We start from the raw sequence: 57,671 nt of genomic DNA, 5'->3' as shown, positions 1-57,671 counted from the left end.
TGCTGCAGGATTAACCTACTATTCGCCAGGTAAATTTATGGGATTGTAGCGTAAAAAAAGAGAATTTCGCAGTCTTGCGCGGCATTGATTAGTGCGTATGATAGCGTCACTGGAGTTGTGAGTTTCGATTTTTCGCCATTAACCCCAGGAATCCGCACATGCGTATCGAAGAAGATCTGAAGTTAGGTTTCAAAGACGTTCTTATCCGCCCTAAGCGTTCTACTCTCAAAAGCCGTTCCGATGTTGAGCTGGAACGTCAATTTACCTTTAAGCATTCAGGTCAGACCTGGTCCGGCGTACCTATTATTGCCGCGAACATGGACACTGTCGGGACGTTTGCCATGGCAACGGCACTGGCATCCTTCGACATCCTGACCGCTGTGCACAAACACTATTCTGTTGAAGACTGGGCCGCCTTCATCGCAGAGAGCTCTGCCGATGTGCTCAAACACGTAATGGTTTCAACCGGTACGTCTGATGCAGATTTCGAAAAAACTAAACAGATTCTGGCGCTCAACCCCGCGCTGAACTTTATCTGCATTGATGTGGCCAATGGCTACTCAGAGCATTTTGTTCAGTTCGTGTCGAAAGCGCGTGAAGCATGGCCGACAAAAACGATCTGTGCGGGCAATGTGGTCACCGGTGAAATGTGTGAAGAGCTGGTGCTCTCCGGTGCTGATATTGTCAAAGTCGGCATTGGCCCAGGTTCAGTATGTACCACACGTGTAAAAACCGGCGTTGGCTATCCACAGCTTTCTGCAGTTATTGAATGCGCCGATGCAGCCCACGGTCTGGGTGGCATGATTGTCAGCGACGGCGGTTGCACAATGCCGGGTGACGTGGCAAAAGCGTTCGGTGGCGGCGCAGACTTCGTGATGCTCGGCGGCATGCTGGCTGGTCATGAAGAAAGTGGCGGCAAAATTGTTGAAGAGAACGGTGAGAAATTCATGCTGTTCTACGGTATGAGCTCTGAATCTGCAATGACGCGTCACGTAGGTGGTGTTGCACAGTACCGCGCTGCAGAAGGTAAGACCGTCAAGCTGCCACTGCGCGGCCCGGTTGATAATACCGCTCGCGATATCCTCGGCGGCCTGCGTTCTGCTTGCACCTATGTAGGCGCATCCCGTCTGAAAGAGCTGACCAAACGTACAACGTTTATTCGTGTACAGGAACAAGAAAACCGTGTTTTCAATAGCCTGTAAGAACAGCTAGTTCTGTGAAATGCCGGATGGCGTTACGCCGCCATCCGGCATTTGAATTTATCCCACTCCGCTCATCGCATCTCCCAAATGGAAAATCGGTAAATACATCGCGACGACTAGGGTACCGATGATAAGCCCCGTAATGATCAGCAACGCAGGCTCAAGTAATGCAGCCAAATTCTCAGCCTGAGCCAGGGTTTTATCGCCATGGTGATGAGCAAGATTGCGCAGCATTGCATCCAGCGAGCCGGAAGCTTCACCAGTTCTGACCAGCTGTATACACAATGGGCTGAATTCATCACTATTTTTAAGCGCTAACCAGATCGGTTTTCCAGCGCTGATATCCTGCTGAACCAGTGCTAAACGTTGCGACCAGAAAGGGTTAGCCAGCGTTTCGGTAACGCTCTCAAGACCCTGCAAAAAGGGAATGCCCGCATTTTGCGTTAACGCCAGAACAGTGAATATCTGCGTGAGTTTTTGCCCTCTCACCATCGGCCCTATGACCGGGAGGCTGAGCAGCAATTTCTGGCGCAGAATGAGCCAGTACGGTTTCTGCTTTATCAAATGATGTGTGGCAACTGCTACCAGGCCAAGTGCTACCGTCAGCCATCCCCATTGGCTGCTACAGTGTGCGATGGTAATAATCCACTGAGTGAGCGCCGGTAGCGGGGTGTTGAACGTTTGGTAGATAGCGGCAAACTCAGGGAGTACAAACTGCAGCATCGCAAATACGACCATCACTGCCATTGTTATGATGATGATCGGATAGCGCAGGGCTTTTCTAACTTTATCAGCAAGTTGCTGTTGTTTCTTTTGCTGGTGGGCGAGCTCAAAACAGCAGTCGTCCAGCTTACCCGTAAGCTCTCCGGTGCGGATCATTGCCTGGTAAAGGGGCGGAAAAACGTGTTGCCATTGTGATAACGAGGTGGAGAGGGTAATGCCCTGTTCCATATCGTAAGCCAGCGTACGCAGTAGCGCCTGCCATTGACTGCTGGGATGCTGTTCAGCAAGCAGAGCTAGCCCTGTTGAGAGCGTTAACCCTGCCTTTAGTAATGTCGCCAACTGGTGTATGGTTTCGGCACTTCTTGTACGGCTCCAGTGCGAGGTTTTGACACGCATACGTTTAATGCGCAGCGGCGTAATCTGTTGTTTCTCAAGAGCCAGCATCAATGACGGTCGGGTATCGGCCCATAGTGTGCCTTCCAGCGATTTACCTTCGTTGTTAATACCTTGCCAGCGCCAAAGCTGTTTAGTGGACATGAGGCATGCCCAGTACACGAATCAGCTCTTCAAATGTCGTTAACCCTTGCTCGACGGCCTGACAGCCATTCTCGAATAGCGTTCTCATTCCTGATTGCTGAGCATCAGACTCCACTTCGTCTACGGATGTGCCACTGGCAATACTCTGACGTAATGCCGGAGTAACAGGGAGCACTTCAAACAATGCAGCACGACCATAAAATCCGTGATAACAATGTTTACAGCCAGGGGCCTGCCAATTCGGTAGTGGTGTAGGCCAGACAGCTTTCGGGAGCGTGATAGGCGTACTCTGACGTTGTCGGCAATGGGGGCACAACTTTCTGACCAACCGCTGTGCAATAACGAGCGTCAGCGCGGAGGCGATCATCCAGCGTGCGACACCCATTTGTTGCAGGCGCACCAGCGTTTCACTGGTGGAATTGGTATGCAGCGTAGAAAGAACCAGATGGCCGGTTTGCGCGGCTTTAAGGGCTATTTCGGCCGTTTCGCCATCGCGGATTTCACCCACCATGATAATGTCGGGATCCTGGCGCAGCAGAGCACGTAAGACTCCCTGAAAAGTCAGGCCGGCACGTGGGTGAATTTGCGTCTGGTTGAGACCTGCGATCGGGATCTCTACCGGATCTTCCACGCTACAAAGATTCACATCCGGGGTGTTTCGGGTTTGCAGCGCACTGTACAGCGTGACCGTTTTGCCGCTTCCGGTAGGCCCGGTAACCAGAATCAGCCCCTGAGGCTGCTGCAAGGCTTGCGAAAATGCGGCCAGCTGCGCGTCTTGCATTCCCAGCGCGGCGATCTCCAGTGACTGATCGACCTGATGAAGTAGCCGCAACACGACCTTTTCGCCGTAGCGACAGGGCAGGGTGGCGATGCGAAACGAGACCGGCTCTCCTGAAATCTCAACGGTAAATTGTCCGTCTTGTGGAAGCCGATGCTCGGCGATATCCAGGCTGCCTAATACTTTTAACCTTGCGGTGATGGCAATGCCCATCTCGGTCGTGACTTCCGGTAAAGCGTGAAGCACGCCATCTACGCGTAATCTGATTCGATAGTGATTTTCCTCGGGTTCAAAATGAATATCAGAAGCCCGTTGCGTCAGAGCGGAATGAAACGTCTGATTCAGCAAGTCTGCTGCGCTGGCGCTGCTTTTCGTGACCACTGCCGGGAGCATTGTCTGAGGTGTATGTGTGTGGCCTTCCATTTGCTGACGTGTCCAGCAGACAATGTCGATGCGCCGGGTGGTGGCAAAATGCAGCGCATCCAGCAGCTCGTGTGATGGGGCGTCTACGACGGCGATATGCACCACTTCATTGTCTGCATCCAGTAATATTGCCTGATAACGTTGGCATAGCGCCGTAAGTTGGGTGGTGTTCATCTCTATTCCTTAGTGGGTATCAAAGCGGAAAACGTCTTCACAGGCCTGCTGCAATGCGCTGTCGTTCTGGATGACGCAGTTTCGGTTCCAACCGGTAATGCCGTTGGCATTGTCCCAACCTGGCGTCATGGTGATACTTAGCCCGTTCAGGCTTTCCTGCCCACTAAGACTGACAACTCCCTTTTCAACGCTCATGGCTGAGACGTAACGGGTAGTTGTTGGAGAGGGAATACCATTCGTTCCGGCATCGCAGGTATCTGTTCCGCCATGCTCCAGTGCACAGAGCTCAACTGCCGTGCGATAGGGGACAAAGGTTTGCAGCATGTCTGTCAGCGCGGCTTTGCGCAGATAGTTTTGATATGCCGGAATGCCGATGGCGCTAAGGATGGCAATAATGCCAATTACCACCATGAGTTCGATAAGTGTAAAGCCTCGTTGCTTGTTCATCGTTCGCTCCTTGAGTTTGCTGGCGCTACTTTGGCAAACCGACGGGAGGACGACGAGAGACAAAAAACAAAACGGGAAAGTGGGTTCAGAGGATTTTTACGAAATTACAGAGTCAGACAATGTATTTGCGAAGAGACTCGAAGAAACTGCCGGATGGAGGTGTAAATGCCGTATCCGGCTTACAGAATAAACTTGTGTAGTAGGCCCGATAAGCGAAGCGTCATCGGGCAATACAATCAGCAATTAGCGAAATCGCATGGAGAGATCGAGTGCGCGAACATGTTTGGTCAGTGCGCCAACGGAGATAAAGTCGACACCGGTTTCGGCAAATTCGCGCAGCGTTTCATGGGTGACGTTGCCCGACACTTCCAGACGCGCCTGGCCGTTGGTGCGTTTTACCGCTTCGCGCATTTGGTCAGTTTCGAAGTTATCGAGCATGATGATGTCGGCCCCGGCTTTCAGCGCGTCGTCCAGCTCATCCAGGCTTTCTACTTCGACTTCAACCGGCACATCCGGGTGCAACCAGAAGGCTTTTTCGACGGCCTGACGTACCGAGCCGGAAGCAATAATGTGGTTTTCTTTTATCAGGAAGGCGTCGGAGAGCCCCAAACGATGATTCGCGCCGCCGCCGCACAATACGGCGTATTTTAGCGCGGTACGCAGTCCCGGCAGTGTTTTACGCGTATCCAGCAGTTGGGTCTTGGTTCCCACTAACAGGTCGACGTATTTACGCACTTCGCTCGCTACACCTGAAAGCGTCTGCACAAAATTCAGCGCAGTACGTTCACCGGTCAGTAAAACGCGGGAAGGGCCGTCCAGTTCAAACAGCGGCTGATTGGCCTTTATGCTGTCGCCATCTTCGACATGCCAGGTGATGTTGACATCATCGCCAGCCAGCTGAATAAAGACCTCTTCCACCCAACGTTTTCCACAAAAAACGCCATCTTCGCGGGTGATTACGGTGGCATGGGAGCGCATGTCTTCGGGTAAAAGCTGTGCGGTAATATCGTTATTGGCATCAACTTCTCCGCCTAAATCTTCACGCAGCGCCTGAGCTACAGCGGCAGGGATATCCAGATTTATGCGTTCCAACAGCGCGTCACGTCGGTAGTCAGGGTTATAGCGGCGAGGCGGCATGATAAAACTCCAAATAGCTAACGAATCATAAGGTGGAAACATGCTACCCTGAACCAGATATGAGCACCACCAATAAGGAGATTCTGCATGTTGTTAGACGAGGGCTGGCTGGCAGAGGCGCGACGCGTTCCCTCTCCGCATTACGATTGCCGCCCGGATGACGAAAACCCTTCTCTGCTGGTGGTGCATAATATCAGCCTGCCGCCCGGCGAGTTTGGCGGCCCGTGGATAGACGCGCTGTTTACGGGCACGATTAATCCCAACGCCCATCCTTATTTTGCCGGGATCGCCCATCTGCGTGTTTCGGCCCATTGTTTGATTCGCCGTGACGGTGAAATCGTGCAATATGTGCCTTTTGATAAACGCGCCTGGCATGCGGGTGTGTCGAGCTATCAAGGGCGAGAACGCTGTAATGATTTTTCAATTGGTATTGAGTTGGAAGGGACGGATACGCTGGCCTATACCGATGCGCAGTATCAGCAACTGGCTGCCGTGACGAATACTCTGATTACGCGTTATCCGGCCATTGCTAACAACATGACAGGACATTGCAATATTGCGCCCGAGCGTAAGACCGATCCCGGGCCGTCCTTTGACTGGGCAAGGTTCCGCGCCCTGGTCACCCCCTCGTCGCACAAGGAGATGACATGACGCTGTTTACAACATTATTGGTGTTGATTGTTGAACGCCTGTTTAAGCTGGGTGAGCACTGGCAGCTTGATCACCGGATTGAAGCTTTTTTCCGCCGGATTAAGCATTTCTCGATGATGCGTACGGTAGGCATGACTCTTATTGCGATGGGAGTGACATTTCTGCTACTGCGCGCACTTCATGGGCTGTTGTTTAATGTTCCGTTGCTGGTGGCGTGGATCTTAATTGGCTTGCTGTGCATCGGTGCTGGCAAGGCGCGCCTTCACTATCACGCTTACCTGAACGCGGCTGCTCGCGATGATGCTCACGCCCGTGATGCGATGGCCAGCGAGCTGACGCTTATCCATGGGGTTCCGCCGGACTGCGATGAGCGTGAATTCTTGCGCGAACTGCAGAACGCGCTGTTATGGAACAACTTCCGCTTTTATCTGGCACCGTTATTTTGGCTGATTGTCGGTGGTCCGTGGGGACCTGTGACGCTGGTTGGTTATGCTTTTTTACGTGCCTGGCAGTCCTGGCTGGCGCGCTATCAGACACCGCACCAGCGTCTGCAATCAGGTATTGATGCGATCCTGCATGTGCTGGATTGGATCCCGGTGCGTCTGGCGGGCGTGGTCTATGCGTTGCTGGGACACGGCGAGAAAGCGCTGCCGGCCTGGTTTGCCTCGCTTGCGGATCTGCACACATCGCAATATCAGGTGCTTACGCGTCTGGCGCAGTTCTCGCTGGCGCGTGAACCGCACACCGATAAAGTCGAAACGCCAAAAGCCGCCGTTTCGCTGGCGAAGAAAACCTCGTTTGTGGTGGTGGTGGTTATTGCGGTGCTCACCATTTATGGGGCATTAGTATAGCGTTGTGCCGGATGGCGCTAACGCTTATCCGGCCTACAATGAAAAAACGTGTAGGCCCGGTAAGCGTTAGCGCCACCGGGCAGTGCAACGGTTTAGTTCGTATCAGCAGGCGGCACGCCAAAATCTGGCATGCCGTTTTCGTCCCAACGCACGAGCTTCAGACGAGTGTGGCGGTTTGGGTCGTACAGCGGATCGCCCTCGATTTCGGTGTAGTTTCTCGCGTGATACACCAGCACATCTTCACCTTCCGGCGTTTGTGTAAAGCTGTTGTGTCCTGGCCCAAACTGGCGGTTTTCATAACTGGTGGTAAAGACCGGGCGCGGTGATTTGTGCCAGTTCTGTGGGTTGAGCGGATCGGCGTTGAGGTCAATCCACAATAATCCCATACAGTAGTTCTCATCGGTGGCGCTGGCGGAATAGCTGATAAACAGCTTATCGCCATGAACCATGACGGCAGGACCTTCGTTGACCCAAAAACCCCGGCATTCCCAGTCATACTCAGGGTGGCTTAGCATGATCGGCTCGCCTTTAATCGTCCATGGATTTTCCAGCTCTGCGAGATAGATATTGGAGTTTCCGGCGATATCGGGAGACTTCTGCGCCCAGAGGTACCACTGTTTTCCCTGATGGTTAAAGGTGGTGGCATCAAGCGCAAAGGTATCAAACTGCGTTTTAATCTGACCTTTCTCCGTCCACTGCCCGGTCAACGGATCGGCGTCGGCACATTCGAGCGCAAACATGCGATGCTGGAACATCCCCAGCTTGTCGAGCGACTGTGTGTGGGTGGCAGCAAAATAGATGTACCACTTGCCTGCCAGATGATGGATTTCGGGTGCCCAGATGAGTTGGCTCATGGGGCCGCTTTCTGGTTTGCGCCAGACGACAACCGGGGCGGCGGTGCGCAACCCCTCCAGCGAGTCGGCCCGGCGTATCTCCAGTCGGTCATATTCGGGTACTGAAGCAATGAAATAATAGTGGCTACCGTCACGTAAGATAAACGGATCGGCACGCTGTTCAATAAAGGGATTTGGCCACTGATTCATTAGGCTTTCCTTACGGTTTCAGTCGTTTTTATATCGTGGTATTCATTCAGTTCACGGTAGTTGGCGCGGCGCTTTTCTAAATCTGTCTGGATTTGCTGCATAAACTCGCGGTCAACTTTAAGCAGACGAACCACGCCTGCGGTAATCAGGTAGCCTACGCCCGGTATGATGGTAAACAGCAGCATAATACCGTTAATGGCAGAGTCGCTTTGCGCTTTCGCCCCAGCGTCGTAGCCGTACCAGGATAGCAGGAAGCCGACCATCGCTCCGGCAATCGCCAGGCCCAGTTTCAGGAAGAACAGGTTACTGGAGAAGCTGATTCCGGTGATGCGTTTACCGGTTTTCCACTCGCCATAGTCATCGACATCCGCCATCAGCGACCAGTGCAGCGGAGAAGGAATTTGGTGCAGGATGTTGAGCAGGAAGTAGAGCACCATAATCATCATGGTTGCTTTCGGATCGAAGAAGTAAAACGCGGCAGAGAAAATCGCCAGGATAATATTGGTCCAGAAGAAGACTTTCAGTTTGCACCAGCGATCGGTTAATACCTTCGCCAGCATACTGCCGATCATCATGCCGACCACACCAAGACTGATAAACAGCGTTGCGAACTGCGTGCTTTGCTGCATAACCCAGGTCACGTAGTACATGGTGGCAGCCATGCGAATAAAGCCCGGACAGACGTTGCACAGTGTTAACAGCAGAATTTTTACCCACTGATCGTTCTTCCACACGTCTTTCAGATCGGCTTTTAAATCATCATTGGTCTGGACAGCAGGGCGGACGCGTTCACGGACCGTAGCGAAGCAAAACAGGAACATACACATGCCGATGAAAGCCAGAACCGCCATCGCCATCTGATATCCTTTGGCTTTGTCTTCCCCGCCGAACCAGTCGGCCATTGGCAGCAAGGTGAGGGACAGCAGCAGGGTTGCAATGCCTACCAACACAAAGCGATATGACTGGCAGGCGACGCGTTCCTTCGGATCGTTGGTGATGACGCTGCCGAGCGAGCAGTAGGGAATGTTGATCGCTGTATAAGTAATAGATAGCAGGAAGTAGGTAACGAACGCATAGATAACTTTGCTGTTATAGGTCCACTCAGGGGTGGTAAACATTAGTACGCTGAATAATGCGTACGGGAAAGCCATCCATAAAAGCCATGGACGAAATCGACCATATTTACTACGGGTGCGGTCGGCCATCGCGCCCATTATAGGGTCGGTAACGGCATCGATAACGCGTACTGAGAGCAGTAATACGCCGACCAGTGCAGGTGCCAGACCAAAAATGTCTGTGTAAAAATAGTTAACAAACAACATGATGGCGCCAAAGATGATGTTGCATCCGGCGTCGCCCATTCCATAGCCGATCTTTTCTTTCACCGTGAGCTTACTGGTTTCCATCAACTGCTCTCCATTAATGAGATATGGAGAGAATTATTGTCCGGCACTGGTGTTTTTGCGTTGCAGGATAACGCCGCTGATATGGACTAAACAGTCGTGAGTGGGAAAGTGTGAGACAGGTAACAACCCCCACCTGACGCAGGTGGGGGGAGGGGGGATTAATGCGCTTTAACCGCGCCGGCCGTTTTCTGTTTACACAGGTAGCCGATGCCAAGAATGGCAATCCATACAGGGATTAAGTATACCGAGATCGCCATGCCCGGCGTCATCAGCATAATCACCAGTACTGCAGCCATGAAAATCAGGCACACCCAGTTACCCAGCGGATAGAGCAGCGCCGGGAAGCGGGTGGTAACACCCTGCTGCTGTTTGGCTTTGCGGAACTTCATGTGCGCCAGGCTAATCATTGCCCAGTTGATCACCAGTGCGGAAACCACCAGCGCCATCAGCAGGCCAAAGGCGGATTCCGGTGCCAGGTAGTTGATCAGCACACAAAGAGCCGTCACCAGTGCGGAAACCAGAATGGTGTTCACCGGTACACCGCGTTTATCTACGTTCATCAGCGCTTTCGGCGCATTGCCCTGCTGTGCCAGACCGAACAGCATACGGCTGTTGCAGTATACGCAGCTGTTATAGACAGAAAGGGCGGCAGTCAGCACTACGATGTTCAGGGCATTAGCAACAAAGGTGTCGCCCAGCTCGTGGAAAATAAGGACAAACGGGCTGGTATCGGCCGTGACACGCGTCCACGGCATCAGGGAAAGCAGAACCGCCAGCGAACCCACATAGAAAATCAGGATACGGTAGATAACCTGGTTGGTCGCTTTGGGAATGCTTTGCTCCGGGTTATCCGCTTCTGCTGCGGTGATCCCGACCAGCTCCAGCCCACCGAAAGAGAACATAATAATAGCCATCATCATCACCAGACCGGTGAAGCCATGCGGCAGGAAGCCTCCCTGGTCCCACAGGTTGCTGACGCTGGCCTGCGGGCCGCCGTTACCGCTAAACAGTAACCAGCCGCCGAACAGGATCATCGCTACGACGGCAATGACTTTAATAATGGCGAACCAGAACTCCATCTCACCAAACACTTTCACGTTGGTCAGGTTGATGGCGTTGATCAACACAAAGAAGGCAGCCGCAGACACCCATGTTGGGATCTCCGGGTACCAGAACTGGATGTATTTACCCACGGCAGTTAGCTCAGCCATGGCAACCAGCACGTACAGCACCCAATAGTTCCAGCCGGAAGAGAACCCCGCGAAACCGCCCCAGTATTTATAAGCAAAGTGACTAAATGAGCCTGCAACGGGCTCTTCAACCACCATTTCACCTAACTGACGCATAATCAAAAAGGCGATAAAGCCGGCAATAGCGTAACCCAGAATAATACCCGGTCCTGCAGACTGGATAACGGATGCGCTACCAAGGAATAACCCGGTACCAATCGCGCCACCCAGCGCGATTAGCTGTATATGGCGGTTCTTAAGGCCGCGCTTGAGCTGATCGCCATGCTGTTGACTTTCCATCATGAAACCTCGTGTGTGGTTTTACTCTTCATATTTCGAGTGCTTATTTTTTGAACTACGCAGCAATGCGTGTGTAAGTTTGCAATTCCGTTTGTTGTATTAATTTGTTTACAGATGCTTTTGATGAAATGTTGCCTTAATACTTTTGTCTTGATCAGAATAATGATATGCGAGCGCGAATGCACCTGCTTTATGCGGGGAAGATGACGAGTTGAATAAAAAGAAACCATTTGTAAATGCGAGTTTATCTACCACAAAATTTCCATTTTGAATTTCTATTCAATAATAGTGGTTGATATATCGATAAATAAGCAGGTGAATCGGTTCAGATGAGATAATTTTTCGTTTCAATTCCGTTAAAACTACCCCGGGGTGGGTAAATTTAACATTTGTGCATAGTTACATGTTTGAAACGTTATTTCTGTAATGTTGTTAAAATATGCCTCCTTTACTGATTTCAATCAAAACCTGTATGGACAGAAGGTGAATACTTTGTTACTTTAGCGTCAAGAACATGAAATTGGTAAGACCAATTGACTCCGGGCAAATGGCTTAAGACAGGAAATCATGGCCTACAGCAAAATCCGCCAACCAAAACTCTCCGATGTGATTGAGCAGCAGCTGGAGTTTTTAATTCTTGAGGGGACACTTCGCCCCGGAGAAAAACTCCCACCGGAACGCGAGCTGGCAAAACAGTTCGACGTCTCCCGCCCCTCCTTACGCGAGGCGATCCAACGCCTTGAAGCGAAGGGGTTACTGCTTCGTCGTCAGGGCGGTGGCACTTTTGTTCAGAGCAGCCTGTGGCAGAGCTTTAGCGACCCACTGGTAGAGCTGCTCTCCGACCATCCTGAATCCCAGTTTGACCTGCTTGAGACGCGCCATGCGCTGGAAGGTATTGCAGCTTATTACGCTGCACTGCGCAGCACGGATGAAGACAAAACGCGTATCCGTGAACTCCACCATGCGATCGAGCTTGCTCAACAGTCCGGCGATCTTGACGGCGAATCTGATGCAGTACTCCAGTATCAAATTGCTGTCACCGAAGCGGCACACAATGTGGTGCTGCTCCATTTGCTAAGGTGTATGGAGCCGATGCTGGCCCAGAACGTTCGGCAAAACTTCGAATTGCTGTATGCGCGTCGTGAAATGCTGCCACTGGTTAGCAGTCACCGTACCCGTATTTTTGAAGCAATTATTGCCGGGAAGCCGGAAGAGGCGCGTGAAGCGTCCCACCGTCACCTGGCGTTTATCGAAGAGATTCTGCTGGACAGAAGCCGTGAGGAAAGCCGTCGTGAACGCGCCTTACGCCGTCTGGAGCAACGAAAGAATTAGTGATTTTTCTGGCAGAACGTTAACCAGAAGATGTTGTAAATCAAGCGCCATATAAAGTGCGCGGCAACTAAACGCAGAACCTGTCTTATTACGCTCTCTGGCGAGAACGTAATGGGACAGGTTCCAGATAACTCAACGTATTAGATAGATAAGGAATACCCCCATGTCAGAACGTTTCCCAAATGACGTGGATCCGATCGAAACTCGCGACTGGCTACAGGCGATCGAATCGGTCATCCGTGAAGAAGGTGTTGAGCGTGCTCAGTATCTGATCGACCAACTGCTTTCAGAAGCTCGCAAAGGCGGCGTGAAAGTAGCGGCAGGTGCAGGGGCCAGCAATTATGTAAACACTATTGCCGTTGAAGATGAACCGGAATACCCGGGCAATCTGGAGCTGGAACGTCGTATTCGTTCTGCTATCCGCTGGAATGCCATCATGACCGTACTGCGCGCGTCTAAAAAGGACCTCGAGCTGGGTGGCCACATGGCATCCTTCCAGTCCTCCGCAACGGTATATGATGTTTGCTTCAACCACTTCTTCCGTGCACGCAACGAGCAAGATGGCGGCGATCTGGTGTACTTCCAGGGTCACATCTCTCCGGGCATCTACGCACGCGCATTCCTGGAAGGTCGTCTGACTGAAGAGCAGATGAACAACTTCCGTCAGGAAGTACATGGCAAAGGCCTGTCTTCCTACCCGCACCCGAAACTGATGCCAGAATTCTGGCAGTTCCCGACCGTATCTATGGGTCTGGGCCCAATCGGTGCTATCTACCAGGCTAAATTCCTGAAATATCTGGAACACCGTGGCCTGAAAGATACCTCTAAACAGACCGTTTACGCCTTCCTGGGCGACGGCGAGATGGATGAGCCAGAATCTAAAGGTGCGATCACCATCGCGACCCGTGAAAAACTGGACAACCTGGTCTTTGTTATCAACTGTAACCTGCAGCGTCTTGACGGCCCGGTAACCGGTAACGGCAAGATTGTTAACGAACTGGAAGGCATCTTCGCGGGCGCTGGCTGGAACGTTATCAAAGTCATGTGGGGCGGTCGTTGGGATGAGTTGCTGCGTAAAGACACCAGCGGTAAGCTGATCCAGCTGATGAACGAAACCGTTGACGGCGACTACCAGACCTTCAAATCCAAAGATGGCGCATACGTACGTGAGCACTTCTTCGGTAAATACCCGGAAACCGCAGCACTGGTTGCTGACTGGACTGACGAGCAGATTTGGGCTCTGAACCGTGGTGGTCACGATCCGAAGAAAGTCTATGCTGCACTGAAAAAAGCGCAGGAAACCAAAGGCAGAGCAACTGTAATCCTGGCCCATACCATTAAAGGTTACGGCATGGGTGACACTGCTGAAGGTAAAAACATCGCTCACCAGGTTAAGAAAATGAACATGGACGGGGTGCGTTATATCCGCGACCGTTTCAACGTTCCTGTGACCGATGAGCAGGTTGAAAACCTGTCTTACATCACCTTCCCGGAAGGTTCTGAAGAGCACACTTATCTGCACGCTCAGCGTCAGAAACTGCATGGCTACCTGCCAGCTCGTCAGCCGAACTTCACCGAGAAGCTGGAACTGCCAGCTCTGGAAGACTTCGGTGCGCTGCTGGAAGAGCAGAACAAAGAAATCTCCACCACTATCGCTTTCGTTCGTGCCCTGAACGTGATGCTGAAGAACAAGTCGATCAAAGATCGTCTGGTTCCGATCATCGCTGACGAAGCGCGTACTTTCGGTATGGAAGGTCTGTTCCGTCAGATTGGTATCTACAGCCCGAACGGTCAGCAGTACACCCCGCAGGACCGTGAGCAGGTTGCTTACTATAAAGAAGACGAGAAAGGTCAGATCCTGCAGGAAGGTATCAATGAACTGGGTGCAGGCGCATCCTGGCTGGCTGCTGCGACTTCTTACAGCACCAACGATCTGCCGATGATCCCGTTCTACATCTACTACTCCATGTTCGGGTTCCAGCGTATTGGTGACCTGTGCTGGCAGGCAGGCGACCAACAGGCTCGTGGCTTCCTGATTGGTGGTACTTCTGGTCGTACTACGCTGAACGGTGAAGGTCTGCAGCACGAAGATGGTCACAGCCATATTCAGTCTCTGACTATCCCGAACTGTATCTCTTACGATCCGTCTTACGCGTACGAAGTTGCGGTCATCATGCACGATGGTCTGGAGCGTATGTACGGTGAGAAACAAGAGAACGTTTACTACTACATCACCACGCTGAACGAAAACTACCACATGCCGGCAATGCCAGCAGGTGCCGAGGAAGGTATCCGTAAAGGTATCTACAAACTCGAAACCCTCGAAGGTAAGAAAGGTAAAGTTCAGCTGCTGGGCTCCGGTTCTATCCTGCGTCACGTGCGTGAAGCAGCACAGATCCTGGCGAACGACTACGGTGTAGGTTCTGACGTTTACAGCGTAACCTCCTTCACTGAACTGGCGCGTGATGGCCAGGATTGTGAGCGCTGGAACATGCTGCACCCGATGGAAACTCCGCGCGTTCCGTACATCGCTCAGGTGATGAACGACGCTCCGGCAGTAGCATCTACTGACTATATGAAACTGTTTGCGGAACAGGTTCGTACTTATGTACCGGCTGATGATTATCGCGTACTGGGTACTGACGGTTTCGGTCGCTCTGACAGCCGTGAAAACCTGCGTCACCACTTCGAAGTTGATGCTTCCTACGTGGTTGTAGCGGCCCTGGGCGAACTGGCTAAACGTGGCGAAATCGATAAGAAAGTGGTTGCAGATGCAATCATCAAATTCAACATCGATGCAGATAAAGTTAACCCGCGTCTGGCGTAAGAGGTAAAAGAATAATGGCTATCGAAATCAATGTACCGGACATCGGGGCTGATGAAGTTGAAATCACCGAGATCCTGGTCAAAGTAGGCGACAAAGTTGAAGCTGAACAGTCGCTGATCACCGTAGAAGGCGACAAAGCCTCTATGGAAGTTCCGTCCCCTCAGGCGGGTATCGTTAAAGAGATCAAAGTCTCTGTTGGCGACAAAACTGAGACCGGCAAACTGATCATGATTTTCGATTCCGCCGACGGTGCAGCAGCAGCTGCACCTGCTCAGGCAGAAGAGAAGAAAGAAGCAGCTCCGGCAGCAGCACCTGCTGCCTCTGCGGCGAAAGACGTACACGTACCTGACATCGGCGGTGACGAAGTAGAAGTTACCGAGATCATGGTTAAAGTGGGCGATACCGTTGCGGCTGAACAGTCTCTGATCACCGTTGAAGGTGACAAAGCTTCTATGGAAGTTCCGGCGCCGTTCGCAGGTACCGTTAAAGAGATCAAAATCAACACGGGTGACAAAGTGTCTACCGGTTCCCTGATTATGGTCTTCGAAGTGGCGGGCGCAGCGCCTGCTGCTGCACCGGCTCAGGCGGCTGCTCCAGCAGCAGCGGCGGCTCCGGCTGCTTCCGGCTCGAAAGAAGTTAACGTACCGGATATCGGTGGTGACGAAGTTGAAGTCACTGAAGTGATGGTTAAAGTGGGCGATAAAATTGCCGCTGAGCAGTCACTGATCACCGTTGAAGGCGATAAAGCGTCGATGGAAGTTCCGGCACCGTTCGCAGGTACCGTGAAAGAAATCAAAATCAGCACCGGCGACAAAGTTAAAACCGGTTCTCTGATTATGGTCTTCGAAGTCGAAGGCGCAGCACCTGCAGCCGCTCCTGCACAAGCAGCTGCTCCGGCTCCGGCCGCTGCACCAGCGCCTGCGCAAGCCGCAGCTCCGGCCGCAAAAGCGGAAGGCAAATCTGAGTTTGCTGAAAACGACGCTTATGTTCATGCAACGCCGCTGATTCGTCGCCTGGCGCGCGAATTCGGTGTGAACCTGGCGAAAGTGAAAGGTTCTGGCCGTAAAGGTCGTATCCTGCGTGAAGACGTTCAGGCTTACGTGAAAGACGCTATCAAGCGTGCTGAAGCGGCTCCGGCTGCAGCAGCAGGTGGCGGTATCCCGGGTATGCTGCCTTGGCCGAAAGTGGACTTCAGCAAGTTTGGTGAAATCGAAGAAGTGGAACTGGGCCGTATCCAGAAAATCTCTGGTGCTAACCTGAGCCGTAACTGGGTGATGATCCCGCACGTTACTCACTTTGATAAGACCGATATCACCGATCTGGAAGCGTTCCGTAAACAGCAGAACGCCGAAGCTGAAAAACGTAAACTGGACGTGAAATTCACCCCAGTAGTCTTCATCATGAAAGCCGTTGCCGCAGCTCTGGAACAGATGCCGCGCTTCAACAGCTCCCTGTCTGAAGACGGTCAGCGCCTGACCCTGAAGAAATACATCAACATCGGTGTAGCGGTTGATACTCCGAATGGTCTGGTTGTTCCGGTCTTCAAAGACGTGAACAAGAAGAGCATTACCGAGCTGTCTCGTGAACTGACCGTGATCTCCAAGAAAGCGCGTGATGGCAAGCTGACCGCTGGCGAAATGCAGGGCGGTTGCTTCACCATCTCCAGCATCGGTGGCCTGGGTACTACCCACTTCGCGCCGATTGTGAACGCGCCGGAAGTGGCTATCCTCGGTGTCTCCAAGTCCTCTATGGAGCCAGTGTGGAACGGTAAAGAGTTTATGCCGCGTCTGATGATGCCGATTTCGCTCTCCTTCGACCACCGTGTAATTGACGGTGCGGATGGTGCGCGCTTTATCACCATCATCAACAACATGCTGTCTGACATTCGCCGCCTGGTGATGTAAGCGAAAAAGCCGGCCCGACGGCCGGCTTTTTTCTGGTAATCTCATGAAGTCAGTGAGGTTATTGTGCGAAAGACAAATCGGTTGCCGTTTGTTGTTTCAAAATTGTTAACAATTTTGTAAAATACGGGCGGATAGAACGACCCGCTGGACGACGGGTATAAATTAAGAGGTCATGATGAGCACTGAAATCAAAACTCAGGTCGTGGTACTTGGGGCAGGCCCTGCAGGTTACTCTGCTGCCTTCCGTTGCGCAGATTTAGGTCTGGAGACCGTCATCGTAGAACGTTACAGCACCCTTGGCGGTGTTTGTCTGAACGTCGGCTGTATCCCTTCTAAAGCGCTGCTGCACGTAGCAAAAGTTATCGAAGAAGCCAAAGCACTGGCTGAACACGGTATCGTTTTTGGCGAGCCGAAAACCGATATCGACAAGATTCGTACCTGGAAAGAAAAAGTTATCACTCAGCTGACCGGCGGTCTGGCGGGTATGGCCAAAGGCCGTAAAGTGAAAGTGGTTAACGGTCTGGGTAAATTTACCGGGGCAAACACCCTGGAAGTTGAAGGCGAAAACGGCAAAACCGTGATCAACTTCGACAACGCAATCATCGCGGCGGGTTCCCGTCCGATCGAACTGCCGTTTATTCCGCATGAAGATCCGCGCGTGTGGGATTCCACCGATGCACTGGAACTGAAAACTGTTCCTAAGCGCCTGCTGGTAATGGGCGGCGGTATCATCGGTCTGGAAATGGGTACCGTGTACCATGCGCTGGGTTCAGAGATCGACGTGGTTGAAATGTTCGACCAGGTTATCCCGGCTGCCGATAAAGACGTGGTTAAAGTCTTCACCAAGCGCATCAGCAAGAAATTCAACCTGATGCTGGAAACCAAAGTGACCGCCGTTGAAGCGAAAGAAGACGGTATCTACGTTTCCATGGAAGGCAAAAAAGCCCCTGCCGAAGCTCAGCGTTACGATGCTGTGCTGGTCGCTATCGGTCGTGTACCGAACGGTAAAAACCTCGACGCGGGCAAAGCTGGCGTGGAAGTTGACGACCGTGGCTTCATCCGTGTCGACAAACAGCTGCGCACCAACGTTCCGCACATCTTTGCTATCGGCGATATCGTCGGTCAGCCGATGCTGGCACACAAAGGTGTTCATGAAGGTCATGTTGCCGCTGAAGTTATCGCCGGCAAGAAACACTACTTCGATCCGAAAGTTATCCCATCCATTGCATACACTGAACCAGAAGTTGCATGGGTTGGTCTGACCGAGAAAGAAGCGAAAGAAAAAGGCATCAGCTACGAAACCGCCACCTTCCCGTGGGCTGCTTCTGGTCGTGCTATCGCTTCCGATTGCGCAGACGGTATGACCAAACTGATTTTCGACAAAGAATCTCATCGTGTTATCGGTGGTGCGATTGTCGGTACCAACGGCGGCGAGCTGCTGGGCGAAATCGGTCTGGCAATCGAAATGGGTTGTGACGCTGAAGATATCGCACTGACCATCCACGCGCACCCGACTCTGCACGAGTCAGTGGGCCTGGCGGCAGAAATCTTTGAAGGTAGCATTACCGACCTGCCAAACCCGAAAGCGAAGAAGAAGTAATCTTCTCCCTTTTGTGAAAACGCCTCTTCGGAGGCGTTTTTTTTTGCCTGAAGCTACCCGTTATTTCGGGCAACATGCCGGGTGGCGCTAGTGCTAACCCGGCCTACGGCTTAACCTCGCTTTACGGTGCTACGGGTTGCCAGTTTTTATCCGGATGGAATGTGGTTAACGCTTGTGCTTTCTGCTGTGATTCAACACCGAGATCGGCCTGGTAGACTTTGTCTTCACCGTTAATCATAAAACTCATCACGCCGGTGTGATCGTAGCTAACGGGCCAGGCCACCATGGCAAAGCCGCTGGTTTTATCGGGAAGGATTCGGAAGCTATAGCCGTGATAGCCCATGCCCGGCTCCTGTGGACTGAAGGCTGGGCCAAGCGGGCTTGGCGCTTCGCCGGGCGAAACAGGCCAGTACAGACCATCCTTTTTCCCTTCAGAACTGACAATCTTTTGCGCGTATTTCTGGTTCATCGCAAAATAGCTCTGCTGAGCATCCACATAGGCGTGCAACGCCTCGATGGCAGCAAGTTCGTTGCGTCCAATCTCACGAGTCAGGATCTCTTCGGCCGCTTCCTTGATATCAAATTGCCAGCCTGAAGCGTTTTTGACGACCGGGATTGGCAGTTGCCAGTCGCTGTCCCCAACCACAAGATGCGCCGTATTGCCGTCGATAACGGTGCTATGGCGAACCTTCCAGTCGCGCAGGAAGCGGTCAACCGCATCAGGATCGACGCCTTCTGGCGGCAGAAAATCACGCCAGTTTTCCCCGAGCAGGTTGCTCATTGCACTTTCATTTTGCTCACTGATCGCGTTTGCCAGCGCATCGGTCGCCTGGTCTGGTGTGCTGAAGGATTGTTGTGCCATCGCGGTAGCCGAAACCATGAACAACACCATTCCACTGAGTAGTTTATTTTTCATGTTGGTTCCCTTAACGATGACGGAATTCACGGTGCTCAGCACGCCCGCCAGAAGGCTGGCGCGATGGCTGATTACGGGCGACCTGCCGGCTCTGGGCACCTCGCTGTTGCTGTGCCTGCCAGTTGGCGGAGCGACTGTCGTTACCGCTCAGCGCATTGGCGCGCGGCTGACTGGTTCGCTGTTGAAGATTGCGCTGTTGCACATTGCGTTGCTGCGCCGGTTGCGTGACCCTTTTCTCCTGTCGCTGGGCGACTGCCTGACGATTCTCACGTTGCTGTGTGCTTGTCCGTTTCGCGGTTTGTGGCTTGGTATCGTAACCGCGGTAGTTATTACGCTGTGAAATTTGCTTCAGCTGTTGGCTGGACGCCTGACGCTGAGCGTCTTTCGTGCCCGAGCGCGCTGTCTGTGGGAATGTTTTCCCCGTTGATTTTTCCATTTGGCTCATCGCAGCCTGGCGCTGGCTATCACGATTGACCGGTCTTTGCTGGGTCGAACTTAAGCCCGTAGCTGTGTTAGTGGAGTGGAAGCGGTTATTGAGTTGGTTATTTGGGTATGGCACACCCTCACGATAGGCCGGGTTATGCTGCCAGGTACGGTTGGCATCTGTCAGCCGTTGCCCACTGATTTTATTGAAGTTATCAACGTTAATGTTGATGTTGTTATCACCATTACGGTTATAGCCGCCATGGTTATCCCAGTCATCATTATGATGGTGATCATCGTCGTCATCCCAGTCGATGTTGCTGAAGATGGCATAGGTTGTGGCAACACCGAGGCTGAAGCCTAAACCGTTAACGAAGCTGTTGCCAAACTGCTCGCCGGGCGTTGGTGGCAGATAGGTTGGCGGATAGGCGGTATTCGGCCAGGTACCGTAAACCGTGTTCGGGTTATAGGTTGGAACGTACACCACCTGCGGATCGGCGGATTCAATCTTGATAACCGTTGGGCTTGTTGAGGTGGTCGTGGCTGTTGTGGTCGCTGAACTGGTCGTCGACTCGCTGGTGACGGTTTTAGCTGGCGCCGCTTTAGTCACGGTAGTAACGGTCTGTTGCGGTGTTGATTGCAACGCACCGGTCTGTTGCGCCAGCGCGCGCAGACGTTGAACGGAATCCATGACGTCTTTCGGCTGTGCGAGGAAAGCATCGCCCAGACTTTGTACCCACGGCGGATTTTCACCCATCAGCGACATCAACTGAGGAAAGGCAACCAGCGATTTCACGCTGGGATCCCAGGGTTGGCTGGCAACGGCCTGAATGGCGGCATCGCCCTGCATTTTGGGATTGTCTTTTGACCACTGTGCGGCCTGGATAACGTTAGCCGGATAGGTTGAGGCCATCAAAATTTGCGACAGCAGCGAGTCTGGATAGAGCGCGATAGGCGCAACCCACTGATCGATTTGTGCTGCCGAGTAGGTTGGTGCCGCGGCGGGTGCTGTTTGGTCGGCCGGGGCAGGGGCCGCTACGGGAGCTGGAGCCAATGCTGACGGTTGCTGTGCAACGGGAGCCGGAGCTGCAGGTTCCGTTGTGCGACTTTTAACGAACATCACGCCAGAGGCGGCAAACAGCCCGGCACTGCACAAAAGGACAAGCAGATGTGGCTTAAGGGGCAACTTCATAAAATGACTCCAACGAGACAAGCGCTGTGCCGTGAGGCGTTCCTGTTGCCGCGAGTATTATTCACCCGTGTTAGACAGTTTTGACTTTTATTGGGGATTCGCCCGGTAAGTCCGGAAAAAGAGTGTGAAGATTTATTACACAATTATATCTGATGGCGGGAAAATCGCTGGAATATTCAACCGATCGCGCTTAAAAATCAACCGTTTCAGGGAGGTTTCAGGCAGCCTAAATTGCGTTGCGCCTTGTCGCTATACCATTCTTAACGATTCAGCCAATTTTTTATGTTGCTTTTTTGTAAACGGATTAACACTTAGTGAAAATCCTGTTATTGTGCCTTATGCGGTACCGGGCATTTACCCTACTAACTACTGTCTCACAGGAGCGTGAAGAGAATCGCCCATCTACAAAAGCGCCGCATTATGACAATGAGAGCGAGGAGATATCGTCGTGCTAGAAGAATACCGTAAGCACGTAGCTGAGCGTGCTGCCCAGGGGATTGTGCCAAAACCTTTAGACGCAACCCAAATGGCTGCACTTGTCGAGCTGCTGAAGACCCCGCCTGTGGGCGAAGAAGAATTCCTGTTAGACCTGTTGATCAACCGCGTTCCTCCTGGCGTAGATGAAGCCGCTTATGTTAAAGCTGGTTTTCTCGCCGCTGTCGCGAAAGGCGACACCACCTCCCCGCTGGTTACCCCAGAAAAAGCCATTGAACTGCTGGGCACCATGCAGGGTGGCTACAACATTCATCCGCTGATCGACGCGCTGGACGACGCAAAACTGGCACCAATTGCCGCTAAAGCGCTCTCTTCAACACTGCTGATGTTCGATAACTTCTACGACGTAGAAGAAAAAGCCAAAGCGGGCAACGAATATGCGAAGCAGGTAATGCAATCCTGGGCTGATGCCGAATGGTTCCTGAACCGTCCGGCTCTGGCTGAAAAAATCACCGTTACCGTCTTCAAAGTGACGGGTGAAACCAACACCGATGACCTTTCTCCGGCACCGGATGCATGGTCTCGTCCGGATATCCCTCTGCACGCGCTGGCGATGCTGAAAAACGCCCGTGAAGGTATCGAACCGGATCAGCCGGGCGTGGTTGGCCCGATCAAACAGATCGAAGAATTGCAGAAAAAAGGTTACCCGCTGGCTTATGTGGGTGATGTTGTCGGTACCGGTTCTTCGCGTAAATCCGCAACCAACTCCGTGCTGTGGTTCATGGGTGACGACATTCCTCATGTGCCGAACAAGCGCGGCGGCGGCCTGTGCCTCGGCGGCAAAATTGCACCTATCTTCTTCAACACCATGGAAGATGCGGGCGCACTGCCGATTGAAGTGGACGTGTCGAACATGAATATGGGCGACGTGATTGACGTTTACCCGTTCAAAGGCGAAGTACGCAACCACGAAACCGGCGAACTGCTGGCAAGCTTTGAGCTGAAAACTGAAGTCCTGATCGACGAAGTTCGCGCCGGTGGCCGTATTCCGCTGATCATTGGTCGCGGCCTGACTACCAAGGCGCGCGAAGCGCTGGGTCTGCCGCACAGCGACGTATTCCGTCAGGCGAAAGACGTGGCGGAAAGCAGCCGTGGCTTCTCCCTGGCACAGAAAATGGTTGGCCGCGCCTGTGGCGTGAAAGGTATCCGTCCGGGCGCGTACTGCGAACCGAAGATGACCTCCGTCGGTTCTCAGGATACCACTGGCCCAATGACCCGTGACGAACTGAAAGACCTGGCGTGCCTGGGCTTCTCTGCTGATCTGGTGATGCAGTCCTTCTGCCACACCGCGGCCTATCCGAAGCCGGTGGACGTCAATACGCACCATACGCTGCCAGACTTCATCATGAACCGTGGTGGTGTCTCCCTGCGTCCGGGCGATGGCGTTATCCACTCCTGGCTGAACCGTATGCTGCTGCCGGATACCGTAGGTACCGGTGGTGACTCCCATACCCGTTTCCCTATCGGGATCTCCTTCCCGGCAGGTTCTGGTCTGGTGGCGTTTGCTGCGGCGACCGGCGTGATGCCGCTGGATATGCCGGAATCCGTTCTGGTGCGTTTCAAAGGCAAAATGCAGCCGGGCATCACCCTGCGCGATCTGGTTCACGCCATTCCGCTGTACGCGATCAAACAGGGTCTGCTGACCGTTGAGAAGAAAGGTAAGAAAAACATCTTCTCTGGCCGCATCCTTGAAATCGAAGGTCTGCCGGATCTCAAAGTGGAGCAGGCGTTCGAACTGACCGATGCCTCCGCTGAGCGTTCCGCTGCCGGTTGTACCATCAAGCTGAACAAAGAGCCGATCGTTGAGTATCTGAACTCTAACATCGTTCTACTGAAGTGGATGATCGCAGAAGGTTATGGCGATCGTCGTACGCTGGAACGTCGTGTGCAGGGCATGGAAAAATGGCTGGCGGATCCGCAGTTGCTGGAAGCCGACGCTGACGCAGAATACGCGGCGGTGATCGACATCGATCTGGCGGATATCAAAGAGCCAATCCTGTGTGCACCGAACGATCCGGACGATGCGCGTCTGCTGTCTGACGTACAGGGCGAGAAGATTGACGAAGTGTTCATCGGCTCCTGCATGACTAACATCGGGCACTTCCGTGCCGCTGGTAAGCTTCTGGATGCGCACAAAGGCCAGCTGCCGACGCGTCTGTGGGTGGCTCCGCCAACCCGTATGGACGCCGCTCAGCTGACTGAAGAAGGCTACTACAGCGTATTCGGTAAGAGCGGTGCGCGTATCGAAATTCCAGGCTGCTCTCTGTGCATGGGTAACCAGGCGCGTGTAGCCGACGGCGCAACGGTGGTGTCGACCTCTACCCGTAACTTCCCGAACCGTTTAGGTACCGGGGCGAACGTCTATCTGGCTTCTGCGGAGCTGGCGGCGGTTGCGGCGCTGATCGGCAAACTGCCGACGGCGGAAGAGTACCAGACCTATGTAGCGCAGGTAGATAAAACGGCCGTAGATACTTACCGTTATCTGAACTTCGACCAGCTGTCTCAGTATACCGAGAAAGCCGATGGTGTGATTTTCCAGACCGCGGTGTAATGCGCTAACGCGTTTTGTGTAAAAACACATCAATGCCCGGAGAAGTCTGCTTCTCCGGGCATTTTTATTTTTATTCCTTATACCCGCTACGCTTTTTTTCTGCCGCGCTGCTGCGATAATTACAGCAAGGCGCAATGCGGTATTGGCGCATTGCCGGGAGCAGAGGAAGACATTATGGATTACGAATTTCTGCGCGATATTACCGGAGTGGTAAAAGTGCGTATGTCCATGGGCCACGAGGTGGTGGGGCACTGGTTTAACGAAGAAGTGAAAGAAAACCTGGCCTTACTTGATGAAGTGGAACAGGCGGCGCGTGCGGTTAAGGGCAGTGAGCGCTCCTGGCAGAGAGCAGGGCATGAATACACGCTCTGGCTGGATGGCGAAGAAGTGATGGTCCGCGCTAATCAGCTGGAGTTCTCTGGCGATGAGATGGAAGAGGGGATGAGCTACTACGACGAAGAAAGTTTTTCTCTCTGTGGTGTAGAGGACTTTCTTCAGGTTGTGGCGGCATACCGCGAATTTGTGCAACAGCGTTAATTCATGCGGAGCCTGAGGGCTCCGCAAAACTATCTATTTAACGTAGGCCAGCAGGCTCAGAGAGTCACGTGCCAGCGCTTTGCATTTCTTTGCCGTCGGGATGCCGATACCGCTGAGATCGCGGTAGCTGTCTTCACCCAGCGCTTTCATATTGAAGGTGTCGTAATTACTCAGGTCCCACTGGTTTTGCTGGGCAAAAAAGACCAGTGCGCGACGAATCTGCCCATTAGGCAAATTCTGGTATCCACAGTCATTTTTCAGAAAAACAAAAACTGCCGTTAAATCGGCCATATCTTCGGCTTCGGACTCGCTGAGCGCGTAGCTATTTGCGCATACGGCCATCAGGCTGCCGAACAAAACTGTTCTGAAAAACGTCTTCATTGCTTCTACCACTGCATCACGGAATTTAAACGTTAGCATACTGCGAGCGAAGCGACGACCTTTATTATTAGCCGTTCACTTGACCTTCCCGTAAGGGGAAGGCTTATGCTTAAAAGATAGCCTGCTTAAGCTGCTGAATATAAGGAAGTGATTATGCAACGTCGTGACTTTTTAAAGTACTCCGTGGCGCTGGGCGTCGCGTCAGCGTTACCTCTGTGGAGCCGGAGCGTATTTGCCGCAGACCGCCCTGCATTGCCCATTCCTGACCTGCTAACCGCGGATGCCTCAAACCGTATGCAATTGGTGGTGCAAGCCGGAAAATCGAGCTTTGCTGGTAAAACAGCGACGACGTGGGGATATAACGGCAATTTACTCGGACCTGCGGTCAAGCTGAACAAAGGGCAATCGGTGACCGTGGATATCCATAACCAGCTTGCCGAAGAGACGACGTTGCACTGGCACGGTCTGGAAATCCCCGGTGAAGTCGACGGTGGGCCGCAAGGCATTATCCCGGCGGGCGGGAAACGTTCAGTGACCTTCACGCCGGATCAGCGGGCGGCAACATGCTGGTTCCACCCGCATCAGCATGGAAAGACCGGCCGTCAGGTAGCGATGGGGCTGGCCGGACTGGTGCTGATTGAAGATGAAGAGATTCGCAAGCTGATGCTGCCTAAGCAGTGGGGCATTGATGATGTACCGGTGATTATTCAGGACAAACAGTTCTCTGCTGATGGGCAGGTTGATTATCAACTGGACATCATGACCGCCGCCGTCGGCTGGTTTGGCGATACGCTGCTGACCAATGGGGCGATTTATCCTCAGCATGCCGCACCGCGTGGCTGGTTGCGTCTACGCCTGCTGAATGGTTGTAACGCACGCTCACTGAACATTGCGGCCAGCGACAATCGTCCTTTGTACGTCATTGCCAGCGACGGTGGACTGTTGGCGGAACCGGTAAAAGTGACCGAGCTTCCTATGCTGATGGGTGAGCGCTTTGAAGTGCTGGTGGATGTCAGTGACGGCAAAGCTTTTGATCTGGTCACTCTGCCAGTCAGCCAGATGGGGATGGCGATCGCGCCATTTGATAAGCCGCACCCGGTGATGCGCGTTCAACCGTTGCTGATTACCGCTTCCGGCACGCTGCCAGATTCGCTGACATCCATGCCATCGCTGCCGTCACTGGAAGGTCTGACGGTGCGCAAGCTGCAGCTGTCGATGGATCCGATGCTCGATATGATGGGCATGCAAATGCTGATGAAGAAATACGGTGCTCAGGCCATGGCGGGTATGGATCATGGGAAGATGATGGGCCATATGAATAATGACAATATGGGCCACGGCAATATGAATCATGGCAATATGAACCACGGTGAGATGGGGAATATGCAGCATGGTGATATGGGCAACATGAAGCATGGCGGATCGTTTGATTTCCATAACGCCAACCGGATTAATGGTCAGGCGTTTGATATGAATAAACCGATGTTTGCCGCGGCGAAAGGGCAGCACGAACGCTGGGTAATTTCCGGTCAGGGCGACATGATGCTGCATCCGTTCCACATTCACGGCACGCAGTTCCGCATTTTGTCTGAGAATGGCAAAGCGCCAGCCGCACACCGCGCGGGATGGAAGGACACGGTGCGGGTAGAAGGCGGCGTGAGCGAGGTATTGGTGAAGTTTGACCACGATGCGCCAAAAGAGCATGCCTATATGGCGCACTGCCATCTGTTAGAGCATGAAGATACCGGAATGATGCTCGGCTTCACCGTCTAAATAAATCGCGCTGTGCTTATCCGGCCTGCAGAAATCTCTCGTAGGCCGGATAAAACACTGTCTCTTTACAGCGTTTCATCGCACGACTCCCTCCTCCTGCAAATTCTGCTATTGCACATAAAGTAATCGCCTTTGGAGCCGATAATCATTGGGTACCCAATGTGAGTTCAATGGATGAAATACTATGATTAAAAATGTGCGCGTTATTACCGGCATTCTTCTGGTTCTCGCCATTTTCTGTTTGCTACAGGTCGTGACAGGAAGCTTTTTTTATTCTGCGGTAAACAATGATCGCCATAATTTCCAGAACTCAGGCACCCTGAACGCCCAACAGGAAAATCTGAGTGATAGCGTCAATACGCTGATTAAAACCCGGGTAACGGTAACCCGTGTAGCAATTCGTTTCTTAAAGAACCAACGCGATCCGGCCTCACTGGCGGCAATTGATACTTTGCTAAAAACGGCGAGTGAGTCTATGAAGAAGGCTGAGGGATACTTTGCGCATTATCAGTCATTGCCGCAGGTGTCGGGGCAGAATCCGCAAATTGCATCTGAAATGGAAAAACAGTATCGGCAGATGCACGACGTGATGGCGTTATCGATAGAGTATCTGCGCGCGAATAACTATCAAGCCTATGGCGATCTTGATGCTCAGAAGGCGCAGGATGAAATGGAAGCCAGCTATGACCAGTGGCGTAACGAAAATAACGCGCTGCTTCAGCACGCGGCGGCGGAGAATCAGCACAGCTTTACCCGCATGCAATGGACATTAGGGGCAATTGTCGTCGCTGTGCTCATCGTTCTGGGCATGATCTGGAGCGGGTTGCAGCATATGCTGCTTAAACCCCTGGCGCAGATTATGGAGCATATTCGCATTATTACCCGTGGTGATTTGACCCATCAACTCGACGTCCAGGGACGTAATGAAATGGGGCGTTTGGCGACGGGCTTAGATGAAATGCGACAGTCGCTGATTTCGACAGTCACGTCGGTGCGTAACAGCTCAGAAACGATTCATAGCGGTGCAGCGGAAATCTCATCAGGTAACAACGATCTGTCTTCGCGTACCGAGCAGCAGGCTGCTTCACTTGAAGAGACAGCCGCCAGCATGGAACAGCTTACCGCGACTGTGAAGCAAAATACGGACAATGCGAAACAGGCAACTCAACTTGCTAAGAATGCGTCTGATACTGCCGCACGTGGTGGACGGGTTGTTGATACTGTCGTGCATACAATGAGTGAAATTGCCGGTAGTTCACAGCAAATTGCGCAGATCACCAGCGTCATCGACAGTATTGCTTTCCAGACCAATATCCTGGCGCTCAATGCGGCGGTTGAGGCTGCCAGAGCAGGAGAGCAGGGCCGCGGATTTGCTGTTGTGGCGGGCGAAGTCCGTACCCTGGCAAGCCGTAGCGCTCAGGCAGCCAAAGAGATCAAGGCGTTGATTGATAACTCAACCCACAGCGTGGGGATGGGATCTCAGCAGGTGTCGGACGCGGGTAAAACGATGAAAGAGATTGTCGCTGCGGTTACCCGCGTGACGGACATCATGGGGGAAATCGCCTCCGCCTCGGAGGAGCAGAGTCGGGGGATTGAGCAGGTGAGTCTCGCGGTCTCGCAGATGGACAGTGTCACACAACAAAACGCCGCGCTGGTAGAGGAGTCTGCCGCCGCCGCCGCTTCGTTGGAACAACAAGCTGAACAGCTACGCCTGGCCGTGGCGGCATTTCGCATCACTCGCGATGCCTCCAACAGTGAGCATCGAAAACCACCTAAGGATACTCCACGAGCGACCTCCGCGGGGAGTTCGCCACAAGACCCACACTGGGAAACGTTTTAGCCACAGGCTGCCGTGCGCTCCTGGTGTTGATTAATAAGCGTACAAAAAAACGCCGCAAACGGGTTCTCCTGTGAACTATCAGAGGAACCCGCTCTCTTTACTGGTATACTTCATCAACTGAATTGTTTGTATGCTGTCGCAAGTTTTGTGGTTAGAGCGGGTCGCCGTCTGTCAGTCGGTGTATCAACGTAAGCGCTTTCTTTCGATCTGCATGATGTGTCAACTGATAAAAATCAGTGAGTTATAGGGTTTATGAAACATACTGTTGAAGTGATGATCCCGGAAGCGGAGATCAAAGCGCGTATTGCTGAACTGGGGCGCCAGATTAACGAACGTTACAAGGACAGCGGCAGCGATATGGTGCTGGTTGGTCTGTTACGTGGCTCATTTATGTTTATGGCGGATCTGTGCCGTGAAGTGCATGTCTCTCACGAAGTCGATTTCATGACGGCATCCAGCTACGGTAGCGGAATGTCTACCACGCGTGATGTTAAAATCCTGAAAGACCTGGATGAAGACATTCGTGGCAAGGACGTGCTGATTGTCGAAGACATCATCGACTCCGGCAATACGTTGTCCAAAGTGCGTGAAATTCTGAGCCTGCGCGAGCCGAAATCCCTGGCTATTTGTACGCTGCTGGACAAACCTTCTCGTCGTGAAGTGAATGTTCCGGTCGAGTTTATCGGCTTCTCAATTCCTGATGAGTTTGTGGTCGGTTACGGCATTGACTATGCGCAGCGTTATCGTCATCTGCCGTATGTTGGCAAAGTGGTGCTGCTGGACGAGTAACTGGCTGGAGCGCCTGATGGCGCTTCGCTTATCAGACCTACGGTGTAGGTTTGTAGGCCGGGTAAGGCGTCGCCGCCTCCCGGCAATGTCACATTATTTATGGTTGCTGTGTTTCTGACTCAGGTTAGATAAACCCTGGCGATAGCGCTGCTCCAGCGTTTCGCGGCTGGTGGCGGTGACGTCCAGATCGCGCAGCAGACCGTCATGAATGCCGTATGCCCAGCCGTGAATGGTCACTTTCTGACCGCGCTTCCAGGCTGAACGCATAATGGTTGAGTGGCCCAGGTTATAGACCTGTTCCATGACATTCAGTTCGCACAGGGTGTCCATGCGACGTTCCTGCGGCATTTCGCCCAGCAGTGAGCTGTGTTTGAACCAGATATCGCGGATGTGCAGTAACCAGTTATCAATCAGCCCCTGTTCTTTATTTTCAATTGCCGCCTGGACGCCGCCGCATCCATAGTGGCCGCATATAATAATATGTTCCACTTCCAGCACATCCACCGCATACTGAACGACTGAGAGACAGTTCAGATCGGTGTGAATAACCAGATTAGCAACATTACGGTGAACAAACAGTTCACCCGGTTCAAGACCGGTTAAACGTTCAGCGGGAACGCGGCTATCGGAACATCCAATCCATAGAAAACGCGGATTCTGGGCATGCGTCAGCGTTTCAAAAAATCCGGGATCCTCTTCTACCAGCATCTTTGACCATAGTGCATTGTTGCTGATGAGTGTATCTATGTCTTTCATGGAGTTGTACGACCCGAAGCCAGATAAATTCGATGGGCTAATATAGGGTAACTCCATCATTATTTAAACTATATATAAAATGTCAGAACGTAAGGTAAGTATAAAAACATGACCATTGCTCTGGAACTTCAACAACTTAAAAAAACCTATCCCGGTGGCGTTCAAGCGTTACGCGGCATAGATTTGCAAGTCGAAGCGGGTGATTTCTATGCGCTTTTGGGACCGAATGGCGCAGGAAAGTCCACCACCATTGGGATAATCAGCTCGTTGGTGAATAAAACCTCCGGGCGGGTGAGCGTCTTCGGGTACGATCTCGAAAAAGACACGGTTAATGCTAAACGTCAGCTTGGTCTGGTGCCGCAGGAGTTTAACTTTAACCCGTTTGAAACCGTGCAGCAGATCGTGGTCAACCAGGCGGGTTACTACGGTGTTGAGCATAAAGAAGCGGTCAAACGCAGCGAACTATATTTAAAGCAGCTCGATTTATGGGAAAAACGTAACGAGCGCGCACGCATGCTGTCTGGTGGGATGAAACGCCGTCTGATGATTGCCCGTGCGCTGATGCACGAGCCAAAATTACTCATCCTGGATGAACCAACGGCGGGCGTCGACATTGAGTTACGTCGTTCAATGTGGGGCTTTTTAAAGGATTTAAACGACAAAGGCACCACCATTATTCTGACCACCCACTATCTCGAAGAAGCGGAAATGCTGTGTCGCAATATCGGCATTATTCAGCATGGTGAGTTGGTGGAAAATACTTCGATGAAGAGCCTGCTCTCCAAACTGAAATCCGAGACTTTTATCCTCGATCTGGCGCCGAAAAGCCCGCTGCCGAAACTGGAAGGTTATCAGTACCGGCTGGTCGACACTTCCACGCTGGAAGTGGAGGTTCTGCGTGAACAAGGGGTCAACAGCGTCTTTTCTCAGCTGAGTGCGCAGGGCATTCAGGTATTGAGTATGCGTAACAAAGCGAACCGACTGGAAGAACTGTTTGTTTCTCTGGTTCATGAAAAACAAGGAGATCGCGCATGATGCAGCTTTACTGGGTTGCGCTGAAAAGCATCTGGGCGAAAGAGATCCACCGCTTTATGCGTATCTGGGTCCAGACTTTGGTGCCTCCCGTCATCACCATGACGCTCTATTTTATTATCTTTGGTAACCTGATCGGCTCGCGTATCGGCGAAATGCATGGCTTTAGCTACATGCAGTTTATTGTGCCGGGGCTGATTATGATGGCAGTGATCACCAACTCGTACGCCAACGTGGCCTCGTCGTTCTTTAGCGCCAAGTTTCAACGCAATATTGAAGAGCTGCTGGTCGCCCCGGTGCCGACGCACGTGATTATTGCCGGTTTCGTCGGCGGCGGCGTGGCGCGTGGCCTGTGCGTAGGCATTCTGGTGACGGCTATTTCACTGTTCTTCGTGCCGTTCCAGGTGCATTCCTGGGTCTTTGTGGCGCTCACGCTGGTGCTAACGGCAGTACTGTTCTCGCTGGCCGGATTGTTGAACGCAGTCTTTGCAAAAACCTTTGATGATATCAGCCTGATCCCCACCTTCGTGCTGACGCCGCTGACCTATTTGGGTGGCGTGTTCTATTCGTTAACGCTGCTGCCGCCGTTCTGGCAGGGACTGTCGCATCTGAACCCAATTGTCTACATGATTAGCGGCTTCCGCTACGGCTTCCTGGGTATTCATGATGTTCCGCTGGTCACCACGTTTGGCGTGCTAGTGGTGTTCATTGCGGCGTTTTACTTGCTGTGCTGGTACCTGATTCAGCGCGGACGCGGCCTGCGTAGCTAATTCTTTCTTCCTCTTCCTGGCCGGGAGAGGAAGACTTTTGATGCTTATCACCATTACCGATTTATCACCCTGATAAACTACTTGCCTGCTAAGGAGGTAGGCAATGTTAGGTTGGGTAATTACCTGTCATGACGATAAGGCACAGGATATGCTGCATCGTCTGGAGAAAAAGTACGGTCCGTTGGAGCAATGTCAGGCGGTAAGTTTCTGGCGTGGGCTCAGCTCGAATATGTTAAGCCGCATGATGTGCCATGCCCTGCATGCCACCGACTCAGGCGAGGGCGTGATCTTCCTGACGGATATGGCCGGGGCCGCGCCGTACCGCGTAGCCTCGTTAATGAGCCACAAACACCCCCAGTGTGAAGTGATTTCAGGTATCAGCTACCCATTACTTGAACGAATGGTTTCGTCGCGGGAATCAATGAGCAGTTCTGCGTTTCGCGATTGCATCGTCGCGCTTGGCGGCCCCGAAGTCTCCAGCCTCTGGCATCAACAACAAAAAAATCCCCCCTTCGTGTTGAAGCATGATTTGTATGAGTATTAATCATTGGTATTGATGGCGCTTTTGCTACAATAACCGAGGTTTCTCGCCTCGGTTATCTCAGATGGTTATGCGCGTTCTGTTTGTTCTGTTGCTCCTGTTCTCTGGCAGCGTCGCCGCGGCTTTGCCTGCTCGCTATATGCAAACCACCGAAGCGGCCGCCGTATGGGCGCAGATTGGCAATAAGATGGTGACGGTCGGGAATATTCGCGCCGGGCAGCTCCTTGCCGTTGAGCCCATCGCGGCAGACTATTACGAATTTACCTTTGGCTTTGGCACCGGATTTATTGATAAGGGACATCTGGAGCCGGTTCAGGGGAGGCAGAAAGTTGACGATGGTCTGGGCGATCTCAATAAACCGCTTAGCAATCAAAGCCTGGTAACCTGGAAAGATACGCCGGTGTATAACGCTCCAGATATCGGTAGCGCCCCGTTTGGCGTGCTGGCAGATAATCTGCGCTATCCCATTATCAGTAAGCTTAAAGACCGACTCAACCAGACGTGGTTCCAGATCCGCATTGGCGGCAGACTGGCTTATATCAGTGCTCTGGATGCGCAGGAAGACAACGGCATCCCGGTGTTAACGTATCACCATATTCTTCGCGATGAAGAGAATACCCGCTTTCGCCATACCTCCACGACGACCTCCGTACGTGCCTTCAGTAACCAGATGGCCTGGCTCCAGGACCGCGGCTACACGACGCTGACGATGTATCAACTGGAAGGCTATGTACGCAACAATATGAACCTCCCGGCGCGGGCGGTGGTGCTGACGTTCGACGATGGCCTGAAGTCGGTGAGTCGTTATGCTTACCCGATTCTGAAGCAGTATGGCTTTAAAGCCACGGCGTTTATCATTAGCTCACGTATCAAGCGTCACCCGCAGAAGTGGGATCCGAAATCGCTGCAGTTTATGAGCCTTTCTGAACTGAACGAGATCCGCGACGTGTTCGACTTCCAGTCGCATACTCATTTCCTGCACCGTGTGGATGCCAATCACCGGCCAATCCTGCTGAGTCGCAGCTATCACAACATTCTGTTTGATTTTGCCCGTTCTCGCCGGGCGCTGTCCCAGTTCAATCCTCACGTCCAGTATCTTTCGTATCCGTTTGGCGGCTATAACACTACGGCGGTACAGGCGGCGAGCGACGCTGGTTTTCATCTGGCGGTGACGACGGTGAAAGGGAAGGTGAAACCGGGGGATAATCCGTTCTTACTGAAGCGTTTGTATATTTTAAGAACGGATTCTCTCGAGACGATGGCGCGGCTGATCAGCAACCAGTCGCAGGGGTAAGATGTTTATTCGTAGCTGACGGTGAACGTGGCCGCATTTTCGAAAGTGCCGGCTTTAACCGTACCCAGTTTCTTTAACTGTCCGGTGAACGGAATGGAGTAACTTTCATGATACCAATCGGCATCGCCTGAAAATTCTACACCAAATGCTTCGGTACCATCAAATTTGACTGAATGCCAGTTGCCGTTTACCTGTGCGGCAAGTGCGACACCAATGCCTTCAGCGGTGCCACTCGCTCCATTGGTCAAATAATTGCCTGAAGCATCGCTTGGGCCATTTACTGTTATGGAGAATTTGTTCATCGAGCACTGGAATAAATCGAGTGTAAAGGTTCTCTTTTCCGTTGTGTCACCGCTGCTAAAATCGGACGTGTAGAAATCACCAAAGTTAACGGTGTGATTATAAGCATCGCCATTGACGCCGTAGCTTCGGCAAGTGGGTTCGGCTAATGTGAATAACACCGAACCACTGCTGATATTCATCGTGACTTTATTTGCGTACAGCGTTCCCATCTGCATAGAACCGATGGTGCCGCCTATGGCCCTTACCTGCGTCTGCCCTGGATGAGGACGGTATTCCGGGGTCTGGTACAGCGTGAAAAAGACATCCCAGTTTTTTTCACTCCCTTTATAACCTGCACTGGAAGCGCTACTTTTTCTTGTCGTTCCCAGAGGGGGCAGGTTTAAATACAGTTGCTGACCGCCAAGGCAGTTACTCGTACATCTGACCTCATAGGTATAAACAATACCTGGGACGTTGGTTTTTAGTAGCCCAACCGTCTCACCGCTAGTGTATGTTGCCGTGTAGGTGGTATCCATCATACTGGCATCGGGTGGAAATAATTCAATGACGTTATTGGAACCTTCAACAGGGCACGTTATTACGTCACTCATACCGGAAAACAGCAGAGAACTTTCTGGGTTGACATCAGTGAAGGGTTCCGGCAGCGTCAGGCCACCTATTGCCCCAATAGCCTGGTTGCTCGTCCAGACATCAGGCAGTGTAATCGTATAATTTTTACTGAACCAACAGTTATACGCCAGTGCCTGTCCTGCAAATGTAGAGAGCACACAGAAGAGTAACGGCAGTAAATAACGCAATTTCATCATAAATCCCTTTATTGATAGGTAACGTCGACCACCACATTACTGGTGATGACTCCGTTGCCTACGTCGCCGGTGTTCTGATAACGGGCGTAAAACGCGTAATCCGCAGGAAAGCGCGGTTCGGCTTTCCCGGAAAGGTCATACACCACATCGGAACTGCCATCATCGTTCAATACATTGGTATGGAACGCTTCAGAAAAAACCACTACCCCAACGTTACTGGCCTGGCCGCTGGTGGCATTATTGGCAAACACGCGTTTGTTAAGCGGGTCAATACCAAATTGCGGCGTAAACTGAAAATGAACCTGCTGGCTGTTGTTGCTTTCCGTACCGGAAATATCGCAGCTGACCACCTGGATGACAAACGGCGTACCGCCTGCGTCGGTCTCTGGTTGCAGGCGGTTGCTGTTATCTGCGTTGTAAAACCAGTCTTGAGACACTGTGGGCAACGTCACATCACTACCGTCTTTTAAATTTATCTGGCAGGTATTCGCAAGGATCCTGGCCGTAAAATTCACGTTCACTCCGCTGTCCTCCGCCGGACTGGCAGCAGACCATAGCCCCGCTGCCAGCGCAGCCAGTAAAACGAAGATGGGTTGTGTAGAAAGGAGTTTCTGTTGCATTGTTGCCCATCCATGGCTTATTCGTAACTTATTGAAAAGGTAACGGGTGCAGTAGCTGTGCCGACGCCAATGTCTGATGCCGTTTTACCGTTTGCCAGTACCAGTGTGGCGTACATATCAAAGGTGACGCTAGTGCTTAATCTGCTGGCACCAAAGCTATGGTGGATCGTGTCATCACCTCCCGTGGGGGTCATAGCACAGTTAAGCGGATGCGGTGTTTTCTGTGAACTGTGCTCTTCCTGATGTATTTGTATGGAGGTGTTGGTATTTGTCGCGTCGTTAGTGGGGTAATTGGTGCTGTCGCAGGTGCCGCCGGTTGCCTGCGCGGTAATATAAATATCGGACACCCCCGCACACTCTTTGAATGCGATGTAAAACGGTTTTTTGGCCGCATCTGTCCCAACATCATTTTTATAGATATTGCCAATATCCACGGCACTTGTCGCAGCGCCTGTTCCGTCCTGAACCTCAAAATTACATGTGCCAGAAATAAGTTCAGATGAAAACGTAATGGCTAATGAGTCTGTACCTGTCGTTGCGGCATAGCTCACCGTGCTGAATAACCCACCAGCCATCACCAGGGCGAGAAAAAGAGAATTAGATTTCATTGTAGCGCTCCGTAATATCATCGCTGGAATTATTCATAGTTAAAGTTAAACGTTGCGATCGCGTTAAACTTACCCGTGGTCAGACCGACTGTGGTGGTCGAGGTTGGAACTAAATGGGCAATCAAGTCCAGTTGCTTTCCATCACCCACTTCACTGGCTGTGTCCCAGAGAATCACTTCTGAACCGTCCGTGCTCGCGGTCGTACTCGTGAAGATGGTAAACGGTTGATCTGGTGCGCTGGCACGAGCAATCTTCACACCGACGCCTTTTGCGTCGCCATCGCTTGTGCTGCTGGGAACTAATACCTTGTTGCCGTTTTGGGTGCCTGTAATGGTCGTTTTAATGCTTTGCAGCGATGTTGGGCAGCCACTGGCCTTGATATTAAAGGCGGCGATAGTCGGGCCCGAGGTCGCGGTACTGTTTTGCTCATTGATGAGGTCACCCAACGTGACTTTGTGATCGGCGTCGCCAATGTAAACAGTGGCTGCGCCGCCCGCGGCACCATCATTAACCGCCATGTTGCAGGTCGTTGCCAGTATTCTGGCGGTAAACGTGACATCAAATTGACTTGGTGTCGCATGGGTTGTGAGAGGAATGGCAGAACCAATGGCCAACGCCAACATGGCGATCGGCAGACCACGGCAATATTTAACGTTTTGATGTGTCATTAAGGAAGCTCCCTGTAAAATAATGACTTATTGCATATGGCAGCGCTGACCATCCAGGACGGTTGTTAAACCCGCCTTTTGTGCGCTATCCGTAATTTTATAATGGACGGTACAGTCGCTATCTGCTTCGTTACCCCAGACCACCCGCAGATTGCCTTCTTCTTCCACGCCGCGCACATAGGCTTGTCCCGCCTGACCCACAACGCCAACCCGTTCGCCTTTCTCGCTCAGAACATCGGCACCCAGCGGGATAAAGCCCTTATCATCGCGCAATAATTCAAGGATGACTGAACGGCCCTCGTCAGTTGCAAACTCGACTTTTACCACTGCGCCATCGCGCGGTACGACGTTTTCACTGGTATTTTTCACTTCCACATCACGCTCCAGCGTGCTGATATTTAATCCCACGCGGTTTTCACGGTAGGCGGAGGCGTAAGGCATAAGCGCGTAACCGGAGCTATTCAACTCACCCTGTCCGTAGCCCAGTTTCGCGCCTTCGGCACCACTGGCGTGAACGAGAATAATCGGCGAGTTGTTGTCTAATGAACCGGGTGACAGAGTTACGCCGCCTGAGTGCAGCACCATCCCGCCGTTATAGCTCGCGGAATACTGCCTGCTGCCATCGTCAGAGAACGAGGACGAAACAGAGAGCGGCCCGTATGGGCTTCGCCATGAACCATAGCCACTCACCTGATTCAGGTTACTATCATCATTGTTGATATTGTTGGCCGTGCTGATGGAGTAGTTAAACAACCCGTTCCGGGCGCTGCCGCTCGCGGAGTTATTGATATTGGCGCTGCCTTTTGTATCGCTATTTACGCTCATATTCAGCGTGTTGAAACCGGCAACACCTTTACCATCGCTGGAGAACACATCCAATGGGACGCTGATGCTAAAGTAGATACTATCGTCGCGCTCCCCTTCTTCGTCGTAGGAGCGTTGCACGGAGAGGCTATAACTGCCGTAGCGGAAGCTGTTGCTGTAGCCGATGTTATAGCTGGAGGTGTTACCACTGTTGTTCCAGTAATCTTCCCAGGAACCAGAGGCATAGAAAGAGCCGTAATTTTCCCCGTAAAAGTCCAGCGGTTGGCTAATGCTTACCTGATACTGGTTTTTTGTACGCTGATAGTTGCTGTAGAGCGCTTCGCTAGAGTCGTAGATGCTGCGATCGTCGCGACCATGTTTAATGTCGTCGTTAAGCTGCGCCGCATCGCTCAGGCTGAGATAGTTCTCCGTTGAGAAGCGATATGCCGCGATGTTGAATGACGTGTCGGTCGCTTCGATCATTTTACTGTAGGTCAAACGGTAGCTCTGACCTGAGAGCGAGCCCAGATTCTCAATATCCGCCTGTGAGTGCGTGACGTCCAATGCAAAAGCACCGATACGCGTATTCATCGCGACACCCAACAATCCGGCGTAAAAATCCATATCGGTAAACTGCACACCAGCATAACCGGTAAAGGTGTTATTGATGCCGTAATAACCGGTGGCATAGCCGACCTGGGGGGCATCATACAGTGAGTCATTGTTCAGCTCACCCGCGCCAAACTCCCAGCGTGTAGCTCCAGGACGCACCATTTGCGTCACAGAAGAGTAAGGCACCACAAAGGTATGCTTGCTGCCGTCAGACTCTTCAACGGTCACTTCGAGATCGTTACCAAAACCGGTGGTACTCAAATCATTTAATTCGAATAGCCCTGGCGGGACGGTCGTTTCATATATTTTTCGGCCGCTTTGCTCGACGCTGACTTTGGCGTTGCTGTTGGCGACGCCACGGATTACAGGCGAATAGGAGGTAGTCCCTTCCGGGCGCATGCGGTCATCGCTGTACAAACGCATCCCGCGAATACTGACGGAATCAAAGGTATCTCCATCGGTGTAGGTTTCACCCGCCACAAGTTGAGCGGATAGCACGGGAATATCGCGTTGGAGATAAATATCCTGGCTGGTGTACGATGTGCCATTGTCGCTATCCCAGTCCAGAGTGCCGCGAGAACGCAGATGCCATGCCCCCAAATTGAGGCCATATTGCAGGCCCGCATAGGCGGTATCAGTTGTATAACCATCGGTTTCCCGGTGCCAGCTGTTAATATTGTATGATAATAACGCTGCGGGAATACCCGCATCCCATAAAGACGGATCGACATAACCCGGTGGACGCTTTAATACGTAAAGTTGTGGCACGGTCAATTCCAGAACCAGTTTTGAACTGTCGAAATTCACCGATGAACTGGGATAGATTGTTTTAACATCGACGCAGGTCGATTCACCCATGCTATCATCTGGCACGGCTTTGATTTCAACACCGGCTTGTTTAAGCAGTTGAGCCGTAATACAAGGCGTGGCGCGGGATGTGCCGTTGTCTTTAAACTCCACCTCTTGCGTAACGGTATTTATTCCGTTTAGGCTGATTTTGACCCGGTAAATACCCGGCGGAACAGGGTTGCCCTGAGCATATCTGTTAACATCAACAGTGCTGCCCATATTCAATAAAAATTGCTCGTTAAATTCTACCTGTTCTTCAGTTTCAGGCTTAGTTGATTGCGTAGATGTATTTTCAGCCGCTTGAATCGAAAGCGGGAACGTCGCGCTGATAGCTAGGCATAATAAAGAACGTCGAAAAAACATAGCAACCCCAGAAAATAAATGAAGATGGTTCTTATATATGATGTTGTGTATTAACTCGTTTATTTTGTTACTTTAGATACTATTTTCTCGGTGCCGCCATAATCATTAATCGCGATATATTCCACTTCACCACTGGTCGTACTGCTAAGACCTTTTACTGGCATCGTTTCACTAGAGAAGGGTTTAATTGACTGTGTATTAATTTCATATTTTTTGTCGCCAATTTTAAATACTGCACCAGAGATGGAAACGTTGTACGGGGAGTCATTGCTGCCAACAACAGACAGCTTGCCACCTTGCAGCGTTTGTGACCATTTCACTTGTTTCATCGCTTCTTTGGCGGTGCCTTTCAGCCCATCAGGACGGAAAAACATCTTAATACGGGTGCGAAAAGCGAGCTGCAATTGGTTCTGGCTTTCACCGTCTTTTTGGGCCGATTTTTTGGGGATTTCCAGAACGTTAAACCAGAATAACGACTCCCGATCCTGTGCTAACGGTTGATTCAGATAGGTCACACGGACAGACTGGCCTTTGCCAGGATCCATTCGCGTAATCGGCGGTGTTATGACAAACGGCAATTTTAATTCTTGTGGGCTGACATTTGCGCGTCCGTCGTCTATCCAGATTTGCAACAGCAGTGGATTTTGACCCCGGTTGGTCATATTCACAATCACATCTTTCATGGATTGTTGGTAAACAATTCGCGTGCCGGAGATCACAACATCGGCGCTACTCTGAAAAGAGGCGAAACCAATAACTGCGGCTATAAGCGTTTTTAACCCTGTTTTCGTGTGTGAGCTGAACATCATGGGATCCACTTCCTGTTGGATTAGAAAGAAACATCCCCTGGAGTCGCCAAGGGATGTAGAAAGGCAACGGCCTTATTACTTATTCATAGCTAATGGTGTAAGTGGTATAAGCGGTAACGGTACCATCAGTCACGGCAGTATCTGTCTTGGTGTAGGCAACTTTATAAGTCAGTGAAGCATGACCGTTTGCATCTAACGGTTGTTTCTGGTCATTGTTTGCCTGACCCATTTTGACTTGGCTGTTGTCAGCGTTTTTCAGCACCAGTGCAACGTTATCGGCTGCGCCTTCAATATTTTCTTGCGGGAACAACAGGCCGCTAGAGTCGGTAGTTGTGCCGTTAAACGTATTGAACTGTACGCTGATATTTTTGTTTTCGTCTGGAGTGACTGTACCTGGGCAAGTTACATCCATAGTGAAGTTAGTTTCACCGAGAACACTGGCTACGTCGTTATTAGAAGCACCAGTGAAGTCAGTAATGTCTACGGTTTTCAATGCAATTCTGAAATCTTCTTGGTTCTGAGTCACTGAATCGGCCAGCATTTTAACAGTACAGGTATTCGGGTTTACCAGACCGTTAAACTGGATGTGACCAGCGTTGAGATTCTCTGCCATTGCAGAACCAGACATGTTAGCCATTACTGCTACAGCCAGTGTGTATTTTTTAAATGCCATGATAATAAATATCCATATTGATTGATAGGGACTAAAGATATAATTTATATCTTTAGCTTCTTGCCGTTAAATATAACATCTAATTGAGTTATATGTTAATTTTCGAGGAGTGTATTAGATGTGGGTTGTCAGCATCAAATTAGTTTATGTGTAATGATTTTTAAATTTTTCTAAAATAAATTCAATGTATGTTTGTGTTTTATTTTATTTGTTTTTTGGATAATAAGGGGAGGGGTGATGTTTTTATATCATATAATTTATTTCTCTCAAGTGTATTTGATATTTTTTATTTGAATATTATTTATTTGAGCATTATTTATGATGATTAACGTCTGTTGTTATGTTGATTTTTTGGGGGAGAGACTTAAAAGGAGTCATGATTAATTGACTCCTTGTATATAAATTTTGAATACCTGTTTTAGGCAACCTGTACCGGAATCGCTTTTGCTGTGCGCTTCATTTCGTTGTCACCTTCGAAGTAAGCCACTTTCGGACGCCATGTACGGGCTTCTTCGTCAGACATGGTGACGAAGCTTGCGATAATCACAATGTCGCCAACTTCAGCGCAGTGTGCCGCTGCACCGTTCACCGAGATGATTCTGGAGCCGCGTTCAGCCGCAATGGCATAGGTTGAGAAACGTTTACCATTGGTCACGTTCCAGATATCAATAGCTTCGTTTTCCAGAATACCTGAGGCATCAAGGAAATCCTGGTCGATGGCGCAGGAGCCTTCGTAATGCAGGTCCGCCTGCGTGACTTTTACGCGGTGGAGCTTGCCTTGCAGCATGGTGCGAATCATAACTTCTATACCCTGTCGTTTACCTTGGCTAAGCAGGCGCGACTGGCCTGCTTTGAGAAATCTTCAGGCAGTATTGCCCGATTTTTAACCCCTGTCTACTGGGCTAATGTAACGCTTTGATTATCGATCAGACGTGCCTGACCCAGCCATGCAGCGGCCAGAATCACCGCGCGTTTACTGGTTTCAGTCAACTCCAGCAGCGTGTCGGCATCACGAATCTGAATATCGTCGGCGCGGAAGCCTTTTTCATTCAGTTCTTGTTCGGCAATGGTAATAATTTCTTGCAGCTCACGATTACCCGCAATCAGCTTTTCAGCGATACCGTTCATCACGTTGTGCAGGCCTGGCGCAATTTTACGCTGTTCTGCCGTCAGATAACCGTTACGTGAGCTGAGGGCCAGACCGTCTTTGGCGCGAATAATCGGTACGCCAACGATCTCAATGTCATAACCCATGTCCGCTACCATTTTGCGGATCAGCGCCAGCTGTTGGAAATCTTTTTCACCAAAGCAGGCGATATCGGGTTGGATCAGGTTAAACAACTTGCTGACGATAGTGGAAACACCACGGAAGTGGCCTGGACGGCTGGCACCTTCCAGCATGGTAGAGAGACCGGGAACATCAACGAAAGTCTGGCCTTCCAGACCATGCGGGTAGATCTCTTCAACGGCCGGAGCAAAGACATAATCGACTTTACGCTTGTTCAGCTTTTCGCAATCTTCCTGCAGGGTACGCGGATAGCGCACCAGATCGTCCGGTCGGTCAAACTGCATCGGGTTAACGAAAATGCTGACGAACACCACATCAGCCCGCGCTTTTGCTTCATCGACCAGTTTCATATGGCCGTCGTGCAGGTTGCCCATGGTGGGAACCAGAGCGACGCGTTTACCTTCCTGACGCAGACGACGAATATGCTGGCGCAGCAGCGGCAGGGTTTCAATGATTAACACAACAAGACTCCTTAATGGAAACTGTGCTCTTCGCCCGGATAAACGCCGGACTCCACTTCAGCCATATACTGCCGCACTGCGGCGCGCATGTCGCCTGCTTCATTGAGGAAATTCTTCGCAAATTTCGGGATGTGGCCGCCGGTAATGCCAAACGCATCATGCATAACGAGAATTTGTCCGTCGGTGACGTTACCGGCGCCAATACCAATCACCGGAATCGACAGCGCTTCCGTGACGCGCTTCGCCAGCTCAACCGGCACGCACTCCAGCACCAGCAGCTGAGCGCCAGCGGCTTCTAAGGCCAGCGCATCATCCAGCAGTACCTGCCCGGCGTCGCCGCGGCCCTGAATTTTATAACCGCCGAAGATATTCACCGACTGGGGCGTTAATCCCAGATGGCCGCAAACCGGCACCGCGCGTTCGGTGAGCATTTTCACCGTATCTACCAGCCAGGCGCCGCCTTCGATTTTGACCATATTAGCGCCCGCGCGCATAACCACCGCAGCGTTTTCAAACGCCTGCTCCGGAGTGGCATAAGCCATAAACGGCAGGTCGGAGAGCAGTAGACAGTTAGGCGCGCCACGACGCACGGCACGAGTGTGGTAAGCGATATCTTCAACGGTCACGGGCAGAGTGGAGTCATGCCCCTGAATCGTCATGCCCAGCGAGTCGCCAACCAGCATCACATTGATACCTTCGTCGGCAAATAACTTAGCGAAGCTGTAGTCGTAGGCGGTAATTGTCGCGAAGCGTTTTTTCTCTTGCTTGCATTTCTGCAGCAGTGAAATGGTGGTGGGTTTCATAACATTTCCTGATGATGAAAGTCATATTTATCGGCATTCTAACAGTCACATTCAGGGGGGCAATTGTTTTAAGCAATCGTTTGGCGCTAAAGCAGTAAACGCTAAAGGGGAGAAGATACTTTACCAGTGTGCAGGTTTTGCAGCACCAAGATGGGTGAGGTGCTGATGCAGGCTGATACCATCCGGAAAGATAAGCTCAGGGGCAATTTCGAATAACGGCCACAGCATAAAACCACGGTTTTTCATGTCGTAGTGCGGTACCGTCAGACGTTCGGTGTTAATCACCTCATCGCCAAACAGCATAATGTCGAGGTCCAGCGTTCGTGGCCCCCAGCGTTCGGCTTTGCGCACCCGGCCCTGCTGTAACTCAATACGTTGGGTATGATTGAGCAATTCTTCCGGCGCGAGGGTGGTTTCCAGCGCGACGGCGGCGTTCAGGTAATCGGGTTGATCCTGTGGGCCTAATGGCGGTGTACGGTAGAACGAGGAGACAGCCACGATTCGGCTGTCAGGGATTTCACCGATCGCTTTAACGGCAGCATTAACCTGCTCCAGAGGGGAGGCTAAATTACTGCCGAGGGCGATATATACCCGTCGTTTTTCAAGCTGCATCTGTGTCACCACCTTGATGCGACTCGAAATTTGTTGGGTATACGTGATGGGTCATGCGGAACCTTCACGGCGTGGCGCGCGTTTACGCGGGCGACGATGGCGCCGACGTGCGTCTGGCTCTTCATCCAGCTCGTTCAGCATACCTTTTTGTTCCGGCGGCGCAGAAACCTGGAATTCACCCCACCATTTCGCCAGTCGCTGCAATTCCGCATTGTGTTCGACTTCGGCACGCAGCGCTAACAGGTCGTAAGCTGCACGGAACTTTGGATGTTCCATCAGCTTCCAGGCGCGTTTACCCTGGCGACGGGACATCCGTAGCTGCAACTGCCAGATATCGCGGGTCAGCGAGGTCAGACGTTTCGGGATCGCCAGCGAGCGGCAGGCTTCGTCCAGCACGTCGTTCATTGCCAGCGCGAAAGCGTCGTAGTAGGCCAGACCGCTTTCTTGCGCAATTTTCTGTGCGGCTTCCAGTAGCGGATACCAGAACATTGCCGCGAACAAGAAGGCCGGGTTAACGCGCATATCATTGTGAATGCGGTTGTCGGTATTCTTCAATACCTGGGCAATGATGCGTTCCATTGGGCTGTCACCGTCTTCGGTGAAGTAGCGCGTAATGGTGGGGAACAGCGGCTGGAACAGGCTGTACTCACGCAGCTTTTTATAGGTTTCGTATCCATAGCCCGCCTGTAATAGTTTGAGTGCTTCTTCAAACAGGCGTGCGGGAGGAATATCGTTAAGCAGCGTTGCCAGACGCGGGATCGGCTCTGCGGTTTCCGGGCTGATACGCATGTCGAGCTTGGCGGCAAAGCGTACGGCGCGCAGCATGCGCACAGGATCTTCGCGATAGCGCGTTTCCGGATTACCGATCAGGCGAATGATACCCTCTTCGAGATCCTGCATTCCCCCGACGTAATCACGTACGGTGAAATCGGCCACGCTGTAATACAGGCTGTTAATCGTGAAGTCGCGACGCTGGGCATCTTCTTCAATGGAGCCGAAGATGTTGTCGCGCAGCAGCATTCCGTTTTGTCCGCGCTGGGATGTTGTGCGATCGGACTCGCTGCCTTCATGATGACCGCGGAACGTCGCCACTTCGATAATTTCAGGGCCGAACATGACATGGGCCAGACGGAAACGGCGACCGACCAGGCGACAGTTACGAAACAGTTTGCGCACCTGATCCGGCGTTGCGTTAGTGGTGACATCAAAATCTTTCGGCTTTTTGCCCAGCAAAAGATCGCGTACACCACCGCCAACCAGCCATGCCTCGTATCCGGCCTTATTGAGCCTGTACATTACCTTCAGGGCATTTTCACTGATATCTTTGCGGGAGATAGAGTGCTGCTCACGCGGAATTACCGTCATATGTGGACGGGCGACGGCGAGCTCAGCCTCGCGCTCCTCGCGGCTTAGCACCTTGCGGCAAAAATTAGCGACTCGGGTAAAAATAGTGCACCTCGGTAGTGTCAAACTTCAATCAGAACAAGTGTTGCTGTGTAAAAATAGCGGCTAATCATAGCTCAGCATGATGCATTTGAGAATGCCGGATTTAAGATCGCCGATTCAGGCACCGCTGTCAGACGCCAGTTCTCAACGGCAAACGCCAGGATCTGGTCGACACGCATCTCCTGCCACGGGATATCGGCACGTTGGCCGAGAAAGCGTAGCGCGGCAATAATCACCGGACGCGGATCGCCTTGCGGCAGCGCAGGTGCATGATTTTGTTTTGAAAGTTTAGCGCCTTGTTCGTTGAGCGCCAGCGGAAGATGAATATAGTCAGGCGCTTGCCAGCCAAACTGCTGATACAAAGAGATTTGCCGCACCGTGGGTTCGATAAGATCGGCGCCGCGTACAATCTCCGTTACGCCCTGAAAGTGGTCATCAACCACCACGGCGAGGTTATAGGCAAACAGCCCGTCGCGTCGGTGGATAATAAAATCTTCGCCTGCAAGCTGAGGGTCAGCCTGAATCACCCCGCGCAACTGGTCCGTAAACTGCATTACCGGATGGCGTTGCTTAATGCGAACTGCGGCCTGTTCAGGTCCGCAGCGCAGCTCACGGCAGTGACCATCGTAAATACCGCCGACGCTTTGAATACGCGCCCGCGTACAGGTGCAGTAATAGCTCAGATCCTGCTGGTGTAGCCAGGCGAGCGCCTCGCGGTAGGCGTCATGACGCTGAGATTGCCATAAAATATCGCCATCCCAGTGCAGTCCGTAATGTTCCAGCTGACGCAGAATCGTATTTGCAGCACCGGGAACTTCACGAGGGGGGTCAATATCTTCAATGCGTACTCGCCAGATTCCGCGCCGGGCACGAGCCTGCAGGTAACTGCCGAGGGCGGCAATCAGTGAACCGAAATGCAGTTCGCCGGAGGGGGAAGGGGCGAAGCGGCCAATATAATGTGAATCGCTCATTTTGCGGACTAACAAATAATAAGGCGGGAGATGCTCCCGCCTGTAGTAAACGTGGTAAAAATGACCGGAATTAACCTGCCATTTGTTTTTCGCGGATTTCTGCCAGCGTTTTACAGTCGATGCACAGATCGGCTGTCGGACGCGCTTCCAGACGGCGAATACCAATTTCTACGCCGCATGATTCGCAGTAGCCGAAATCTTCGTCTTCTACTTTCTTCAGCGTCTTCTCGATCTTTTTGATCAGTTTGCGCTCACGGTCACGGTTACGCAGCTCAAGGCTGAATTCTTCTTCCTGTGCGGCGCGGTCCACCGGATCAGGGAAGTTAGCCGCTTCGTCTTGCATATGAGTTACGGTGCGATCGACTTCATCCCTAAGTTGATTGCGCCATGCCTCAAGAATACGCCTGAAGTGCGACAGCTGGGCTTCGTTCATATACTCTTCGCCCGGTTTCTCCTGGTACGGCTCCACCCCAGCGATGGCGAGAATACTCAGGGACGATGTTTTACGGTTTTGCCCTTCTTGCATGTTGCTTCTCCTTAACACGCACTATCGATCCCCATGTTCGGGGGAAAAATCAGGTCGCTATAAATAGCAGATGCTTTTCCGGATAGCAATTATCTAAACGTAACACTTGACAACCCTGTGAGGAAAAGCGTATTTGCCCACGCGCCCGGAATACTAATTGACCAGATATTTACACCATTACAAGGTAATGGGCAACGGCTCTTTAAGAGTCATACCGTGGGCAGAAAGTTCCGCTTTATAAACCAGAATTTCTACCCCCTTAAGCTGTGCTTCAACTAATAATTGCGCATATTTCGCATCGATATGGCGCGCGGGTGAAAACCGTGTAATGGCTGAATGTAGCACGGCGAAAAATATCACAGCCCGCTTGCCTTCAGCCGCTACGCTCATCAATTCCCGAAGATGCTTCTGACCTCGTTCAGTGATGGCATCGGGAAAATAACCCTGTTCTTTTTCCGCCAACGTGACTGATTTCACTTCAATATAGCAGTCAGGTCGGGAATCTGCCTGTAACAAAAAGTCGATGCGGCTCCCTTCGGCACCGTATTTTACTTCACTTTTCAAAGTGCTGTAGCCTGAAACTTCCGAAATTAACGCCTGCTGAATCGCCTCTTTCGTTAATCTGTTGGCCCACAGCGTGTTAACACAAATAAATTCACCGGATTGAGTTTGCGTTAATTCCCAGGTATGTGGATATTTGCGTTTAGTATTTTCTGATGTCGAATACCAAACGGTGTCACCTGGCATTGCGCATCCGGTCATCGCACCGGTATTTGGGCAGTGTAGCGTTAACTCTGTGCCAGCTGGTGTGATCACATCCGCTAAAAAGCGCTTATAGCGCTGAATGAGCGTTGCAGGTTGTAAAGGTGGAGAAAATTGCATAAACAGTCCTTTGATTATTCAGTCAGCGTCCAGCGTTGCAACTGCGTGTAACGCGTGCGTCCTCGTGCAAATGAGGAGGAATAAAGCGCAAATTCCGTGACTGGAAACGACCAGCCAAAGCCCGGTGGCGGGATTGGCACCGCGTGGCCGGCATCGCGCAGCAGCGTGATATGTGGATGAAACGGCTGCGGGCTCTGGTAGCAACCGCTGCGTGCGGCCTGTGCCCGCAGCATATTCGCCAGTTGCAGCAGTCCGCGCGGCGGCTGACGCATTCCCAGCCACACAACCCGGGATCGCAACCATTGCCCGGCATCATCGAATTTGAGCGTAAAACCCGGCTGGCGAATACGTCCCGCGAGTTGCGACAGCGCCTGCTGCTTCTCGTCGCTGACGTCGCCTAGAAAGGCCAGTGTCAGATGCAAATTATCAGACGCGACGGGACGACCCGCTTCCGGGGGGAACTGCGCGGCTCGCCAGTGGATTAGCTGCTCCCGAACCTCGCCTGGCAATTCAATCGCAAAGAACAGCCTTTTTGGCTCAGACATGATGGATACTCGGTTATGAATTAACGCGATGCTACAATGCAGCGCGAAGAATGTTAACCCTCTGGAGTCATTTGTGACGTCGTTGCCCGTTGCCGCCGTAGTGCCTGAACTGCTTACCGCTCTTGATACCTCGTCGCAGGTTTTGCTGACGGCGCCGACCGGTGCCGGGAAATCGACCTGGCTGCCGTTACGACTTCTTGAGCATCGCAGTATCAAGGGACGGATTATTTTGCTGGAGCCGCGGCGCCTGGCAGCGCGTAACGTAGCGCAGCGGTTAGCGGAATTGCTGAATGAAAAGCCTGGCGAGACCGTGGGTTATCGCATGCGCGCGCAAAGCTGCGTAGGGCCGCAGACCCGGCTGGAGGTGGTAACAGAGGGCGTCCTGACGCGGATGATCCAACGCGATCCCGAGCTGACGGGCGTCGGGCTGGTGATCCTCGACGAATTTCACGAACGGAGTTTACAGGCTGATCTGGCGCTGGCGCTATTGCTGGATGTGCAGCAAGGGCTGCGGGACGATCTGAAACTGTTGATCATGTCCGCCACTCTGGATAACGGGCGTTTGCAGCAGATGTTGCCCGATGCGCCGACGATCGTTTCTGAAGGCCGCGCATTTCCCGTTGAGCGGCGGTATCAGCCGTTGGCGCCGCATTTGCGTTTTGATGAAGCGGTGGCGATAGCGACGGCGGAGCTATTGCGCCATGAAAGCGGGTCACTGCTGCTATTTTTACCGGGTGTGGGCGAAATCCTGCGCGTACAGGAACAATTGGCTACGCGTGTGGGCAGCGATGTTGTGCTGTGTCCACTGTATGGCGCGTTAACGCTTTCCGAGCAGCGTCAGGCGATTGTGCCGGCGCCACAAGGCAAACGCAAAGTGGTGCTGGCCACCAATATTGCTGAAACCAGCTTGACGATCGAAGGCATCCGACTGGTGGTGGACTGCGCTCAGGAACGCGTGACGCGCTATGACGTGCGTACCGGTCTGACGCGACTGATTACCCAGCGCATCAGCCAGGATTCGATGACTCAGCGCGCGGGACGTGCAGGTCGTCTGGAGCCCGGTATTTGCCTGCATCTGCTTGCCAAAGAGCAGGCAGAAAGAGCGGCAGCGCAGGGTGAAGCGGAAATATTGCAGAGCGATCTGTCCGGGCTACTGATGGAGTTGCTGCAATGGGGATGTACCGACCCTGAGCAACTGAACTGGCTGGATACGCCGCCCGCCATCAACCTGCAGGCGGCAAAACGGCTGTTGCAGATGCTGGGCGCGCTTGAGGGCGACAGGCTTAGCGCCACGGGGCAGAAAATGGCGGCGTTGGGTAACGATCCTCGTTTAGCGGCGATGCTGGTCGGTGCCAAAAATAATACCGAAGCGGCTACGGCGGCAAAACTGGCTGCGATTCTGGAAGAGCCGCCGCGCGGTGGCAGTACCGATCTAACCGTGGCATTTTCGCGAAACCAGCCTGCCTGGCAGCAGCGCAGCCAACAGTTGCTGAAACGGCTTAATGTTAGCAGCGGACAGCCGGAGAGCACGCTGCTCTCCCCGTTGCTGGCGCGGGCGTTTGCCGATCGGATCGCGCGTCGACGTGGGCAGGAAGGACGCTATCAACTGGCAAATGGCATGGGCGCAATGCTGGATGCCGATGATGCCTCAGGACGCCATGAATGGTTGATAGCGCCACTTTTGTTGCAGGGCAGCGCTTCGCCAGACGCGCGTATCTTGCTGGCTCTGCCGCTGGATATCGAGTCGCTGATGCAGGCATGCCCTGAGCTGCTACAACAGTCCGACACCATCGAATGGGATGAAACCCAGGGAACGTTAAAGGCATTGCGTCGGTCGCGCATTGGTCAGCTCACGGTAAAAGTACAGCCATTGGCCAAACCTTCGGAAGAGGAGTTGCACCAGGCGATGTTGAACGGCATTCGCGATAAAGGGCTAAGTGTGCTCAACTGGACGCCTGAAGCTGAGCAGTTTCGACTGCGTCTGCAATGTGCGGCAAACTGGTTGCCAGAATACGACTGGCCCGCGGTAGATGAGGAGTCTCTGCTGGCGACGCTGGAGAGCTGGCTGCTGCCGCACATGAGCGGTGTACACTCGTTACGTGCATTAAAAGCACTCAATATGGGGCTGGCGTTGCGCGGTTTGCTGGATTGGTCAATGCTGCAACGTCTGGATAGTGAACTGCCAGCGCATTACACTGTGCCGACGGGAAGCCGGATTGCCATTCGCTATCATGAGGATAATCCTCCGGTATTGGCAGTTCGGATGCAGGAAATGTTTGGTGAAGCAAAGACCCCAACCATTGCCCAGGGGCGCGTGCCGCTGGTGCTGGAGCTGCTGTCGCCGGCCCAAAGACCGTTACAGGTGACGAGCGATCTGAGCGCGTTCTGGCAGGGATCGTATCGTGAGGTGCAAAAAGAGATGAAAGGGCGTTATCCCAAACATGTCTGGCCGGACGATCCGGCGAATACCGCGCCAACGCGGCGCACCAAAAAGTATTCGTAATGAAACGGTAGGCCGGATAAGGCGTTATGCCGCATCCGGCGAAAGAGCGGTAATAATTGAGAGATTTCTTCTTCTGTCGCAGGACGGAAGAACAGAGAATCGGGCCCTTGCGCCTGAATGTTGCGGAGAAAAAGCATGGCGGGGAATGACCGCGAGCCAATTGGACGTAAAGGGAAACCCTCGCGTCCGGTGAAACAAAAGGTGAGCCGTCGTCAACTCAGAGATGAAGAGTATGACGACGATTATGATGATGATGACTATGAGGATGAAGAACCGATGCCGCGTAAGGGTAAAGGCAAAGGGCGTAAGCCTCGTGGTAAGCGCGGCTGGTTCTGGCTGCTGGTAAAACTGTCGATTGTCTTTTTGGTGCTGATCGCCATTTATGGCGTTTATCTGGATCAAAAAATTCGTAGCCGTATTGATGGCAAAGTCTGGCAGCTTCCTGCGGCAGTATATGGCCGTATGGTTAACCTTGAGCCAGAAATGCCTATCGGCAAGAACGAGATGGTGAAGCTGCTGGAGGCCACGCAGTACCGTCAGGTGACGAAGATGACGCGTCCGGGCGAATTTACCGTGCAGGCGAAGAGCATCGAGATGATTCGTCGTCCGTTTGATTTCCCGGACAGTAAGGAAGGGCAGGTGCGCGCGCGTCTGACCTTTGACGGCGATCATCTGGAGACCATCGAGAATATGGATAACAACCGCCAGTTCGGTTTCTTCCGTCTCGATCCGCGTTTGATCACCATGCTCTCTTCACCTAACGGCGAGCAGCGCCTGTTTGTCCCGCGTAGCGGCTTCCCGGATCTGCTGGTGGATACGCTGCTGGCGACCGAAGACCGTCACTTCTATGAACATGACGGTATCAGCCTCTATTCCATCGGTCGTGCGGTGCTGGCGAACCTGACGGCGGGTCGTACGGTACAGGGTGCCAGTACGCTGACTCAGCAGCTGGTGAAAAACCTGTTCCTCTCCAGCGAACGCTCTTACTGGCGTAAAGCTAACGAAGCCTATATGGCGCTGATCATGGATGCGCGTTACAGCAAAGACCGCATTCTTGAGCTGTACATGAACGAAGTCTATCTCGGCCAAAGCGGTGATAACGAGATTCGCGGCTTCCCGCTGGCAAGCCTCTATTATTTCGGCCGTCCGGTAGAAGAGCTGAGCCTCGACCAGCAGGCGCTGCTGGTGGGGATGGTTAAAGGGGCGTCGATCTACAACCCGTGGCGTAACCCGAAACTGGCGCTCGAGCGTCGTAACCTGGTTCTGCGTTTGCTGCAACAGCAGCAGATTATCGACCAGGATCTGTATGACATGCTGAGCGCGCGTCCGTTAGGCGTACAGCCGCGTGGTGGGGTGATCTCCCCGCAGCCAGCCTTTATGCAGATGGTGCGTCAGGAGCTTCAGGCGAAGCTGGGCGATAAAGTTAAAGATCTCTCCGGCGTGAAGATTTTCACCACCTTTGATTCCGTGGCGCAGGACGCTGCAGAAAAAGCGGCGGTGGAAGGCATACCGGTGCTGAAGAAACAGCGTAAGCTGAGCGATCTGGAAACGGCGATTGTGGTGGTTGACCGCTTTAGCGGTGAAGTCCGCGCTATGGTCGGTGGAGCCGAACCGCAGTTTGCGGGCTATAACCGTGCGATGCAGGCGCGTCGTTCAATTGGTTCTCTGGCCAAGCCTGCGACCTATCTGACCGCGCTCAGCCAGCCGAAACTGTACCGCCTCAATACCTGGATTGCCGACGCCCCGATTGCGTTGCGTCAGCCGAACGGCCAGGTGTGGTCGCCGCAGAACGATGACCGTCGCTATAGCGAAAGCGGGAAAGTGATGCTGGTGGATGCGTTAACGCGTTCAATGAACGTGCCAACGGTAAATCTGGGGATGGCGCTGGGTCTGCCTGCGGTAACCGATACCTGGTTGAAGCTGGGCGCGCCGAAAGATCAGCTTAATCCGGTTCCGGCCATGCTGCTGGGGGCGTTGAACCTGACGCCAATCGAAGTTGCACAGGCGTTCCAGACTATCGCCAGCGGCGGGAACCGTGCGCCGCTGTCGGCGCTGCGTTCGGTGATTGCCGAAGATGGTACCGTGCTGTACCAGAGCTTCCCACAGGCTGAGCGCGCTGTTCCGGCGCAGGCGGCGTATATGACGCTGTGGACCATGCAGCAGGTGGTTCAGCGTGGTACAGGTCGCCAGCTCGGCGCGAAATATCCTGGCTTGCATCTGGCAGGGAAAACCGGGACCACCAACAACAACGTGGATACCTGGTTTGCCGGGATCGACGGCAGCCAGGTGACCATCACCTGGGTAGGCCGTGATAACAACCAGCCAACCAAGCTGTACGGTGCCAGCGGCGCGATGTCGATTTATCAGCGTTATCTGGCGAACCAGACGCCGACCCCGCTGGTGCTGACGCCGCCTGAAGATGTGGTAGATATGGGCGTGGACTACGACGGTAACTTCGTATGTAGCGGCGGGATGCGTACGCTCCCGGTGTGGACCACCGATCCGGATTCGCTGTGTCAGCAGGGTGAAATGCTGCAGCAGTCGGGTAATCCGTTCGATCAGTCAACGCCGTCGCAGCAGCCACAACAGCAGCAACAGCAACAACCGCCGCAGCAGGAGAAGAAAGATAGCGACGGTGTCGCTGGCTGGATTAAGGACATGTTCGGCAGTAACTGATTTTGGTTTTAACTGTTCTTCCCCCGCATCGGCACAGGCCGGTGTGGGGGACTTCTTCTTCGCGCTGTTATCGCCTTTCTATTCATTTCCTCTCTGGGAACTGGATGTCTTTGCTGGTCTTCACGTCAGGCTGTAATTTGTTGTGGATCACATTTTAATATTTGTTGCATGTTCCTCATCTATGATCTGTAATGGCAATTTCCGCAGGACATTTCCCGATTAACCATAAACGCAATATATTATTTTTTTTATATATTTGGTTTTGACTAATTTTTTGTGGATTTTTTTGTTGATTTTCCACCTTTTTTATTTTTTTACAGTATGAAAAAAAGTAATTAATAATTCCATGTGATAATTTAAAGTTAACTAAATTTAATTTTAAGTAAATCTTAATGAATTATTTTTTTATTAAAATCAGTGTGTTGTTTTTATTTTGACCTTGCTGGTGTGAATGGGTTGGTTAGCGTTTATTTATCGTAAATCGTAGAATAACTCATGCAAAGGAATGTTTGGGATTGAACAAGTTGATAAAGATATATTATATCATCCAGGGATGCTGTTGCATCTGTATCTCCAGCCAGTCTCTATTTCCTTTCGTTAAAATTGACTTCTCCTCTGTTGGTTTTTGTGAGCATATGTAAGGAATACGTTATGTGCAAAAAAATTCTCACCTCATTGTTTGTAAGCAGCGTGCTGGCGGGGGCCGCGATGCCTGCGTTGGCCGTTGATACCGGAACAGTCACCTTTAACGGCAAGATTATTCCTGATAGCTGTGCCGTGGATGTCAACGGTACGTCGACAAACGGTACAGTGACCTTTAATAATCTGTCGCAAACCGCGTTTGGCGCTGATAAAAAAGTAGGTGACTCGCAATCTTTTGCCATCATACTGACGGAATGTGATGCCGCGATTGCCAACCTCAATATCAAATTTGATGGCACGCGTGTTGCCGGTTATGGCGAGGAAGTGCTGCAACCGACGGGGACGGCGACAAATCTCGGCGTACGTATGTTGCCAGAAGGCAGCAGTGATTACGTAAAATTTGATGGCTCGGAGCCAGATGATTCGCTGAATAAGGCCAATGGCGAGAGCGTGGTTTTCAATTATAAAGCTGAAGTTATTCAGGTTGGCAGTACAGTACCGACCACCGGTGATTATACCGCGCAAGCAACCTATACCCTGATTTATCGTTAATCGTTGTACGCACTGGCCCAGGCTGGGCCAGTATTTCAATGGAATGGAAAATGAAACGACTTATTACAATATTAGCTTTGGTACTCACTACCGGCATAAATATTGCTCATGCGGGGGTGGTGATTGGCGGAACGCGAATTATTTATCCTGCCAGCCAGTCTGAAGTACAGGTAACCCTAAAAAATAAAGATAATGATAAACGTTATCTGGTGCAAAGTTGGGTGAGTAATATTGATGACAGTAAAGCGCCATTTGTTATTACACCGCCAATTTATAAGTTGGACGAAAATCGCCAGACGCTGCTGCACGTAGTTTATACCGGTAATAAAACGGCCCTGCCGCAGGATCGCGAATCGTTGTTTATGGCGAATGTTAAATCGGTTTCTGCGATCCCGGAAGAGTTACGTGATAACAACACGCTACAATTTGCAATTAAGACCAAGTTAAAGCTGTTCTATCGCCCGGCTTCGCTGAAAGAAAGTGAGGCGAAAACGGCCTGGCAGTCATTGCAGTTTAGCCGCAGCCAAAATCAACTGGTAGTGAAAAATCCCACGCCATTTTATGTCACCTTCGGCCAGCTTACGGTTGCGGGAAAAGCTATTAAATCCGCAGTGGATCAGCATTCACCCTCGGCATTAACCATGATGGTCGCCCCGTTTGCTGAGCAGCGTTTCCCGTTATCTTCCGGAGCAAAAGGCGACGTAGCCTGGACCGCGATTAATGATTTCGGATCAGAAACCGGACAGCGTAAACAGCCGCTGTAAATGAGCTATCGATTTCTTACGGGTGGCGTTTATGTCTTCTCATCGTACTGTCCGGCTTTTTGCGCTCAATACGCTGACATTCGCGATATTAACGGCGAGTGGTTCCGTTTGCGCTGACGATTATTTCAATCTCAGTGCGCTGGAAACGGGGACGCCGCTGGAGAATACCGGCGCGCTGGAAGCTTATTTACGCAATAATGGTCTATCGCCAGGGCGGTATTTAACGTCCATTGTCTGGGATCGGGATCGCATCGATAAACGAAATTTAAATTACGTCCTTTCAAAAGATAACAGCAAACTGGTTCCGCAGTTTACTAAAGCAGAACTGCGTGAACTGGGCGTCAAAGTTGATTCCATCCCGGCGTTAAAGAATATTAATGATAATGCCGCATTGGGCGATATTAGTGAATATATTGCTGATGCGCGCTATGACTTCAGCCCGGAAACTCAGGTATTGCAATTACGTATTCCGCAAATCTACCGCGACAAACAAATTTCGGGCGAAAGCAATCCCGCTTCCTGGGACGATGGCATTCCGGCTCTGTGGACCAGCTACTATGTTTCGGGCTCGCATCAGCAGTCGAATAGGGACAACAATGCCTCTAACTGGGCCAGTCTCAATTCGGGTATGAACATTGGCCCATGGCGAGTGCGCAATTCCAGTAGCTGGGGGAATGACAGCGGCTGGCAATCTATAAGCACAACGCTGGAGCGTGATATCAAACGCCTGCGCAGCCAGCTTCAGCTTGGGCAAACCTACACCAACGGCGAACTGTTTGACAGCGTACAAATGACCGGGGTGAAGCTGGAGACCGATACCAGCATGCTGCCCAGCGGATTACAGGGATTCGCCCCGGTGGTGCGCGGCATCGCCAACAGCGATGCCAAAGTGGCCATCAAACAAAACGGTTACACCATCTACCAGACCAACGTCTCGCCCGGCCCGTTTGAAATCCGTGATTTAACCCAGGTCACGGCAGGAGCGGATCTGGAAGTCACCGTGACGGAGGCCGACGGTACGGAGCGCAGCTTTATTCAGGCCAGCTCCTCGGTGCCGATTATGCAGCGCGAAGGCGCGCTGAAGTACAGCCTGGCGGCAGGTAAATATCGCGATGTGGATAACGGCGAAGAACCGGAATTTGGCCAGGCGACGGCAATTTACGGCTTACCTTTCGGAATTACCGCCTACGGCGGTCTGCAGGGCGCGTCGATGTATCATGCCGGGCTGGTCGGCATCGGGGCCGATTTACGCGATTTTGGTTCAGTGTCGATGGATTTGACGGCCGCCAGAACCGCATTTGACGACGGTCGCGCAGATGCGAACGGCCAGTCGTGGCGCGCGCAGTACGCAAAAGATTTTCCGCTGACCAATACCACGATCACGCTGGCCAGCTATCGTTATTCCACCTCTGGATTTTATACCTTTCAGGAGGCTCTCGATCAGCGCAATAACGCCTATGACGACGACAGCATTTACAGCTATCGCAATGCTTTTAACCGCCGGAGCCGCTTACAGCTAAACCTTTCACAGTCGTTACATAGCTGGGGGTCGGTATATGCCAACGCCTATCAGCAGGACTACTGGGGAATGGAAGGCCATGAGCGCAGCGTCAGCTTGGGTTACAGCAGCAGCTGGCAGGGCGTTAACTGGTCGCTGAACTATAGCCTGACGAAAACGCCATCGACCGATAACGACCAGCAGGTTTCGATTTCGATTAACATTCCGCTCTCGCGCTGGCTGGCGAACTCCTGGGGCACCTATAACCTGACCAGTTCGAAAAAAGGTAACACCTCGCACCAGGCGGGCGTTAGCGGCTCGTTGCTGGAAAACAACAACTTAAATTACAACCTTCAGCAAACCTACACCGATAACAACGTGGGCTACGGCGCTTATCTCTCCTCGCGCTATCGGGCTTCGGTGGGGGAGTTCAGCGCTAATTACAGCTATCAGCAAGACAGCAAGCAGTGGGGCTATAGTGCACAGGGCTCCGTTGTCGCGCACTCGCAAGGAATAACTCTGGGACAGTCGAT

48 protein-coding genes (1 of these 48 only partly in view) are annotated in these 57,671 nt (G+C 52.2%); 21 read left to right on the top strand and 27 right to left on the bottom strand.

The features are described from left to right. The first annotated feature begins 158 nt into the window (after positions 1-158). On the top strand, positions 159-1,202 hold the full coding sequence (locus OGY06_RS21280; protein WP_003829510.1) for a GMP reductase: 1,044 nt from the start codon (positions 159-161) through the stop codon (positions 1,200-1,202). A 57-nt stretch (positions 1,203-1,259) separates the two neighbouring features. On the opposite strand, the gene hofC is transcribed toward OGY06_RS21280, so the two are convergent. From hofC to nadC, 4 genes are all read right to left on the bottom strand, one after another. Next, on the bottom strand, positions 1,260-2,462 hold the full coding sequence (gene hofC / locus OGY06_RS21275; protein ID WP_286605929.1) for a protein transport protein HofC: 1,203 nt from the start codon (positions 2,460-2,462) through the stop codon (positions 1,260-1,262). Next, positions 2,452-3,837 (bottom strand): type II secretion system protein GspE, encoded by a 1,386-nt coding sequence (gspE, locus tag OGY06_RS21270; RefSeq protein WP_286605928.1) that lies wholly within the window; start codon positions 3,835-3,837, stop codon positions 2,452-2,454. The genes hofC and gspE overlap by 11 nt, the downstream gene beginning before the upstream one ends. Before the next feature lie 9 nt (positions 3,838-3,846). Further along, on the bottom strand, positions 3,847-4,284 hold the full coding sequence (gene ppdD, locus OGY06_RS21265) for a prepilin peptidase-dependent pilin (RefSeq protein WP_003829506.1): 438 nt from the start codon (positions 4,282-4,284) through the stop codon (positions 3,847-3,849). 243 nt (positions 4,285-4,527) lie between these two features. Next, complete coding sequence (gene nadC, locus OGY06_RS21260; RefSeq protein WP_003829503.1) at positions 4,528-5,421, bottom strand: carboxylating nicotinate-nucleotide diphosphorylase; 894 nt, start codon at positions 5,419-5,421, stop codon at positions 4,528-4,530. Between the two features lie 87 nt (positions 5,422-5,508). On the opposite strand from nadC, the gene ampD reads away from it, so the two are divergent. Continuing rightward, a complete protein-coding gene (gene ampD / locus OGY06_RS21255; protein ID WP_003829500.1) occupies positions 5,509-6,072 on the top strand; it encodes a 1,6-anhydro-N-acetylmuramyl-L-alanine amidase AmpD in 564 nt (187 codons plus the stop codon). Further along, positions 6,069-6,923, top strand: a complete 855-nt coding sequence (gene ampE / locus OGY06_RS21250; protein WP_003829498.1) for a beta-lactamase regulator AmpE — start codon at positions 6,069-6,071, stop codon at positions 6,921-6,923. The genes ampD and ampE overlap by 4 nt, the downstream gene beginning before the upstream one ends. A gap of 92 nt (positions 6,924-7,015) precedes the next feature. Here the strand turns inward: ampE and OGY06_RS21245 are convergent, their stop codons facing one another. The 3 genes from OGY06_RS21245 to aroP form a co-directional block, all read right to left on the bottom strand. Continuing rightward, positions 7,016-7,966, bottom strand: coding sequence for a glycoside hydrolase family 43 protein (locus OGY06_RS21245; protein WP_003829496.1), 951 nt, complete (start codon positions 7,964-7,966; stop codon positions 7,016-7,018). Next, entirely contained in the window at positions 7,966-9,372 is a 1,407-nt protein-coding gene (locus tag OGY06_RS21240; protein ID WP_286605927.1) for a glycoside-pentoside-hexuronide (GPH):cation symporter, read from the bottom strand. Before OGY06_RS21240 ends, OGY06_RS21245 begins: the two co-directional genes overlap by 1 nt. A gap of 158 nt (positions 9,373-9,530) precedes the next feature. Next, on the bottom strand, positions 9,531-10,904 hold the full coding sequence (gene aroP / locus OGY06_RS21235; protein WP_008786209.1) for an aromatic amino acid transporter AroP: 1,374 nt from the start codon (positions 10,902-10,904) through the stop codon (positions 9,531-9,533). A 564-nt stretch (positions 10,905-11,468) separates the two neighbouring features. Between aroP and pdhR the strand changes: the two genes are divergently transcribed. From pdhR to lpdA, 4 genes are all read left to right on the top strand, one after another. Continuing rightward, positions 11,469-12,233 carry a pyruvate dehydrogenase complex transcriptional repressor PdhR gene (gene pdhR / locus OGY06_RS21230; protein ID WP_003018699.1) on the top strand — a complete coding sequence of 255 codons (765 nt, stop codon included), beginning with the start codon at positions 11,469-11,471 and terminating at the stop codon, positions 12,231-12,233. A 163-nt stretch (positions 12,234-12,396) separates the two neighbouring features. Next, positions 12,397-15,060 (top strand): pyruvate dehydrogenase (acetyl-transferring), homodimeric type, encoded by a 2,664-nt coding sequence (aceE, locus tag OGY06_RS21225; protein WP_048214932.1) that lies wholly within the window; start codon positions 12,397-12,399, stop codon positions 15,058-15,060. A 14-nt stretch (positions 15,061-15,074) separates the two neighbouring features. Further along, the gene (gene aceF, locus OGY06_RS21220; RefSeq protein WP_003829487.1) at positions 15,075-16,964 is read left to right on the top strand and encodes a pyruvate dehydrogenase complex dihydrolipoyllysine-residue acetyltransferase; all 1,890 of its coding nucleotides are present in this window, start codon (positions 15,075-15,077) and stop codon (positions 16,962-16,964) included. 175 nt (positions 16,965-17,139) lie between these two features. Continuing rightward, positions 17,140-18,564: a dihydrolipoyl dehydrogenase gene (lpdA, locus tag OGY06_RS21215; protein ID WP_003829486.1), complete on the top strand. Its 1,425-nt coding sequence runs from the start codon at positions 17,140-17,142 to the stop codon at positions 18,562-18,564. A gap of 121 nt (positions 18,565-18,685) precedes the next feature. On the opposite strand, the gene OGY06_RS21210 is transcribed toward lpdA, so the two are convergent. Together OGY06_RS21210 and OGY06_RS21205 are read right to left on the bottom strand one after the other, a co-directional pair. Continuing rightward, positions 18,686-19,480: a DUF2950 family protein gene (locus tag OGY06_RS21210; protein ID WP_003829485.1), complete on the bottom strand. Its 795-nt coding sequence runs from the start codon at positions 19,478-19,480 to the stop codon at positions 18,686-18,688. A gap of 10 nt (positions 19,481-19,490) precedes the next feature. Next, positions 19,491-21,095, bottom strand: coding sequence for a DUF3300 domain-containing protein (locus OGY06_RS21205; RefSeq protein ID WP_197385286.1), 1,605 nt, complete (start codon positions 21,093-21,095; stop codon positions 19,491-19,493). Between the two features lie 448 nt (positions 21,096-21,543). Between OGY06_RS21205 and acnB the strand changes: the two genes are divergently transcribed. Continuing rightward, positions 21,544-24,141, top strand: coding sequence for a bifunctional aconitate hydratase 2/2-methylisocitrate dehydratase (acnB, locus tag OGY06_RS21200; protein ID WP_003829483.1), 2,598 nt, complete (start codon positions 21,544-21,546; stop codon positions 24,139-24,141). A gap of 174 nt (positions 24,142-24,315) precedes the next feature. Further along, positions 24,316-24,678, top strand: a complete 363-nt coding sequence (gene yacL, locus OGY06_RS21195; RefSeq protein WP_003018670.1) for a protein YacL — start codon at positions 24,316-24,318, stop codon at positions 24,676-24,678. Between the two features lie 33 nt (positions 24,679-24,711). Here yacL and OGY06_RS21190 read toward each other — a convergent pair whose 3' ends face one another. Continuing rightward, the gene (locus OGY06_RS21190) at positions 24,712-25,059 is read right to left on the bottom strand and encodes a YacC family pilotin-like protein (RefSeq protein WP_003018667.1); all 348 of its coding nucleotides are present in this window, start codon (positions 25,057-25,059) and stop codon (positions 24,712-24,714) included. A 153-nt stretch (positions 25,060-25,212) separates the two neighbouring features. Between OGY06_RS21190 and cueO the strand changes: the two genes are divergently transcribed. The 3 genes from cueO to hpt all read left to right on the top strand — a co-directional run bounded on the left by cueO (position 25,213) and on the right by hpt (position 29,461). Then, the gene (gene cueO, locus OGY06_RS21185; protein WP_063941118.1) at positions 25,213-26,832 is read left to right on the top strand and encodes a multicopper oxidase CueO; all 1,620 of its coding nucleotides are present in this window, start codon (positions 25,213-25,215) and stop codon (positions 26,830-26,832) included. Between the two features lie 184 nt (positions 26,833-27,016). Next, positions 27,017-28,672 (top strand): methyl-accepting chemotaxis citrate transducer, encoded by a 1,656-nt coding sequence (gene tcp / locus OGY06_RS21180; protein ID WP_063941119.1) that lies wholly within the window; start codon positions 27,017-27,019, stop codon positions 28,670-28,672. 252 nt (positions 28,673-28,924) lie between these two features. Then, positions 28,925-29,461: a hypoxanthine phosphoribosyltransferase gene (hpt, locus tag OGY06_RS21175; protein ID WP_003018658.1), complete on the top strand. Its 537-nt coding sequence runs from the start codon at positions 28,925-28,927 to the stop codon at positions 29,459-29,461. A gap of 93 nt (positions 29,462-29,554) precedes the next feature. Here hpt and can read toward each other — a convergent pair whose 3' ends face one another. Further along, positions 29,555-30,217 carry a carbonate dehydratase gene (gene can / locus OGY06_RS21170; protein ID WP_003018654.1) on the bottom strand — a complete coding sequence of 221 codons (663 nt, stop codon included), beginning with the start codon at positions 30,215-30,217 and terminating at the stop codon, positions 29,555-29,557. Positions 30,218-30,325: 108 nt separating this feature from the next. On the opposite strand from can, the gene OGY06_RS21165 reads away from it, so the two are divergent. From OGY06_RS21165 to OGY06_RS21150, 4 genes are all read left to right on the top strand, one after another. Next, positions 30,326-31,252 (top strand): ABC transporter ATP-binding protein, encoded by a 927-nt coding sequence (locus tag OGY06_RS21165; RefSeq protein ID WP_003829469.1) that lies wholly within the window; start codon positions 30,326-30,328, stop codon positions 31,250-31,252. Beyond that, the gene (locus tag OGY06_RS21160) at positions 31,249-32,019 is read left to right on the top strand and encodes an ABC transporter permease (RefSeq protein WP_003829467.1); all 771 of its coding nucleotides are present in this window, start codon (positions 31,249-31,251) and stop codon (positions 32,017-32,019) included. Before OGY06_RS21165 ends, OGY06_RS21160 begins: the two co-directional genes overlap by 4 nt. 103 nt (positions 32,020-32,122) lie before the next feature. Further along, positions 32,123-32,563, top strand: coding sequence for a PTS sugar transporter subunit IIA (locus OGY06_RS21155; RefSeq protein WP_063941120.1), 441 nt, complete (start codon positions 32,123-32,125; stop codon positions 32,561-32,563). Positions 32,564-32,624: 61 nt separating this feature from the next. Continuing rightward, positions 32,625-33,854, top strand: a complete 1,230-nt coding sequence (locus OGY06_RS21150; RefSeq protein WP_063941121.1) for a polysaccharide deacetylase family protein — start codon at positions 32,625-32,627, stop codon at positions 33,852-33,854. A 5-nt stretch (positions 33,855-33,859) separates the two neighbouring features. Here OGY06_RS21150 and OGY06_RS21145 read toward each other — a convergent pair whose 3' ends face one another. The 16 genes from OGY06_RS21145 to thpR form a co-directional block, all read right to left on the bottom strand. Continuing rightward, positions 33,860-34,963, bottom strand: coding sequence for a fimbrial protein (locus OGY06_RS21145; protein WP_080470558.1), 1,104 nt, complete (start codon positions 34,961-34,963; stop codon positions 33,860-33,862). Between the two features lie 8 nt (positions 34,964-34,971). Then, positions 34,972-35,583, bottom strand: coding sequence for a fimbrial-like protein (locus OGY06_RS21140; protein WP_063941123.1), 612 nt, complete (start codon positions 35,581-35,583; stop codon positions 34,972-34,974). A 17-nt stretch (positions 35,584-35,600) separates the two neighbouring features. Continuing rightward, entirely contained in the window at positions 35,601-36,191 is a 591-nt protein-coding gene (locus tag OGY06_RS21135; RefSeq protein ID WP_063941124.1) for a fimbrial protein, read from the bottom strand. 29 nt (positions 36,192-36,220) lie between these two features. Then, positions 36,221-36,859, bottom strand: coding sequence for a fimbrial protein (locus tag OGY06_RS21130; protein WP_063941125.1), 639 nt, complete (start codon positions 36,857-36,859; stop codon positions 36,221-36,223). Positions 36,860-36,886: 27 nt separating this feature from the next. Next, entirely contained in the window at positions 36,887-39,487 is a 2,601-nt protein-coding gene (locus tag OGY06_RS21125; protein WP_286605926.1) for an outer membrane usher protein, read from the bottom strand. A 59-nt stretch (positions 39,488-39,546) separates the two neighbouring features. Then, a complete protein-coding gene (locus tag OGY06_RS21120) occupies positions 39,547-40,293 on the bottom strand; it encodes a fimbrial chaperone (protein WP_286605982.1) in 747 nt (248 codons plus the stop codon). A gap of 82 nt (positions 40,294-40,375) precedes the next feature. Continuing rightward, positions 40,376-40,969, bottom strand: coding sequence for a fimbrial protein (locus OGY06_RS21115; RefSeq protein WP_286605925.1), 594 nt, complete (start codon positions 40,967-40,969; stop codon positions 40,376-40,378). Between the two features lie 418 nt (positions 40,970-41,387). Continuing rightward, entirely contained in the window at positions 41,388-41,768 is a 381-nt protein-coding gene (panD, locus tag OGY06_RS21110) for an aspartate 1-decarboxylase (RefSeq protein WP_000621526.1), read from the bottom strand. Between the two features lie 95 nt (positions 41,769-41,863). Next, on the bottom strand, positions 41,864-42,718 hold the full coding sequence (gene panC / locus OGY06_RS21105; protein WP_003829231.1) for a pantoate--beta-alanine ligase: 855 nt from the start codon (positions 42,716-42,718) through the stop codon (positions 41,864-41,866). A gap of 11 nt (positions 42,719-42,729) precedes the next feature. Next, complete coding sequence (gene panB / locus OGY06_RS21100) at positions 42,730-43,521, bottom strand: 3-methyl-2-oxobutanoate hydroxymethyltransferase (RefSeq protein WP_003829230.1); 792 nt, start codon at positions 43,519-43,521, stop codon at positions 42,730-42,732. Between the two features lie 120 nt (positions 43,522-43,641). Next, a complete protein-coding gene (gene folK / locus OGY06_RS21095; RefSeq protein WP_003829228.1) occupies positions 43,642-44,133 on the bottom strand; it encodes a 2-amino-4-hydroxy-6-hydroxymethyldihydropteridine diphosphokinase in 492 nt (163 codons plus the stop codon). Positions 44,134-44,184: 51 nt separating this feature from the next. Beyond that, positions 44,185-45,582, bottom strand: coding sequence for a polynucleotide adenylyltransferase PcnB (gene pcnB, locus OGY06_RS21090; protein ID WP_204192014.1), 1,398 nt, complete (start codon positions 45,580-45,582; stop codon positions 44,185-44,187). Positions 45,583-45,653: 71 nt separating this feature from the next. Next, positions 45,654-46,550, bottom strand: coding sequence for a tRNA glutamyl-Q(34) synthetase GluQRS (gene gluQRS, locus OGY06_RS21085; protein WP_003829223.1), 897 nt, complete (start codon positions 46,548-46,550; stop codon positions 45,654-45,656). 70 nt (positions 46,551-46,620) lie between these two features. Then, entirely contained in the window at positions 46,621-47,076 is a 456-nt protein-coding gene (gene dksA / locus OGY06_RS21080) for an RNA polymerase-binding protein DksA (RefSeq protein WP_003829221.1), read from the bottom strand. Between the two features lie 177 nt (positions 47,077-47,253). Further along, positions 47,254-47,958, bottom strand: coding sequence for a DNA/RNA nuclease SfsA (gene sfsA / locus OGY06_RS21075; protein WP_003829219.1), 705 nt, complete (start codon positions 47,956-47,958; stop codon positions 47,254-47,256). A gap of 14 nt (positions 47,959-47,972) precedes the next feature. Further along, positions 47,973-48,503, bottom strand: a complete 531-nt coding sequence (thpR, locus tag OGY06_RS21070) for an RNA 2',3'-cyclic phosphodiesterase (RefSeq protein WP_003829217.1) — start codon at positions 48,501-48,503, stop codon at positions 47,973-47,975. 73 nt (positions 48,504-48,576) lie between these two features. Here thpR and hrpB point away from each other — a divergent pair, with 73 nt between their 5' ends. The 5 genes from hrpB to OGY06_RS21045 all read left to right on the top strand — a co-directional run. Then, a complete protein-coding gene (gene hrpB, locus OGY06_RS21065; RefSeq protein WP_193135029.1) occupies positions 48,577-51,006 on the top strand; it encodes an ATP-dependent helicase HrpB in 2,430 nt (809 codons plus the stop codon). A 135-nt stretch (positions 51,007-51,141) separates the two neighbouring features. Then, complete coding sequence (gene mrcB / locus OGY06_RS21060; RefSeq protein ID WP_063941129.1) at positions 51,142-53,682, top strand: bifunctional glycosyl transferase/transpeptidase; 2,541 nt, start codon at positions 51,142-51,144, stop codon at positions 53,680-53,682. Between the two features lie 651 nt (positions 53,683-54,333). After that, positions 54,334-54,876 (top strand): fimbrial protein, encoded by a 543-nt coding sequence (locus OGY06_RS21055; protein WP_003829212.1) that lies wholly within the window; start codon positions 54,334-54,336, stop codon positions 54,874-54,876. A 50-nt stretch (positions 54,877-54,926) separates the two neighbouring features. Further along, positions 54,927-55,640 (top strand): fimbrial biogenesis chaperone, encoded by a 714-nt coding sequence (locus OGY06_RS21050; RefSeq protein WP_003829210.1) that lies wholly within the window; start codon positions 54,927-54,929, stop codon positions 55,638-55,640. A gap of 31 nt (positions 55,641-55,671) precedes the next feature. Further along, positions 55,672-57,671 carry the 5' portion of a fimbria/pilus outer membrane usher protein gene (locus OGY06_RS21045; protein WP_003829209.1) on the top strand. Its footprint extends 484 nt past the window's final position, so only the first 2,000 of its 2,484 coding nucleotides appear in the window; its start codon is at positions 55,672-55,674; its stop codon lies off the right edge, out of view.

It is taken from the genome of Citrobacter sp. Cpo147 (assembly GCF_030332405.1).
GTDB classification, from domain to species: Bacteria; Pseudomonadota; Gammaproteobacteria; order Enterobacterales; family Enterobacteriaceae; genus Citrobacter; species Citrobacter portucalensis.
Note: the sequence above shows the minus strand (reverse complement) of the source record. Positions and strands in the feature narration are given on the sequence as shown.

Coding starts and splice junctions, on each gene's coding strand:
- OGY06_RS21280 (WP_003829510.1), top strand. CDS start 159: ATGCGTATCGAAGAAGATCTGAAGTTAGGTTTCAAAGACGTTCTTATC.
- hofC (WP_286605929.1), bottom strand. CDS start 2,462: ATGTCCACTAAACAGCTTTGGCGCTGGCAAGGTATTAACAACGAAGGT.
- gspE (WP_286605928.1), bottom strand. CDS start 3,837: ATGAACACCACCCAACTTACGGCGCTATGCCAACGTTATCAGGCAATA.
- ppdD (WP_003829506.1), bottom strand. CDS start 4,284: ATGAACAAGCAACGAGGCTTTACACTTATCGAACTCATGGTGGTAATT.
- nadC (WP_003829503.1), bottom strand. CDS start 5,421: ATGCCGCCTCGCCGCTATAACCCTGACTACCGACGTGACGCGCTGTTG.
- ampD (WP_003829500.1), top strand. CDS start 5,509: ATGTTGTTAGACGAGGGCTGGCTGGCAGAGGCGCGACGCGTTCCCTCT.
- ampE (WP_003829498.1), top strand. CDS start 6,069: ATGACGCTGTTTACAACATTATTGGTGTTGATTGTTGAACGCCTGTTT.
- OGY06_RS21245 (WP_003829496.1), bottom strand. CDS start 7,966: ATGAATCAGTGGCCAAATCCCTTTATTGAACAGCGTGCCGATCCGTTT.
- OGY06_RS21240 (WP_286605927.1), bottom strand. CDS start 9,372: ATGGAAACCAGTAAGCTCACGGTGAAAGAAAAGATCGGCTATGGAATG.
- aroP (WP_008786209.1), bottom strand. CDS start 10,904: ATGATGGAAAGTCAACAGCATGGCGATCAGCTCAAGCGCGGCCTTAAG.
- pdhR (WP_003018699.1), top strand. CDS start 11,469: ATGGCCTACAGCAAAATCCGCCAACCAAAACTCTCCGATGTGATTGAG.
- aceE (WP_048214932.1), top strand. CDS start 12,397: ATGTCAGAACGTTTCCCAAATGACGTGGATCCGATCGAAACTCGCGAC.
- aceF (WP_003829487.1), top strand. CDS start 15,075: ATGGCTATCGAAATCAATGTACCGGACATCGGGGCTGATGAAGTTGAA.
- lpdA (WP_003829486.1), top strand. CDS start 17,140: ATGAGCACTGAAATCAAAACTCAGGTCGTGGTACTTGGGGCAGGCCCT.
- OGY06_RS21210 (WP_003829485.1), bottom strand. CDS start 19,480: ATGAAAAATAAACTACTCAGTGGAATGGTGTTGTTCATGGTTTCGGCT.
- OGY06_RS21205 (WP_197385286.1), bottom strand. CDS start 21,095: ATGAAGTTGCCCCTTAAGCCACATCTGCTTGTCCTTTTGTGCAGTGCC.
- yacL (WP_003018670.1), top strand. CDS start 24,316: ATGGATTACGAATTTCTGCGCGATATTACCGGAGTGGTAAAAGTGCGT.
- OGY06_RS21190 (WP_003018667.1), bottom strand. CDS start 25,059: ATGAAGACGTTTTTCAGAACAGTTTTGTTCGGCAGCCTGATGGCCGTA.
- cueO (WP_063941118.1), top strand. CDS start 25,213: ATGCAACGTCGTGACTTTTTAAAGTACTCCGTGGCGCTGGGCGTCGCG.
- tcp (WP_063941119.1), top strand. CDS start 27,017: ATGATTAAAAATGTGCGCGTTATTACCGGCATTCTTCTGGTTCTCGCC.
- hpt (WP_003018658.1), top strand. CDS start 28,925: ATGAAACATACTGTTGAAGTGATGATCCCGGAAGCGGAGATCAAAGCG.
- can (WP_003018654.1), bottom strand. CDS start 30,217: ATGAAAGACATAGATACACTCATCAGCAACAATGCACTATGGTCAAAG.
- OGY06_RS21165 (WP_003829469.1), top strand. CDS start 30,326: ATGACCATTGCTCTGGAACTTCAACAACTTAAAAAAACCTATCCCGGT.
- OGY06_RS21160 (WP_003829467.1), top strand. CDS start 31,249: ATGATGCAGCTTTACTGGGTTGCGCTGAAAAGCATCTGGGCGAAAGAG.
- OGY06_RS21155 (WP_063941120.1), top strand. CDS start 32,123: ATGTTAGGTTGGGTAATTACCTGTCATGACGATAAGGCACAGGATATG.
- OGY06_RS21150 (WP_063941121.1), top strand. CDS start 32,625: ATGGTTATGCGCGTTCTGTTTGTTCTGTTGCTCCTGTTCTCTGGCAGC.
- OGY06_RS21145 (WP_080470558.1), bottom strand. CDS start 34,963: ATGATGAAATTGCGTTATTTACTGCCGTTACTCTTCTGTGTGCTCTCT.
- OGY06_RS21140 (WP_063941123.1), bottom strand. CDS start 35,583: ATGCAACAGAAACTCCTTTCTACACAACCCATCTTCGTTTTACTGGCT.
- OGY06_RS21135 (WP_063941124.1), bottom strand. CDS start 36,191: ATGAAATCTAATTCTCTTTTTCTCGCCCTGGTGATGGCTGGTGGGTTA.
- OGY06_RS21130 (WP_063941125.1), bottom strand. CDS start 36,859: ATGACACATCAAAACGTTAAATATTGCCGTGGTCTGCCGATCGCCATG.
- OGY06_RS21125 (WP_286605926.1), bottom strand. CDS start 39,487: ATGTTTTTTCGACGTTCTTTATTATGCCTAGCTATCAGCGCGACGTTC.
- OGY06_RS21120 (WP_286605982.1), bottom strand. CDS start 40,293: ATGTTCAGCTCACACACGAAAACAGGGTTAAAAACGCTTATAGCCGCA.
- OGY06_RS21115 (WP_286605925.1), bottom strand. CDS start 40,969: ATGGCATTTAAAAAATACACACTGGCTGTAGCAGTAATGGCTAACATG.
- panD (WP_000621526.1), bottom strand. CDS start 41,768: ATGATTCGCACCATGCTGCAAGGCAAGCTCCACCGCGTAAAAGTCACG.
- panB (WP_003829230.1), bottom strand. CDS start 43,521: ATGAAACCCACCACCATTTCACTGCTGCAGAAATGCAAGCAAGAGAAA.
- folK (WP_003829228.1), bottom strand. CDS start 44,133: ATGCAGCTTGAAAAACGACGGGTATATATCGCCCTCGGCAGTAATTTA.
- gluQRS (WP_003829223.1), bottom strand. CDS start 46,550: ATGAGCGATTCACATTATATTGGCCGCTTCGCCCCTTCCCCCTCCGGC.
- dksA (WP_003829221.1), bottom strand. CDS start 47,076: ATGCAAGAAGGGCAAAACCGTAAAACATCGTCCCTGAGTATTCTCGCC.
- sfsA (WP_003829219.1), bottom strand. CDS start 47,958: ATGCAATTTTCTCCACCTTTACAACCTGCAACGCTCATTCAGCGCTAT.
- thpR (WP_003829217.1), bottom strand. CDS start 48,503: ATGTCTGAGCCAAAAAGGCTGTTCTTTGCGATTGAATTGCCAGGCGAG.
- mrcB (WP_063941129.1), top strand. CDS start 51,142: ATGGCGGGGAATGACCGCGAGCCAATTGGACGTAAAGGGAAACCCTCG.
- OGY06_RS21055 (WP_003829212.1), top strand. CDS start 54,334: ATGTGCAAAAAAATTCTCACCTCATTGTTTGTAAGCAGCGTGCTGGCG.
- OGY06_RS21050 (WP_003829210.1), top strand. CDS start 54,927: ATGAAACGACTTATTACAATATTAGCTTTGGTACTCACTACCGGCATA.